Here is a 55,568-nt window from a genome sequence, read left to right on the forward strand (position 1 = left end):
CATCGATGTGATTGGGAACTCGTCAAGATACTATGCAAACCAGAACCGGAGATTGGGTTTTCCCCTAGTCTCTGAAGTCTGTGTTAGCGGTCAACTCAACCTGAGAGTTTGATCCTGGCTCAGAGCGAACGCTGGCGGCAGGCCTAACACATGCAAGTCGAACGGATCCTTCGGGATTAGTGGCGGACGGGTGAGTAACACGTGGGAACGTGCCTTTTGGTTCGGAACAACTCAGGGAAACTTGAGCTAATACCGGATAAGCCCTTCGGGGGAAAGATTTATCGCCATTAGAGCGGCCCGCGTCTGATTAGCTAGTTGGTGGGGTAAAGGCCCACCAAGGCGACGATCAGTAGCTGGTCTGAGAGGATGATCAGCCACATTGGGACTGAGACACGGCCCAAACTCCTACGGGAGGCAGCAGTGGGGAATCTTGCGCAATGGGCGAAAGCCTGACGCAGCCATGCCGCGTGAATGATGAAGGTCTTAGGATTGTAAAATTCTTTCACCGGGGACGATAATGACGGTACCCGGAGAAGAAGCCCCGGCTAACTTCGTGCCAGCAGCCGCGGTAATACGAAGGGGGCTAGCGTTGCTCGGAATTACTGGGCGTAAAGGGAGCGTAGGCGGACTGTTAAGTTAGAGGTGAAAGCCCAGGGCTCAACCTTGGAATTGCCTTTGATACTGGCAGTCTTGAGTACGGAAGAGGTATGTGGAACTCCGAGTGTAGAGGTGAAATTCGTAGATATTCGGAAGAACACCAGTGGCGAAGGCGACATACTGGTCCGTTACTGACGCTGAGGCTCGAAAGCGTGGGGAGCAAACAGGATTAGATACCCTGGTAGTCCACGCCGTAAACGATGAGTGCTAGTTGTCGGCATGCATGCATGTCGGTGACGCAGCTAACGCATTAAGCACTCCGCCTGGGGAGTACGGTCGCAAGATTAAAACTCAAAGGAATTGACGGGGGCCCGCACAAGCGGTGGAGCATGTGGTTTAATTCGAAGCAACGCGCAGAACCTTACCACCTTTTGACATGCCCGGACCACCAGAGAGATCTGGCTTTCCCTTCGGGGACTGGGACACAGGTGCTGCATGGCTGTCGTCAGCTCGTGTCGTGAGATGTTGGGTTAAGTCCCGCAACGAGCGCAACCCTCGCGATTAGTTGCCATCAGGTTTGGCTGGGCACTCTAATCGTACTGCCGGAGTTAATCCGGAGGAAGGCGGGGATGACGTCAAGTCCTCATGGCCCTTACAAGGTGGGCTACACACGTGCTACAATGGCGACTACAGAGGGTTGCAATCCCGCGAGGGGGAGCCAATCCCTAAAAGTCGTCTCAGTTCGGATTGTTCTCTGCAACTCGAGAGCATGAAGTTGGAATCGCTAGTAATCGCGGATCAGCATGCCGCGGTGAATACGTTCCCGGGCCTTGTACACACCGCCCGTCACACCATGGGAGTTGGCTTTACCCGAAGGCGCTGCGCTAACTCGCAAGAGAGGCAGGCGACCACGGTAGGGTCAGCGACTGGGGTGAAGTCGTAACAAGGTAGCCGTAGGGGAACCTGCGGCTGGATCACCTCCTTTCTAAGGATGCTTCTCCAGGCTCTCACGAGCCTATTGAGGCTCCAATTAGTGCGCTAGACGCACACAAATGAGCGGATCGCCGCCGTCTTCGTTTCTCTTTCCACTCCTTGATCGCCGACTAGGCGGTCGAGGCGATCGCGAGCCCAGGAGCGGGTCAGGACCTCAGTGTCTTGGATCTGGTCTCTATGCGGCCTATGGGCCCGTAGCTCAGTTGGTTAGAGCGCACGCTTGATAAGCGTGAGGTCATAAGTTCAAGTCTTATCGGGCCTACCACTCTCTCCTACATGGACGCGCAACCGACCAGCTCCCCGCTGGGCAAGCAACTCACACCGAGTGTGAGGGGCCATAGCTCAGTTGGTAGAGCGCCTGCTTTGCAAGCAGGATGTCGTCGGTTCGAATCCGTCTGGCTCCACCATCTCTTCATCTGGAAGGCATGGTAACGCGATCGAGGAATGATCAAGTTTGCACTGGCTCTTGAGCCAGCTGCGAAATGACATTGTGAAGGCAGGGTTCCTCCGCCAACCGTAGCTCACCCCTGGGATACGGACCTGGTTTAAGGATGGACTTAAGAAGACATCATTGTCTGACTAAGGGTAGAGCTCATGCTCGAAGTCTCCTCACGAGAGTGACGAGGCTTTGAAACGCATGGGTTTTGCTGAGAACGATCAAGCGCATAAGGGCTTCTGACGGATGCCTTGGCATTGAGAGGCGATGAAGGACGTGGCACGCTGCGATAAGAGCCGGGGAGGCGCGAGCACCCTTTGATCCGGCTATCTCCGAATGGGGAAACCCACCTTTATGGTCACTCCACTTGTTCCTGACTTCGGTCAGGGCCGTAGTGGATGGATCAGAAGAGGTATAATGACCTGAATACATAGGGTTCATTAAGCAAACCCGGGGAACTGAAACATCTCAGTACCCGGAGGAAAGGACATCAACCGAGACTCCCGTAGTAGTGGCGAGCGAACCGGGACCAGGCCAGTGCTGTCGTGACATAAAGCTGAATGTGTTGGGAAACACAGCCATAGTGGGTGATAGCCCCGTAAGCGTCAAATAGCGACAGACTCGAGTAGGGCGGGACACGTGAAATCCTGTCTGAACATGGGGGGACCACCCTCCAAGCCTAAGTACTCCTCAATGACCGATAGCGAACAAGTACCGTGAGGGAAAGGTGAAAAGCACCCCGACAAGGGGAGTGAAACAGATCCTGAAATCGGAAGCCTACAAGCAGTCGGAGCCACCGCGCGTGGTGACGGCGTACCTTTTGTATAATGGGTCAGCGACTTCATGTGCCGTGCAAGCTTAAGCCGTTAGGTGTAGGCGCAGCGAAAGCGAGTCTGAATAGGGCGAATAAGTACGTCGCATGACGACCCGAAACCAGGTGATCTATCCATGAGCAGGTTGAAGGTAAGGTAACACTTACTGGAGGACCGAACCGGTGAATGTTGAAAAATTCTCGGATGACTTGTGGATAGGGGTGAAAGGCCAATCAAACCTGGACATAGCTGGTTCTCCGCGAAAACTATTTAGGTAGTGCCTCGGACGTATTCCTTGGGGGGTAGAGCACTGAATGGATGCGGGCGGCGCGAGCTGTACCAATTCTAATCAAACTCCGAATACCCAAGAGAACTATCCGGGAGACACACGGCGGGTGCTAACGTCCGTCGTGAAAAGGGAAACAACCCTAACCATCATCTAAGGCCCCCAAGTACTGGCTAAGTGGGAAACGATGTGGGTTTGCTTTGACAACCAGGATGTTGGCTTAGAAGCAGCCATCATTTAAAGAAAGCGTAACAGCTCACTGGTCAAGCGAACCTGCGCGGAAAATGTAACGGGGCTCAAGCCAGTCGCCGAAGGTATGGGTGTGCACTTTGTGCACGCGGTAGCGGAGCGTTCCGTAAGCCGATGAAGGTGAGGCGTGAGCCTTGCTGGAGGTATCGGAAGTGAGAATGCTGACATGAGTAGCGATAAAGAGGGTGAGAGACCCTCTCGCCGAAAGCCCAAGGGTTCCTGCGTAAAGCTAATCTGCGCAGGGTTAGTCGGCCCCTAAGGCGAGGCCGAAAGGCGTAGTCGATGGGAATCAGGTGAATATTCCTGAACCAGTTGGAAGTGACGGATCTGGTAAATTGTCAGGGCTTATTGGATTGCTCCTGGCAGTGAACAGGTCCCTGGAAATAACTCCAACGGAGACCGTACCCGAAACCGACACAGGTGGGCAGGTAGAGTATACCAAGGCGCTTGAGAGAACTGTGCTGAAGGAACTCGGCAAATTGCACGCGTAACTTCGGGATAAGCGTGACTCTTCTTTGGGCAACCAGAGAAGAGTGGCACAAGCCAGGGGGTAGCGACTGTTTATCAAAAACACAGGGCTCTGCGAAGCCGCAAGGCGACGTATAGGGTCTGACGCCTGCCCGGTGCCTGAAGGTTAAAAGGAGGGGTGCAAGCTCTGAATTGAAGCCCAGGTAAACGGCGGCCGTAACTATAACGGTCCTAAGGTAGCGAAATTCCTTGTCGGGTAAGTTCCGACCTGCACGAATGGCGTAACGACTTCCCCACTGTCTCCAGCACAGGCTCAGCGAAATTGAATTCCCCGTGAAGATGCGGGGTTCCCGCGGTCAGACGGAAAGACCCTATGAACCTTTACTGCAGCTTCGCCTTGGCGTTAGCAACAACATGTGTAGGATAGGTGGGAGGCTATGAAACCGGGGCGCCAGTCTCGGTGGAGCCATCCTTGAAATACCACCCTTATTGTTGCTGACGTCTAACCGCGGCCCGTTATCCGGGTCCGGGACATGGCGTGGCGGGCAGTTTGACTGGGGCGGTCGCCTCCCAAAGTGTAACGGAGGCGCGCGATGGTGGGCTCAGACCGGTCGGAAATCGGTCGTCGAGTGCAATGGCATAAGCCCGCCTGACTGCGAGACTGACAAGTCGAGCAGAGACGAAAGTCGGCCATAGTGATCCGGTGGTCCTGCGTGGAAGGGCCATCGCTCAACGAATAAAAGGTACTCTAGGGATAACAGGCTGATTTTGCCCAAGAGTCCATATCGACGGCAAAGTTTGGCACCTCGATGTCGGCTCATCACATCCTGGGGCTGGAGCAGGTCCCAAGGGTTCGGCTGTTCGCCGATTAAAGTGGTACGTGAGCTGGGTTCAGAACGTCGTGAGACAGTTTGGTCCCTATCTGCCGTGGGTGTACGAGACTTGAGAGGATCTGTCCCTAGTACGAGAGGACCGGGATGGACACACCTCTGGTGGACCTGTCATGGCGCCAGCTGTGCAGCAGGGTAGCTAAGTGTGGAATAGATAACCGCTGAAAGCATCTAAGCGGGAAACTAACCTCAAAACAAGGTCTCGCTGAGAGCCGTGGAAGACCACCACGTTGATAGGCCGGGTGTGGAAGTGCGGCGACGCATGGAGCTTACCGGTACTAATAGCTCGATAGGCTTGATCGTTCTTCAGTCAAACCCATGCAATCGCATGGCTCTACCTCAGACACTGATGTCTTCTTCTTAAATCGCCACTCTCGAAACAGAGTGGTCGATATCCTTTTCGCTGACCTGGTGGCTATGCCGGGGGTTCCCCACCCGATCCCATTCCGAACTCGGTCGTTAAGTCCCCCTGGGCCAATGGTACTTCGTCTCAAGGCGCGGGAGAGTAGGTCGCCGCCAGGTCCGCCAAAAGGATATCCTCTTCAAGTCCACTCCCTGCCAACTCAATCTCAACACCCTGACGCGGGGTGGAGCAGCCCGGTAGCTCGTCAGGCTCATAACCTGAAGGTCACAGGTTCAAATCCTGTCCCCGCACCCAAGGGTTCAATCTCAACACCCTGACGCGGGGTGGAGCAGCCCGGTAGCTCGTCAGGCTCATAACCTGAAGGTCACAGGTTCAAATCCTGTCCCCGCACCCAAGGTCCCATAAGGCTTAGTCCGCGTTTCGACGCCCCGTCCGCTTGCGGCCGGGGCTTTTTGACACCCTGACGTGCAACCTATAGCGGCATTTTGGCAACGCTCGCCGCCTGAAGCGCGAATTTTTGTGGCTTAGGCCGTCTTGATGCCGATTTTCTCCATTCAAAGCCCATAGCGCGTAGCGCGGTTTTGCGTCATGACTTCCGTCGGAAGGACGCGGGCCGACTATCAGCCCGTCGATTGAGGTGTTTGAGGATAATATGGCGAACGGTGTCGTTAAGTGGTTCAACCCGGCCAAGGGCTTTGGTTTCATTCAGCCCGAGGACGGCGGCCAGGACGTGTTCGTCCACATCGCCGCGGTTGAACGCTCGGGCCTGGCGGGCCTGAACGAAGGTGATCAAGTCAATTACGAGCTGGAAGAAGACCGCCGCTCGGGCAAGACTTCGGCCGGTCAACTGCGTGTCACGGGCCATGGCGCTGTTCCGGCCGGCGGTGGCGCCGGCGGCGCTCGCGCTGGCGCTCGTCCCCCGCGCAGCTTCGACGGTCCGCGCGGCGGCGGTGGCGGCGGCGGCGGTTTCTCGGGCGGCACCGGGGAGTCGGGCACGGGCGTGGTGAAGTGGTTCAACACGACCAAGGGCTTCGGCTTCATCCAGCCGGACAACGGCGGCGGCGATGTGTTCGTGCACATCTCGGCCGTGGAACGCGCCGGGCTGCGCGGCCTGAACGAAGGCCAGCAAGTCGGCTATGAGCTTGAACAGGACCGCCGCTCGGGCAAGACCTCGGCCGGCAATCTGCGCATCCTCTAAGGCTGTTCGCAGCGAAAAGGCCGCCCGGACGGACGGCCTTTTCAGAGCTTTTTTGAGAGGCCCCGCCGACGCGGAAGTGTCGGACGGGGCCTCTTGGCATTCGAAAGCGCGGCTTAACGACGCACCCTAGGCGTCAGCGCGCGCCTTGTCCGAAGCCGCCTGGTTGACCGCCAGGGCGGTCAGGTTGACGATGCCACGCGCCGTGACACTGGGGATCAACACATGCACCGGCTTGCTCATGCCCAGCAGAATCGGGCCGACCAGCAGGGACTCGGTGGCGGCGCTGAGCAGGGTCAGGCCGATATTGGCCGCGTCCAGGGTCGGCATGACCAGCAGGTTGGCCGAGCCCTTTAGCGGGCTGTCGGCGACCATGCGGTCGCGCAAATGCTGGCTGAGGGCGGCGTCGGCGTGCATCTCGCCGTCGACTTCCAGGTCCGGCGCCTGGGCGCGCAACAGGGCCAGGGCCTCGCGCATCTTGCGGGCGGTCGGCGAGTTGCTGGCCCCGAACGAGGAGTGCGAGAGCAGGGCGGCCTTGGGCGTCAGGCCAAAGCGACGGACGGCCTCGGCGGCCAGTTGGGTGACCTCGCAGATCTGGTCGGCGGTCGGGTCGACATTGACGTGGGTGTCGCAGAAGAACAGCGTGCCGGTCTGCAGGATCAACGTCGACATGGCGTAGACGCGGCTGACATTGTCCCGCTTGGGAATGATCGGCAGGGCGTACTTCATGTGCTGCCACCAGTCGCCGCTGCCGCCGACCAGGGCGGCCTCGACATAGCCGGACGCCAGCAGCATCGAGGCCGCCACGGTGCGGCGACCCTGAACGCGGCGCTCGGCGGCGATCGGCGGCACGCCGCGCCGGCCGACCAGGCGCTGATAGTCGGCGACGAGCGGGCCGAACAGATCCTTGTCGGTCTGCGGATCGACGATCTCGATCGCGCCGCCGAGGTCTAGGCGCAGGCCCATCTCCGCGACCTTGGCCTTGATGACGTCGCGACGGCCGACCAGCACCGGCCTGGCCAGGCCCTCGTCGACGACGGTCTGGACGGCGCGCAGCACGCGCTCGTCCTCGCCCTCGGCATAGGCGACCTTGACCGGCGCCTTGCGGGCCCGCTCGAACACCGGCCGCATCAGCTGGCCCGAGCGGTAGACGAACAGCTCCAGCTCGGCCTGATAGGCGTCGAAGTCGGCGATCGGCCGGGTGGCGACGCCGCTGTCCATGGCCGCGCGGGCCACGGCCGGGGCGATCTGCAGGATCAGGCGCGGGTCGAACGGCTTGGGGATGATGTATTGCGCGCCGAACACCGGCGCCGCGCCGCCATAGGCCGAGGCCACGACCTCGGACGCCTCGGCGCGGGCCAGCTCGGCGATGGCCTCGACGGCGGCGACCTTCATCGCCTCGTTGATCTCGCTGGCCCCGACGTCCAGGGCGCCTCGGAAGATGAACGGGAAGCAGAGGACGTTGTTGACCTGGTTGGGATAGTCGCTGCGGCCGGTGGCCATGATGGCGTCGGGGCGGGCGGCATAGACCAGCTCGGGCAGGATTTCCGGATCCGGATTGGCCATGGCCAGGATCAGCGGGTTCGGAGCCAGCAGCGGCAGCCACTCGGGCTTGAACACGCGCGGGGCCGAGAGGCCCAGGAAGATGTCGGCGCCCGGCAGCACTTCAGGCAGGGTGCGCGCGTCGGTCTGGCGGGCGTAGCGGGCCATATTGTCGGGCATGTCCGGCTCACGGCCGGCATGCACCACGCCCTTGATGTCGGTCAGGGTGACGTTCTCGACCGGCAGACCCATCGAGACCAGCAGGTCGACGCAGGCCAGGGCGGCCGCGCCGGCGCCCGAGGTGACCAGCTTGACGTCCATCAGGGTCTTGCCTTGGACGAGCAAGGCGTTGCGGACCGCCGCCGCGCAGACGATGGCGGTGCCGTGCTGGTCGTCGTGGAAGACCGGGATGTTCATCCGCTCGCGCAGGGCGCGTTCGATGACGAAGCACTCGGGGGCCTTGATGTCCTCGAGATTGATGCCGCCGAAGGTGGGCTCCAGGGCCGCGACCACCTCGATGAAGCGGTCGGGATCCTCGGCGTCGACCTCAATGTCGAAGACGTCGATGCCGGCGAACTTCTTGAACAGGACGGCCTTGCCTTCCATCACCGGCTTGGAGGCCAGCGGGCCGATATTGCCAAGGCCCAGCACCGCGGTGCCGTTGGAGATCACCGCCACCAGATTGCCGCGGGCGGTGTAGTCGCGCGCCAGGTCGGGGTTTTCGGCGATGGCCAGGCAGGGCGCGGCGACGCCGGGCGAATAGGCGAGGGCGAGGTCGCGCTGGGTGGCCATGCGCTTGGTGGCTTCGATCGCCAGTTTCCCGGGCCGCGGAAGACGGTGGTAGTCCAGGGCGGCTTTACGGAAATCCTCGTCCATCGATCGTTCCTCTGGCGGCCTGCGCGGCGCATCTGGCTGGCTTCGTCTCAGCGCGAAGCGTCGGCGCCTTTGCTAGCGGGGTTGGCGCGGCAATTCCAACTCTTCGCCGCCGATCGGGCGTTTTTTATTGGTAGCGGTACCAGTCGTCGACGCGGTCGGAAGCGGATTCCGGCTCTCATAAGTAATAAATCTATTATATAATGCCTGCGCTTCGGGCGCCGCGCGCCGCCTTCCTTGGCGCTTGTCCTTCCAGCGCGGCCGTGTGGGGCAAGGCGCTGGACAGGGCGGGCGGAGCACCCGAGCATCGGTTGGCGACCAGAGGGCGGAGCATGAGCGGATTGACGACCCATATCCTCGACCAGGCGGCCGGAAAGCCGGCGGCCGGGGTCGTGGTGCGGGTATCGCGTCGCGAGGGCTCGAACCTCGCCCCGGTGGCGGAACTCCGCACGGACGCCGACGGTCGCGCGCGGCTTGTCGCCGGCGAGGACCTGAAGGTCGGCGGCTATCGCCTGGAGTTCGCGATTGGCGAGCACTTCAAGGCGTCCGGCCTGCCGGTTACCGACCCGCCGTTCCTGGACGTCGTGGTCATCGATTTCGCCGTGTCGAACGTCGAGCAGCATTGGCACGTGCCGCTGCTGGTCTCGCCGTACGGCTATTCCACCTACCGGGGCAGCTGATGGGCGAGACGATCAGGTTCCTGCTGGACGGCGAGGTCCATGAGGTGCGCGGGGCCAACCCGACGACGACCTTGCTCGAGCACCTGCGCGGCCCGATGCGGCGCACCGGAACCAAGGAGGGCTGCGCCGAGGGTGACTGCGGCTCGTGCACGGTGCTGGTCGGCGAGCCGGACGGCGAGGGGCCCGCGGGGCGCGTCGCCTGGCGGGCGGTCAACAGCTGCATCCAGTTCCTGCCTATGCTGCACGGCAAGGCGTTGATGACGGTCGAGAGCCTGGCCAAAGGTGGCGCGCTGCATCCGGTGCAGCAGGCCATGGTCGACAAGCACGGCTCGCAGTGCGGCTTCTGCACGCCGGGCATCGTGATGTCGTTGTATGGCCGCGCGATCGCGGCCAAGGGCGCGGCCGCCCCGGTCGGCGAGGTGCTGGCTGGCAACCTGTGCCGCTGCACCGGCTATGGCCCGATCATCGAGGTGGCCAAGGGCGTCGCGGCCGAGCCCGCGCCGGCGGTCGACCTGTCCCCCCTCCACGACGAGACCATGCTGGACCTCAGCTTCGAGGATCCGATCCACGGCGTCACGCGCCGCTGGCTGGCGCCGCGCACGGTCGACGAGTTGGCCCAGGTCTACGAAGCCCATCCCGATGCGACGATCGTGGCCGGCGCCACCGATGTCGGCCTATGGGTCACCAAGCAGCGGCGGCCGCTGCCGATCCTGATCAGCGTGTCCGAAGTCGCCGAACTGAAGGCGCTGGAAGAGACGGCCGAGGCCTTACGGATCGGCGCGGGCGTCCGCTATGTCGACGCCGTCGAGGCGATCTCGAAACTCTATCCCGACTTGGGCGCGATGATGCGGCGCCTGGGCTCGACCCAGGTGCGCAACAGCGGCACGATCGGCGGCAACATCGCCAACGGCTCGCCGATCGGCGACATGCCGCCGGCCCTGATCGCGGCGGGCGCGACCCTGGTCCTGCGGAAGGGGAGTGAGCGGCGCGAGATGCCGCTGGAAGACTTCTTCCTCGACTACGGCAAGCAGGATCGCCGGCCCGGCGAGTTCGTCGAGGCGGTGATCGCGCCGAAGCTCGACGCCAGCCGGATCTTCAAGGTTTTCAAACTGTCCAAGCGTTTCGACCAGGACATCTCGGCGGTCTGCGGGGCGTTTTCGCTGGCGGTGAAGGACGGCGTGGTCGCCGACGTCCGCATCGCCTTCGGCGGCATGGCCGGCACGCCCAAGCGGGCGAAGGCCTGCGAAGCGGCGCTGGTCGGCCAGCCCTGGACCGAGGCTACGGTCGAGGCCGGGATGGCGGGGCTCGATATCGACTACAAGCCGATGAGCGACATGCGCGCCTCGGCGGCCTACCGGTCGCTGACCGCGCGGAATATGCTGCGCAAGGTGTTCCTGGAGAGCCAGGACCCGGATGCGGAGACCCGTATCGTTCCGGAGAGCGCGCATGGCTGACTCCGCCGCCACCGTCGTCGAGACCACCCCGTTCCAGGGTGTCCACGCGCCTCTGCCGCATGACAGCGCCGTCCGCCACGTCGCGGGCTCGGCGATCTATATCGACGACATTCCCGAGCCGGTCGGCCTGCTGCACGTGCACCTGGGCATGAGCGCCCGGGCGCACGCGCGTATCACCAAGCTGGATCTCTCGGCCGTCCGCGCCGCCCCGGGCGTGGTGCTGGTGCTGACCGCCGCCGACATTCCCGGCGAGAACGACGTCAGCCCGGTAATCCACGACGACAAGCTGTTCGCTGACGGCGAGGTCTATTGCGTCGGCCAGAGCCTGTTCGCCGTCGCCGCCACCTCGATCGCCGCCGCCCGCGCCGCCGCTGGCCTGGCCGTGGTCGCGTACGAGGACCTGCCGGCCGCTGTCGACATCGCCGCCGCCCGCGACATGGACCTGAAGATCGAGACCTCGCAGCGCATGGCGCGCGGCGACGCCCAGGCCGCGCTCGCCGCCGCGCCGCGCCGGGTCCAGGGCCAGTTCGCGATCGGCGGCCAGGACCACTTCTACCTTGAGGGCCAGGTGGCCCTGGCCACGCCGGGCGAGGACGGCGACGTCCACATCTGGTCGTCGACCCAGCATCCCAGCGAAGTCCAGCACCTGGTCGCTCGCGTGCTGGATCGCCCGCACACCGCCGTCACCGTCGAGATCCGCCGCATGGGCGGGGGCTTCGGCGGCAAGGAGACGCAAGCCTCGCTATTCGCCGCCGCCGCCGCCCTGGTGGCGGTGAAGACCGGCCGCCCGGCCAAGTGCCGTCCGGATCGCGACGAGGACATGGTCATGACCGGCAAGCGGCACGACTTCGAGGCCGCCTACGACGTCGGCTTCGACGACGACGGAAGGCTGACGGGGCTGTCCCTGGAGTTGGCCTCGCGCTGCGGGGCGACGACCGACCTGTCGCTGGCGATCAACGATCGGGCGATGTTCCACGCCGACAACACCTACTACCTGCCGGCGGTCGAGATCATCTCGCACCGGTTCAAGACCCACACCGTCTCGAACACCGCCTTCCGGGGCTTCGGCGGACCGCAGGGCATGCTGGCCATCGAGCGGGTGATGGACGCGGTCGCCGCCGCCACCGGCCTGGACCCGCTGGAGGTGCGCCGCCGCAACCTCTATGGCGGGGAGGGGCGTAACCTGACGCCCTACCACCAGACGGTGGAGGACAATGTCGCTCCGCAGCTGATCGACGAGCTGGCGGCGTCCTGCGCCTACGACGCGCGTCGCCGCGAGATCGAGGCGTTCAACCGCGCCAGCCCGGTGCTGAAGAAGGGCATCGCCCTGACGCCGGTGAAGTTCGGCATCTCGTTCACGACCACCCACCTGAACCAGGCCGGCGCCCTGATCCACCTCTACGCCGACGGCTCGATCATGCTGAACCATGGCGGCACCGAGATGGGGCAGGGGCTGCACGTCAAGGTCGCCCAGATCGTCGCCCAGGCCTTCCAGGTCGACATGGCCCGGATCAAGGTGACCTCGACCGTCACCGACAAGGTGCCCAACACCTCGGCCACCGCCGCCTCGTCGGGCGCGGACCTCAACGGCATGGCGGCCCTGAACGCGGCCGAGACGATCAAGGCGCGGCTGGTGGCGTTCGCCGCCAAGAAGTGGGGCGTCGAACCGCACGAAGTGGCCTTCACCCCCGACGGCGTCCGTGTCGGCGGCGAAACCTTCGAGTTCGGCTGGTTCGCCCGACAAGCCTATCTGGCGCGGATCTCGCTATCGGCCACCGGCTTCTACGCCACGCCCAAGATCCACTATGACCGCGCCACCCATACCGGCCGGCCGTTCTTCTACTTCGCCTATGGCGCGGCCTGCAGCGAGGTGCTGATCGACACCCTGACCGGCGAGATGAAGGTCACCCGCGCCGACATCCTGCACGACGTCGGCAAGTCGCTGAACCCGGCCATCGACCTGGGCCAGATCGAAGGGGGCTTCATCCAGGGGATGGGCTGGCTGACGACCGAGGAGCTTGTCTATGACGGGGAGGGCCGTCTGCGGACCCACGCGCCTTCGACCTACAAGATTCCGACCTGCGGCGATCGGCCGGCGCATCTGGATGTCCGGCTGTGGAAGGCGGGGCGCAATGTCGAGGCGACCGTGCACCGCTCCAAGGCCGTGGGCGAGCCGCCGCTGATGCTGGCGATCTCGGTGTACAGCGCGATCAATCACGCCGTGGCGAGTGTCGGCGACTACAAGGTTCTGCCGCGGCTCGATGCGCCGGCGACGCCCGAGGCGATCCTGATGGCGTGCGAGGATGTGAAGGCGAGGACTCATGTTTAGTCCCCTCTCCCATAGGGAGAGGGAGGGGCCCGCGCCGAAGGCGTGGGAGGGTGAGGGGTCACACCGTCATCCGTCGAAACCCCTCACCCCTACCCCTCTCCCTATGGGAGAGGGAGCATGAGGAACTGGGCTCGCGAGGCCTTGGCCAGGCTGGATGCGCATGATGAAGCGGCGCTGGTCACCGTCCTGGCCACCGAAGGCTCGGCCCCGCGCGAGGCCGGGACCAAGATGGTCGTCTGGCGCGGCGGCCAGTCCGGCACGATCGGCGGCGGCAATCTGGAGCACCGCGCCGCCGACCAGGCGCGGCGGATGCTGGAAGGCGGCCAAGTCCACTTCGCGATCCAGGACTATCCGCTGGGTCCGCTGCTGGCCCAGTGCTGCGGCGGCCGGGTGCGGCTGTTCCTGGAGCGTTTGAACGACAACAGCCGCGACTGGCTGACCGAGGCCGCCAAGCGGATGGACGCGGCCCAGCCGTTCGAGGTCCGCACCCGCTTCGACCCCGGCGCCCTGAGCAAGACCATCGCCCCGATCCTGGCCACCGACGCCGAGGGCCCCTCCGTCTCTCTGGCCGGCGCGTCCGCCAGCGCGCGCGGGGTCCGGCCTGACCTGGGCGACGTGTTGGTCGAGCGCGCCGACGCCCCGCGCCCGCCACTGCTGCTGTTCGGGGCCGGTCATGTCGGCCAGGCCGTCGCCAAGGCCTTCGAGCCGCTACCCTTCCGCCTGTCCTGGTACGACAGCCGGCCGGAGACCGCCGACATCGGCGGCGTCCGCGTCGCCGAGGCGGCCGAGATGGCCGCCGCGGCCATGGGCGCCAGCTCCGACGCCTATGGCCTGGTGATGACCCATGACCATGCCCTGGACTACGCCCTGGTCTCGGCCGGCCTGGCCGGCGGCGGCTTTACATACCTCGGCGTCATCGGCTCGAAGACCAAGCGCGCCCGATTCATGAGCCGGCTGCGCGACGATGGCTTCTCGGAAGTCGTGCTGACCCGCCTGACGTGCCCCATCGGCCTGCCGCATCTGAAGAGCAAAGCGCCGGAGGTGATCGCGGTTTCGGTGGCCGCCGACCTCCTGATGCGCCAGGAAGCGGCGCGGATCCGCAACGACGAAGGCCTGACCCGTGCAAGCATTTAGAGCGTCGATCCTCCACCTGCTGGAGGACCCGACGAGGAACGCGGAGGCGGTCGCCTTCCACGACGACGGCCTGCTGTTGGTCGAGGACGGCCGCGTGGTCGCTTGCGGCGCCTATGCCGAGCTGTCGCCGTTGCTGGGCGATGCGCCGGTCGACGACCTGACCGGCCATCTGATCACGCCGGGCTTCGTCGACACCCATATCCACTTCCCGCAGGTCGACGTCATCGCCGCCCACGGCAAGCAGCTGCTGGACTGGCTGGAGCAGCATACTTTCCCAGCCGAAAAGGCCTTCGCCGACCCGAAGCACGCGGCCGACACCGCGGCCTTCTTCATCGACGAGCTGCTGCGCAACGGCACCACGACGGCCCTGGTGTTCGGCTCGGTGCACAAGGTCTCGGTCGACGCCCTGTTCGCCGAAGCCTTCGACCGCGACATGCGGCTGATCGCCGGCAAGTCGCTGATGGACCGCAACGCGCCCGACGGTCTGACCGACACGGTCGAGAGCAGCCGCGCCGACATGGAGGCCCTGATCGCCGACTGGCACGGCAAGGGGCGCCTCGGCTACGCGGTCACCCCGCGCTTCGCGATCAGCTGCAGCGACGAGCAGCTGGCCATGGCCGGTGAGGTGCTGGCCGCCCATCCCGACGTCTGGATGCAGACCCATCTCTCCGAGAACCTGCACGAGATCAAGGAGACGGCCCGGCTGTTTCCCGCCGCCAAAGACTATCTGGACGTCTACGACCGTTTCGGCCTGCTGCGCGAACGCTCGGTCTTCGCCCACTGCGTCCACCTGAAGGGCGAGGCCTTCCAGCGGATGGCCGCCAAGGGCGGGGCGGCGGCCTTCTGCCCGACCTCGAACCTGTTCCTGGGCTCGGGCCTGTTCCCGCTGGAGGAGGCCTGTGCGCTGGGGGTCAAGGTCGGCATGGGCACTGATGTCGGGGCCGGCACGACCTTCTCGATCCTCCATACCCTGGGCGAGGCCTACAAGGTCGGCCAGCTGCGCGGCGACGCGCTGGACCCGTTCCACGCGCTGTACCTGGCGACCCTGGGCGGGGCGCGGGCGCTGGACCTGGACGACAAGATCGGCAACCTCGCGCCAGGCAAGGAGGCTGATTTCGTGGTGCTGGACCTGGCCGCGACCCCGCTGATGGCGCGGCGGCTGGCCGGGGCCAAGCGCCTCGAGGACCGACTGTTCGCGCTGACGGTGCTGGGGGATGACCGCGTGGTGGCGCGGACCTATTTGGCGGGCGTGGAGCGGTACAGGCGCTAACTGGAGAACTTGCCCCGCCGCGCCTGCAGCACTCCTCCCCCGGAGGGGGAAGAAGATCCTTCCGCCCGCCTTTGGGGGCGGACGACCGCGAAGCGGTCAGGTGGGGGAAGCCGCTTAAGCCGCCCCCATCGTCTCCGCGTACAGCTTCAACAACCGGTCCCCATCCACGGCCACCGTCGCCGCCTGGATCGGTTGGTCATCCCAGGCCGACGGCCCGAACAGCTCGCCCTCGACCTTCTGGCAGGTCTGGCCCAGGGCAACGCCCTCGGTCACCACCCGCACCGAGCCGCGACGCACGGTGAACAGGGTCGGGTCGATCACGAACGCCACCGCCGCGGCGTCGTGGACGCAGCAGCCGACGATGCCGTCGCGGCCGCCGTAGAAGGCGGCGTAGGGCTTGGAGATCTCATTGAGGAACACGCCGGCGTCGCCGCCCGACGCAGCCAGGGCTTCCATGTATTGCGGGGTCATCACCACCTGGGTGGTCACATCCAGGCTGACGGCGGTGAGGTTCCAAGGCGCGGTGAACACTTGGTCGGCGGCTTCCGGGTCGTTCCAGATATTAGCCTCGGCCACGGGCGTGACATTGCCCGGCTTGCCGGCCACGCCGAACGCGCCGCCCATGATCACCACCGACTTCAGCAGGGTCGCGACCTCGGGATCGGCCTTCAGGGCCAGGACCAGGTTGGTCAGCGGGCCGACGGCGCACAGCACCACCTCGCCCGGATACTGGCGGGCCAGGTCGATGATCGCCTGGTGGGCCGGCTTGGTCTCGGGTTGGCCCGGAACCAGCCCGGTCAGCTCGACATCGCCCAGGCCGTTCTCGCCGTGCACGAAGGTCGGCGAGGGATTGCGCGGCCGGGTCAGCGGCTTGTCGGTCCCCTTGTAGACAGGGGCGGTCAGGCCGAAGCGCTGCTTCAGGTAAAGCGCATTGCGGGTCGTCGTCTCGATGTCGGAATTGCCGAAGATCGTCGTCACCGCGATCAGCTCGAGCGCGGGGCTGGCCTCGATGAACAGCAGCGCCATGGCGTCGTCGATGCCGGGATCAGTGTCGAAGATGATCTTGGTCGGAGTCGTCATGGGCGGGCTCTAGCGCTTTTCTTCTTGTGACGCGAGGCGCTGGTCGGCCCCGCCTTGCATCAACGAAACATGGGCCGAGGCGACCTTCCAGCCGTCCTCGGTGCGGATCCAGGTCTGGCTCTGGCGGCCGATCTTGCCGGTGTCGTCGCGGCGGAACTCGACATTGGCGACGGCGAAGTCGGCGCCGAAGGTGGTGATCTGTGTCCGTAGCCGCGTGCGCGGCGGCGAGCCGCCGGCCCGACCGAGGCGGAAGGCGGCGATCTCGTCGAAGCTCCAGAGGTTCTCGGCGACACCCAGCCGCACGGTGTGCGGCGCGTTCCAGAAAGCGCCGTCCAGCGCCGCGACGTCATTGCTCATCAGCGCCGTCTCGTAGGCGTCGACCAAGGCGGTCAGCTCCGCCAGCACATCGGGATCGTTGACGATCATAGGGCGCCTTTCGGAGGATGGGCGGTAAGGACCCCGGCGCGCTCCAGCCGCGTGGCGGCGGCGAAGGCCAGGTCCTCGCGCCAAGCCGGCGCGATGATCTGCACGCCGACCGGCAGCTGTCCCGGACGGTTCACCGGCGCGGCCAGCACCGGCAGGCCGACATAGCTGATCGGCTGGGTGAAGGCGCCGAGGTTCTTGCGCACCGAGACGGGGACCCCGTCCATCTCCATGGTCGCTTGGCCGATCGGCGGGGCGGGACAAACCGACGAGGGGGCCAGCAGGATGTCGTAGCGCTGGAAGGCTGCCCGGACTTCGTCACGGAAGACGGTGCGAAAGCGTTGAGCCGCGCGATGCACGCCTTCCGGCAGCAGGGCCCCGGCCAGCAGGCGGTCGCGGACGGCCGGGTCATAGTCCATGGCCCGGGCGGCCAGGTCGTCGTGATGCAGCTCGCCGCCCTCGAAGGCGGTCAGGCAGAAGGCGGCCGCGCGGGCGGCTTGTGCGCCGGGGAGTTGCACGATGTCGTCGGCCTTCAGCGCCACGGCCACCCGGCCCAGGGCTTCCAGCACTTCGGGGAACGCGCCTTGCTGGAACCAGCCGCCCAGCACGCCAACCCGCAACGGCTGATTGGCCAGGACCTCGAGGCGCTCCGACAGCGGCTCGACCTCGCGCACGCAGATCGCGTCGCCTTGCGGATCCGGGCCCTGCAGCACGTCGTAGGCCAGGGCCAGGTCCTCGACCGACCGCGCGAACGGACCGACGTGGTCCAGGCTCTCGACGAAGGGGAAGACGCCCTGGCGCGACAGGCGGCCATAGGTGGGCTTCAGGCCGAAGACGCCGCACAGGCTGGCCGGGATGCGGATCGAGCCGTTGGTGTCCGAGCCCAGCGTCAGGGGCGTAAGGCCCGCCGCCACGGCCGCCGCCGACCCGCCCGACGAGCCGCCGGCGATGCGGGTCGGATCGTGCGGATTGCGCACCGGCCCGTCGTGCGCGTTCTCGGTGACGAAGCCATAGGCGAACTCGTCCATGTTCAGCGCGCCCACCAGGATCGCCCCGGCGGCGGTCAGGCGCCGGACCAGGGTCGCATCGTGGGGCGGGGCAGCGGCCTCGCGGCGGATCTTCGAGCCGGCCAGGGTCGGCAGACCCTCGACATCGAACAGGTTCTTGACCGCGAACGGCACGCCGGCCAGCGGACCCAGGGGACGTCCGGCGGCGCGATCGGCGTCGACGGCATCGGCCGCGGCGAGGGCGCGCTCGGCGGTCACGGCGGTGAAGGCGTTGATCCCGCCGTCCAGCCGCTGGATCCGCGACAGGGTGGCCTCGGTCACCGCCCGAGCGGTGACGTGGCCGGCGCGGACCTCGCCGGCGATCTCGACGATGCTGCAGAAGCTCACGGTTCGAAGATCTCCGGGGCCTCGCTGGCGGCCTCGTCCAAGGGAGCCTCGCTCAAGGCGGCGACGAACAGGGTGGTCTGGCTCCGCAGCAGAGCGACGTTGTCGATGACGCCGGGCAGGGCGGCCGGCGGCAGGCTCAGCCCGCGCTCGGCCGCGCGGGCGGCGGTCCAGGGACCGATCTCGGCGTTGCCGAGTTCGAGGAAGGCCGTCGTCTCCGGGTCTATCGTCCGCGCGTCGGGCGCCATGCGGCCAGGCTCCATAAGTAAGAAAAAACTTCATACACCCGGGTTCGCCGGACACGCCAGCCCTGCTTGGCGAGGAACGGGTTTCCGCCCAAGCGCGCGCCATTCTCCGCGCCGATCGCCCGCCGCGCAGGCAGGCGAGGGCGATCGCGCGTTCCGATGCGCGTCACGCCTTGGGACGCGCGCCGTGCTGGCGCGTGATGCACATGTAAGAAGGAACTTACTTGATGGCGCATCACCGACTGGCTTCGGCCCCCGACACCGTCCGCTTCGGCATGTTCGACGCGGCCTTCGATCCCGTGCTGACGGTGAGCCCTGGCGACAGCGTCACCTTCGAATGCGTTTCGGGCGGGACCGAGGTGATGCCGCCACCGGGGTCGGCCTACGCCATACCGGCCGCGCTACAGGCGATCCACGACAGCAACCCGGCGCGGATCGGCCCGCACATCCTGACTGGCCCCGTCGCCATCGCCGGCGCCGAGCCGGGCGACACCCTGGAGGTCCGCATCGAGGCCGTCGCGCCGAACAACGACTGGGGCTATTGCGCGGTGCGGCCGCTGGCCGGCACGCTGCCGGAAGACTTCCCCGACCGCTATGTCAGCCACATCGCCGTCGACCGGGCGCGCGGGGTCTGCAAGCCGGAGTGGGGCCCAGAACTGCCGCTGGCCCCGTTCTTCGGCACCATGGGCGTGGCCCCGCCCGCTCGGTACGGCCGTCTGTCCAGCCGCGAACCGCGCGAGCACGGCGGCAACATGGACAACAAGGAGTTGGGCGCCGGCGCGACCCTCTACCTGCCGGTCTGGGTTCCAGGCGCGAACTTCTCGGTCGGCGACGGCCATGGGCGTCAGGGCGACGGCGAGGTCTGCGTCAACGCGCTGGAGATGGGCCTGACCGGGACCTTCACCTTCGTGCTGCACAAGGCGGGGGACGCGGGCGCCTTCGCCTGGCCCCGGGCCGAGACGCCGACCCACTACATCCTGATGGGTTTCAACGAAGACCTCGACCTGGCCATGAAGCAGGCCCTGCGCCAGACCATCGACTTCATCACCGCGCGCTCCGCCCTGACGCGCGTGCAGGCCTACCAGTTCTGCTCGCTGGCCGTGGACTTTCGGGTGACCCAGACGGTCAATGGCGAGAAGGGCGTCCACGCCTTGCTGGCGAAGGGGCTGCTGTTCTGAGCGAGCGAACGATCGGCGCCGGTTCGGTTGCTAGCCTCTAGCTCCACCTGTGCGCGTGGTGTCGTGGAGCTCAGAGATAACGGATTCTCGCGCGCCATGCCTTTGTCGAAACATGTCGCCGCCACACTGAAGCCCTTGCGCCAAAAGGCTTTGATGTGCCGAAGCGGGATTGTTCCCGTCCAACGCGACCGGTTTCGTGGTTAATATTCCCCGAATGGCTGAATGCGCTACGGCGCCGCTCTTGCAACCTCTAGGTCACGCTTCGGTTGTGTCCTGTTTCGGGGGATCTGTGAGATGGAATTGCAAGGTACGCAAGGCGCGGACACCCTGACGGGCGGCGCGGAAAACGACACGCTGTACGGCTATGCCGGCAATGACATCCTGAAGGGCGGCGCGGGCGACGACGTCCTGGCCGGCAACGAGGGCGCCGACACCCTGCAAGGCGGCGATGGCGACGACTACCTGCTGGGCGGCCCCGGCAACGACACCCTCGACGGCGGCGCGGGCGGCGACTGGGCGGCCTACGAGGACGCCACGGCGGCCGTGAAGGTCGATCTGAACATCACCATCGCCCAGAACACCGGCGGCGGCGGAACCGACAAGCTGATCGGCATCGAGCACGTCTACGGCTCGGCCTACAACGACACCCTGACCGGCGACGCCGACGCCAACATGATGGTCGGCGGCGAGGGCAACGACATCGTCAGCGGCGGCAAGGGCGACGACACCCTGTGGGGCTCGGCTGGCAATGACACCCTCGATGGCGGCGACGGCGACGACTATCTGGTCGGCGGCGCGGGCGACGACATCGTCAAGGGCGGCGCGGGCTGGGACTGGTCGTCCTACGAGGACGCCACGGCCGGCGTCACCGTCGACCTCAACAAGACCACCGCCCAGAACACCGGCGGCGGCGGGATCGACACCCTGAGCGGCGTCGAGCACCTGTACGGGACCAAGTTCAACGACACCCTGACCGGCGACGCCAAGGACAACTACCTGTGGGGTGACGCGGGCGACGACAAGCTCTACGGCGGCGCGGGCGATGACCACCTGTCGGGCGGCGTGGGCGTCAACATCATCGACGGCGGCGCCGGGTTCGACACGGTCGATTACGCGTTCAGCGACGTGGGCGTAACGATCAATCTGAACATGGGCGCCCCGCCGGTGGGCGGCGGCCCACTGGTCGGCGATTGGCTGACCTCGATCGAGGCGGCGATGGGCTCGGCCTATGATGACGAGATCACGGGCAACGCAGACGAGAACTACCTATTCGGCGATGCGGGCGACGATCAATTGTACGCCGTCGGCGGCAACGACACGTTGGATGGTGGCGACGGCGATGACTATCTGGTCGGCAGCGCGAACAGCACCGGCGACCTGCTGATCGGCGGCGCGGGCAACGACTCGTTGAATGTGGGTCCGGGCTCCGCGACCGTCATCGATGGCGGCGACGGCGACGACTGGCTGCACGTCTCGCCGCCCGTGAGCTCCGGCTTCCTGGCCATGACGATCGACCTGCGGATCACCGGCGACCAAGAGGTTGTTTCGGGCGTCCACGTCACGATGAGCGGCGTCGAGAACGCGAGCGGCGGCGCAGGCAACGATCACCTCATCGGCGACGCCAAGGACAACGTCCTACTCGGTGGGCGCGGCGACGATATCCTGGACGGCGGCGCGGGTTCGGACACCGTCAGCTATGCCGACGATGGCCTCCTGGGCTCGGTGATTATTGACCTCGGTAAGAGCGTCCAATCGCTGGGTGACGGTCGCGGGACCGACACTCTGATCTCGATCGAGAACGTGATCGGGACGTCGGGCGATGACACCATCACCGGCAATGCCGCGGCGAACCATCTGCAAGGCGCAGATGGCGACGACTGGATCCTCGCCGTCGGCGGCAACGACGTGCTCGAGGGTGGCGCGGGGGCGGACTGGCTGATCGCCAGCAAGGACAACACCGCAGGCGACAAGCTGTTCGGCGGCACGGGCGACGACATCCTGTACACTATGCAGGCGGCGGTGACCCTGGACGGCGGTGACGGCAACGACATCTTCGACGTGGCGCACGTCGCGAATATGGCGGGTACGACGCTCATCGAGGGCGGCGCGGGCGTTGATACGCTCGACATGCGCGACGCCTGGGGTCCCAGCGCGAACCTGAGCATCGATCTGTCCATCAAGGGCCGCCAAGACGTTGGCCAAGGCCAGTATCTGGACGTCAAGGGTGTGGAGAACGTCTGGGGCGGCCTAGGCAATGATCATCTGAAGGGCGACGCCGGCGACAACCTGCTGCAAGGCGGCACGGGCGACGATATCCTGGATGGCGGCGTGGGTGTCGATATCGCCAGCTATGACGACTACAACCACTACGCAGGCGTTACGGTTGATCTCCGCAATGCCGTGCAGACCCAGCTGAACGGGCGCGGGACGGACACCTTGATCTCGATCGAGGGTGTGCGCGGCTCGGCCTACGCCGATACACTGACCGGCAACGGCCAGGACAACATTTTCATTGGCGGCGGCGGCAACGACGTGATCGATGGCGGCGCGGGTGTCGACACGGTCAGTTACCTGAACGACGGTGAGGCGACCGGCGTCTGGATCGACCTACAACGTACGCTACAGAATCTCGACAAGGGCGCGCACGGACAGGATCAACTGATCTCGATCGAAAACGTCCAAGGTTCGAACTTCGACGACGGGCTCTGGGGCACGACGGGGATCAACGTGCTGCGCGGCGAGGGTGGTAGCGACGCGGTGATGGGCCGAGGCGGCGCTGACATCTTGTACGGCGGCGCCGGCAACGACCTTCTCAGCACCTACGAGGCGGGGGTCAGCTCCGATGGCGCGATGATGTACGGCGGCGCCGGCAATGATGCCTTCGAGGCCGGTTCTGGCGATATCATCATGTACGGCGACGACGGCAATGACGAGTTCCGCCTCTTCGACGTGCCTGGCGTGAAGACCATCCACGGCGGCGACGGCATGGACGCCATCTATTTCGAAGCCTACATCGATAACCGCACGATCGACGGCGTTACGTTGGATCTGAGCAAGACCACCAAGCAGGAAATCAATCCGGGCGTCTTCGTGTTGATCGACAGCATCGAACGCGTTGGCGGCACGCACTTCTCGGATCACCTGGTGGGTCATGATGGCGGCGTCTATTTCGACGCAGGCGCAGGCGACGACTTCGTGGCCGGCGGCGCCGGAAAAGACACGCTCTATGGCGGTGAAGGCACCGACATCATCATCGGCGGCAAAGGCCAGGACATGATGCGCGGCGACGCTGGCGCCGACATCTTCAAGTTCGCGTCCGGAGACTCGGTGGCGACGGATGCGCTGGGTTCGGGCGTCGACCGGATTGTCTATTTCGAAGCGAATGACAAGCTGGCCTTCGACGAGAACCTCCAGGGAGATGTCAGCTTCACCGCCTCGACGGCGACCAGCTACGCCGACGCCTTGAGCAAGGCGATGGTCCATCTGTCGAGCAGCGGAACGGCCGCCCGCTTCAGCGCCTATCAGGTCGGCAGCGACGTCTATGTGTTCGCGGGGCACACGGACGCCTCGGGCGGGCATCTGGATAACGTGGTCCAGTTGGCGGCCGTCAGCGTCGACATCGTCGGCATGTGGAGCCTCTCCGGCTTCTGACCTTCCGCAACCTCCGCTGCATCCCTACGTTGACGCTACGTCGGCGTAGGGACGCGCACCGCTCCCCGCCAGGCGTCCGGCATGAGTCCGGATCACCGGAGGGAAAGCGTATGAGATCAATCCTGCCCGTCGTCGCCTTGCTGGCGCTGGCCGCCTGTTCGCCGCAGCCGGCCGAGAAGAAGGCTGACGCGCCGGCCGCCGCGGCGCCGACGACGACCGCGCCCAAGCCGCCCAAGGCCGAGATCCCGGCCGGCGATTACACGCTGGACAAGCACCACGCCACCCTGGTGTTCCGGGTCAACCACCTAGGTTTCTCGAACTACACGGCCGCCTTCGCGGACTTCGACGCCAAGCTGCACTTCGACCAGAACAATGCCGCCGCCAGTACGCTGGAGGCGACGATCAATCCCAAGTCGCTGACCCTGCCGGCCCCGCCGGAAGGCTTCCTGACCGAGCTGACCGGTCCGCAGTGGCTGAATGCGGCGACCTATCCGGCCATCACCTTCAAGTCGACCAAGGTCGAGACGACCGGCCCCGACACCGGCAAGGTGACGGGCGACCTGACTCTGCACGGGGTGACCAAGCCGGTGACCCTGGATGTCACCTATAACGGCGGCTATGTCGGCCATCCGATGGACCCGCACGCCCGGATTGGCTTCTCGGCCAAGGGGACGTTCAAGCGCTCGGACTTCGGCATCGCATTCGGCGTGCCCGCGCCGGGCACGACCATGGGCGTCGGCGACGAGGTCCAGGTCGTGATCGAGGCCGAGTTCAGCGGTCCGCCGCTGCCCACAGCGCCGGCCCCGGCCACGCCTCCGGCTCAATAAGGCCTAGCGCGCGCCGCGCGTCAGATAGCCTTCGAGCAAGGCCAGGGCGTGGTCCAGCCGCGCCCTGCGCCACTCGGGCGCGGTCATGTCGGTGTCCAGGGTCGCCGACAGCGAATAGCCGTTGGCCAGGTGGAACCGGCTCATGGCGGCGATGGTCACATAGATCTGCACGGGGTCCAGGTCCGGCCCGAACAGGCCTTGGTCCTGGCCGCTCTTGATCAGCTTCTCGATCGTGCGGCGCAGCGGGAAGGCGGTCTCGGTCACCACCCGCGACTGGGCGGCGAACTTGCCGTGCTGCAGGTTCTCGTTTCGCAGCAGGCCCTCGAAGCGCGGGTTCTTCTCGAAATAGTCGAAGGTGAAGCGCTGCAGCTCCAGGAAGCCCTCGAGCGGCTTGTCGAAGTCAATCTTCAGCTCGGCCTCGCGAGCCCGCAGGTCCATGTAGGCGCTTTCGAGGACGGCCATGTACAGGCCCTTCTTGTCCCCGAAGTAGTGGTACAGCATCCGGATGTTGCACTTGGCGGCCTTGACGATCTTCTCGATCCGGGCCCCGGCGAAGCCGGCTTGAGCGAACTCCTTCAAGGCCGCGGCGAGGATCGCCTTGCGGGTGCGTTCGGCGTTGCGCTTGCGTGGCGCTCCCCCCGCGGAATCGATGGCGGTCTCGGCCTTGTTCGCGTCCAGGACGGCGTCGGTCACGGAATCTTGGCCCCCTGCTTGATCCAAGCGCCCAGCTGGGCGCGTTCCTCTTCGGTCATGCCGGTCTCGTTGCCAAGGGGCATGCTGGTCGAGGCCACCGCGCGCTCGTGGATTTTCGGCGCATAGGCGCGGATATGCTCAGGCGTGTCGAAGGTCGCGCCAAGCGGCGGGGCCGAGAAGCCGGCGTGGGTCGGCGCGGCGGCGTGGCACATGACGCAGTGCTTCTGAACGATGGCCTGGGCGGTGGTGAAGGGGACCTGGCGCTCGACCTTGATCGCGTCCTTGGGCTTGGTGCTGGCCACCACCGTGGCGGCGAACACCAGCATGAAGCCGTAGAACAGGAAGTCGTGCCGGATCTGGCCCAGGTTCTTCAGCAGGAAGAACTGCCGGATCGACACCCCGCCGGCGCTGATCATCGCCAGCAGCAGCCAGCTCAGGGGATGGCCGGTGACCAGCGGATAGTGGTTGCTGATCATGATGAAGATGACCGGCAGGGTCATATAGGTGTTGTGGACCGAGCGCTGCTTGCCCATTGCGCCCAGCCGCGGATCGACTTCGCGGCCGGCCAGCATGTCGGCGACGATCTTGCGTTGGTTGGGGATGATCACCAGGAAGACGTTGGCGACCATGGCCGTTCCGATGATCGCGCCCACGTGGATGAAGGCGCCGCGGTCGCTGAACAGCTTGCTTAGGGCGTAGGCCGCGCCGGTGAGGGCTGCGAACCAGACGATCCCGAACCAGATCCCGTTCTTGCCCAGCGGCGAGCGGCATAGGGCCTCGTAGACCGCCAGCCCGCCGAAGATGAAGGCCAGGCCCGTGGCGATCGCCGCCGGCTGGGTGAAGGCGTGCTTGGCCGCGTCGATCAGATAGATCGGGGCCTGCCAGTAGTAGAGCACGATCAGCAGGGCGAAGCCCGACAGCCAGGTGGTGTAGGCCTCCCATTTGAACCAGTGCAGGTGCTCGGGCATGTGCGCCGGGGCCGTCATGTACTTCTGCGAATGGTAGAAGCCGCCGCCGTGCACGGCCCACAGCTCGCCCTTGACGCCGTCCTTCTCGGGGACGGGAGGGCGCAGGTTATTGTCCAGCCAGACGAAGTAGAACGAGGCGCCGATCCAGGCGACGCCGGCGATCACGTGCAGCCACCGCAGACCCAGGTTCAGCCAGCCGGGAAGGTCGTATTCCATCTTATTCGGTCACCGCGTCGAGCAGTCGAAGCTTGGAGATCAGGCCGATCTGCTGGATCGCCTCGGCGATCTCGGCCGTCTGGTCGTTCGTTAGGCGCGCCTGCATGGCGGCCAGGATCGAAGTTTTGTCGTTCAGCCGCACGGCGATGATGAACGGGAAGCCGAAGCGCTCGGCATAGGCGGCGTTCAGGTCGTGAAAGCGGGCGAACTCCTCGGGGCTCAGTCGGTCGAGGCCGGCGCTGGCCTGTTCGGCGTTGCTCTCGGCGGTCAGCGCCTTGGCGATCGCCGCCTTGCCGGCCAGCTCCGGGTGGGCGCGGATCAGGGCCAGCTTGTCGGCGGTCGAGGCGGCGTCTAGCACGGCCATCATCGCGCCGTGCAGGCGCTCGACGCTGGCGAACGGCCGCGCGTCCCAGGCGCGCTCGACCACCCAGGGGGAAAGCTCGAACGCGAACCCCAGGGCGGTGGTGAAGCCCGTCCGGTTCATGCTGTTGAGGCGGGCCAGGGTCAGGGGCGGGGCGCTCATGCCTTGGCCTCGTAAGGATGGGTCGCGATCCAGTGGCGAGCGATGTCGATCCGCTTGGCCACCCAGACCTTGTCGTGCTGGGTGATGTGATCCAGGAACCGCCGCAGCGCGCCGATCCGGCCGGGCTTGCCGACCACGCGGCAGTGCAGGCCGATGCTCATCATCTTCGGCGCGGTCTCGCCTTCCAGATAGAGGGCGTCGAAGGCGTCGCGCAGATAGGTGAAGAACTGTTCGCCAGTGTTGAAGCCCTGGGCCGCCGTGAAGCGCATGTCGTTGGCTTCCAGGGTGTAGGGGACGATCAACTGGGCGCGGCCGTGCTGGTCGTCCCAGTACGGCAGGTCGTCGGCGTAGCTGTCGGCGTCGTAGACGAAGCCGCCTTCCTGGGCGACCAGGCGCGCGGTGTTGGGGCTGGTGCGGCCTTGGTACCAGCCCAGCGGCCGCTCGCCCGTCAACCGCGTCTGGATCTCGATGGCCTGCTGGATGTGCTCCAACTCCTGCTCTTGCGTGAAGTGCTGGTAGTCGATCCAGCGATAGCCATGGCTGGCGATCTCCCAGCCCGATTTCATCATCGCCTCGACGGCGTCCGGGTGGCGCTCCATGGCCTGGGCGACGCCGAACACAGTCAGCGGCAGGCCGAACTCCTCGAACAGCCGCCGGATGCGCCAGAAGCCGGCGCGAGAGCCGTATTCGTAGAGACTCTCCATCGACATGTTGCGCATGCCCTGGATGGGCTGGGCGCCGACCATCTCGGACAGGAAGAACTCGCTGACCGGGTCGCCATGCAGGATGGAGCGCTCGGCCCCTTCCTCGTAGTTGAGGACGAACTGCACGGCCACGCGGGCGCTGTTCGGCCACTGAGCGTGCGGTGGATGCTCGCCATAGCCAATCAGGTCGCGGGGGTAGGCGCTCATGCCTTCCGCCCCCTCCGGGGGCGGACGACCGCGCGGCGCGCGGTCAGGTGGGGGCAAGTGCGGTGAGTGTTTTGGGCATTTGCCCCCTCCGCGCCTGCGGCGCTCCTCCCCCGGAGGGGGAAGAAGGTGACGATCCCCCCGCTCATGCGAACACCTTCGCCGCCGCGTCGACACCAGCGCCGGCGGGGAAGCCGAAGCCTTCCCAGCGCAGCACCGCTTCCAGGGCGGCCAGGGTTTGCAGCACCGCGTGCTTGCGGGCGTTCACGCCCATGGTTCCGATGCGCCAGATCTTGCCGGCCAGGGGACCGAAGGCCGCGCCGATCTCGATCTCGAACTCGGTGCGCATCCGCGTCTTGACCCGGTCGTAGTCGACGCCGGCGGGCGCGATCACACCGGTGACATTGGTCATCTTGTGGGCCTGGTCGCCATAGACGGTCAGGCCCAGCGCCTCGATGCCGGCGACCATCGCCGCGCCGGCCTGGGCGTGGCGGGCGAACCTCGTGTCGAGGCCTTCCTCCAGCACGATCCGCGCGCACTCGCGGGCGGCGAACAGCATGCTGGCCGCCTCGGTGTGGTGGTTCAGGCGTTTGTCGGACCAGTAGTCCATGATCATCGCCAGGTCGAAATAGTTGGAGGCGATCCGACGGCCGTTGCCCATCGCGCCGGGTCCCGCGAGGCCCTTCTCGACATGGCGGCGGGAGAAGATGTGGTCGGCGGCGCGGTCGCTGATCGTGATCGGGGCCGAGCCCGAGGGACCGCCCATGCACTTCTGCAGGCCGGCGGTGACGATGTCGGCCTGCCACTTATCCACAGGCACGCTCATGCCGCCCAGGGTGGCGGTGGCGTCGACATAGAGCAGGGCGTCGTGGCGGCGGCAGATCTCGCCGATGGCCTCGATCGGCTGGGCGATGGTGGTCGAGGTGTCGCCATGCACGCAGGCGACCAGGCGCGGCTTCACGCGCTTGACGGCGTCCTCGACGGCCTGCGGGTCGACGACCCGGCCCCATTCGCCCTCGACGAAGGTGACCTTGGCGTCGCAGCGCTCGGCGATCTCGGCCAGCAGCAGACCGAAGCGCCCGGCATTGACCACCACCACGTCGTCGCCGGGCGAGAGCGTCGAGACCAGCGCCGCCTCGATCCCGGCCCGCGAGGTGCCGTCGACCACGAAGGTCCAGCGGTTGGCGGTCTGGAACACGCCGCGATACAGCGCCATGACCTCGTTCATGTAGCCGGTGAACTCGGGGTCGAACTGGCCCAGCAGCTGCACCGACATGGCCCGCAGCACGCGCGGGTGCACGTTAATCGGGCCCGGGCCCATCAGCAGGCGGGCGGGGTGGTCGAGTTCCTTGAAGGTGTCGATGGCGTCTTGGGTCATGCGCGTTCGCGTCGTTCTAGCTTGTCGATGAAATGGAGCATGGCCTGAGCCGCCAAGGCGCAGTCGGCCTCGGTGACGGCCTCGGCCGGGTTGTGGCTGATCCCGCCTTCGCAGCGGATGAACAGCATGGCCACCGGGCACAGCCGCGCCATCACCATGGCGTCGTGGCCGGCGCCCGAGGGCAGGCGTCGGGCCGGCAGCGAGAGATCGGCCAGGGCCTCGCCCAGCAGGTCCATCAGCGATGGATCGCAGGGGCTTTCGGCCAGGGCCTGCATCAGCTGGATCTGCGCCTTCAGGCCGCGTGCGCCGACGATGGCGTGGATCTCGACACAGACCGCGTCGGCGGCGGCGTCGCGGGTCGCGGAGGTCTCGGCGCGGATGTCCATCGAGAACTCGACCGCGCCGGGAATGACATTGAACGCGCCGGGCAGGGCGGTCACCCGGCCGACGGTGCCGACCAGGCCGTCCTTTCCGGCGCGACAGATCCGCTCCAGGGCCAGGATGCATTCGGCGGCGGCGGGCCCCGGATCCTCGCGCAGGTTCATTGGCGTGGTGCCCGCATGGCCGGCGGTTCCCTCGATGCGGACCATAAGCCGCTTCTGGGCGGCGATGGCGGTAACCACGCCCAGCGCCAGGCCCTCGGCCTCCAGCACCGGGCCCTGCTCGATATGCGCCTCGAGGAAGGCCAGGACGTCCTCGGGCCTCCGCGCGGCCGAGGCGATGCCGACCGGGTCTCCGCCGAAAGCGGTCAAGGCCTCGGCTACGGTGATCCCCTCGGCGTCCTTCATGTCCAGGGCGGTGGTGTCCAGCACGCCGGCGATGGCGCGGCTGCAGCTCATCGAGGCGGGGAAGCGCGAGCCCTCCTCGTCGCCGAACGCCACGGCCTCGATGGCGAAGGGCAGGCGGCGGCCGGCGGCGTTCAGGGCCTCGACCACGTCGATCCCCAGCATGATGCCCAGCGGCCCGTCATAACGCCCGCCGTTGCGGACGCTGTCGATGTGCGAGCCGATGATCAGAGCCTTGGCCCCGGGGGCCTCGCCCTCGTAGCGGCCGATCAGGTTGGCGGCGGCGTCGCGGCGGACGCTCATGCCTGCGCCCTTCATCCAGTCGGTCAGGGTGGTCAGGGCGGCTTCGTGGGCGGGCGTCAGGAACCGGCGCGTCAGCTGGCCCTCGATCTCGCTATAGGGCGCCACGCCCAGCAGGTCGCAGCGCGCCTTGGCCCTTACCCCGATGTCGATCGTCACGCTCACCTTCGATTCGACCCCCGCATCGTTCGATCGCCGAGACTCCAGGCCTAGCAGGAGAGACCTGAAAGCCTTGCCCGGCAACCGTCCCCGCGCTTCAATGGCGCGCGGGCGCCTCGACAAGCGCCATCCGCGAGCGGCGGCGCCTAAGCCTAAGTCATAAACTACTTACTTATGCGGAGCGAGGGGCGTCTGTTCCAAGGCGACGGGGGCGGGCGGGACCCTGAAACCCTCTTCTCCCGGGCTCCGCGATACGGCAGTTTCGCCGACCAAGGGGGCGCGATCGGAAATGACGATGACGCCTGTATTCCGTGGCCTGATCCTCGCCACGCTGATGGCCGTTCCCGGCCTCGCCACCGCCGCATCCGGCGCGACGACGCTGCCGGCTGAGATCTCGATCCCGGCAAAGCTGACCCTGCTGCCGTTGAAGGGCGCGGTCGGGCGCGAGAACCCGTTCTATCGCGGGTATCGCCCGATCTTCGTCTTCGCCGGCTCCAAGGCCGAGGTGGCGTGCGCGATCGATCTGTCGGGCGGCGAGGAACGGGTCGTGCCGGGCCAGACCGTCGACGTTCTGCTGCACTGCGCCGAGGCGGCGACGGTCGACGCGACCGCTCCGACGTTCATCTTCCTTGAAGGCGGCCGCAAGGTGGGCGAGGGCGAGCTCAAGCTCGCGCGCTGAGCCGCCCTACGCGCCCAGCCAAGCCTCCAGGTCCTTCAGCGCGCGCAGGCTCATCAGCCGCTTCTTGGCGCGGCCGCGCTCCTTCAGCGGGATCTTCTTGCCTTCCTCGTCGACTTTGGGGGTCTCGAGCGGCGGCAGCAGGCCGTAGTTGATGTTCATCGGCTGGAAGGAGCCGCCTTGGCCGCCCTCCAGGTGGCCGCCGGTGATGTGCTCGACCAGGGCCCCGAGCGCGGTGGTCCCGGGCGGCGCCTCGATCGGCGCGCCCTTGCGGTCGGCGGCGGCGAAGCGGCCGGTCAGCAGGCCCATGGCGGCGCTCTCGACATAGCCTTCGACCCCGGTGACCTGGCCGGCGAAGCGCAGGCGCGGCTGGACCTTCATCCGCAGCGACTTGTCCAGCAGCTTGGGTGAATTGATGAAGGTGTTGCGGTGCAGGCCGCCCAGCCGGGCGAACTGGGCGTTCTCCAGGCCCGGGATCATCCGGAAGGTCTCGGCCTGAACGCCGTGCTTCAGCTTGGTCTGGAAGCCGACCATGTTCCACAAGGTGGCCAGGGCGTTGTCCTGGCGCAGCTGGACGATGGCGTAGGCTTTTACCAGCGGGTCACGCGGATTGGTCAGGCCCACCGGCTTCATCGGGCCGTGGCGCAGGGTTTCGCGACCGCGCTCGGCCATCACCTCGATCGGCAGGCAGCCGTCGAAATAGGGGACGTTCTCCCACTCCTTGAACTCGGACTTGGGGCCGGCCAGCAGGGCGTCGATGAAGGCCTCGTACTGGTCCTTGTTCATCGGACAGTTGATGTAGGCCGCCGCGTCGCCGCCCGGGCCTTCCTTGTCGTAGCGCGACTGGCGCCAGGCGACGTCCATGTTGATCGAGTCGAAGTGGATGATCGGCGCGATGGCGTCGAAGAAGCTGAGCTGACCCTCGCCGGTCAGCTCCAGGATCGCCTCGGCCAGGGCCGGCGAGGTGAGGGGGCCGGTGGCGACGATGACGTTGTCCCATCCATTTGTCTCATTGGCCTCGGGCGGCAGGCCGGCGATCTCGCCCCGCTCGATCGTGACCAGCGGGTGCGCCTCCAGCCGGCGGGTGACCTCGGCCGAGAAGCGGTCGCGGTCGACGGCCAGGGCGCCGCCCGCCGGCACCTGGTGCTGGTCGGCGGCCGACATGATCAGGCTGTCGCAGCGGCGCATCTCGGCGTGCAGCAGGCCGACGGCGTTGAACTGCCAGTCGTCCGAGCGGAACGAGTTGGAGCAGACCATCTCGGCCAGGCCGTCGGTCTGGTGGGCGTCGGTGGTGACTTTGCCCGAGGCGTCGTCGCGCCGCATTTCATGAAGGACGACAGGCACGCCGCTCTGGGCGATCTGCCAGGCGGCCTCTGAGCCGGCCAGGCCGCCGCCGATGACATGGACGGGCTGATAGTTCGAATGCGTGGTCATGGGGCGCCCTATACCCTCGGCTGTCGTTCGGCGAAACCTGGTGTAGGCTCTCTGATGGGCCGGGCCCTTCGCGCCTGGTGATCCTGGGAGGGGACATGGCGAGGTTTTCCGTGACCGAGGCGGCGACGGCCGGCTTCGGCGTGATCGGTCGCAAGCCTTTGGCGGTGGTGGGCTGGGCGGTCGCCCTGGCCTTGGCGCTGATGGTCCCGGCCGTCCTGTGCTTCCTGACCCTGGGTCCGGAGTTCCAGAAACTGGTCCAGCTGGCCATGACCCAGCGCGGCGGCGACCCCAGCCCCGAGGCGATGCAGCAGATGATGCAGGCGCAGTCGGGCATGACCGCCGTGAACATGCTGTTCTGGCTGTGGTCCTCTTTCGTTAAGGCGGTGTTCTGCGCGGCGGTGTTCCGCGCCGTGCTGACGCCCGGCCAGTCGGCCTGGGCCTATCTGCGGATCGGCTCGCGCGAGATGTGGCTGACCCTGCTGCTGCTGGTCGAGCAGGTGCTGGCGATGATCGCCATCTTCGTGCTCGTGCTGCTGGTGGTGGTGCTGACCGCCATCGTCGCGGTCGGCGGCGGGGAGAGCGGCCACATGGCGGCGATCGCCACGGGCTGCGTCGGGGCGCTGATCGCGTTCGGCGTCGTGTTCTGGGTCGCGCTGCGGCTGTCGATGGCCGCGCCGATGACCTTCGTCGACAACCAGTTCCGACTGTTCGAGTCCTGGAGCCTGACCCGGGGCCAGGGCTGGCGGCTGCTGGGCGTGGCCGTGCTGATCGTGGTGTTCATCCTGGGCTTGGAGATCCTGGTCGGCGGGGTGGTGGTCGGCGTCGCCCTGGGGGGCGGCGCGCTGGCGGCGCTGCAAGGTCCGGGCGGATTGGAAGCCTTCATGGCCCGGCCGCCGCTCGAGCTGCTGCGCGATCTCTGGCCCTGGCTGGTGGTGTTCGGAACGGTCGCGGCGCTGTTCAGCGCCGTGGTCCACGCATTGTTCTATGCCCCCTGGGCGGTGATCCATCGGGCCTTGACCACGCGAGCGTAGCGGCCGCGTCACGGCGACCCGAAATCCGCTCACGTCGGCGCGACGCCATCGCCAGAAGCCCGCCGAGGCCATAGATTGCGCGTGACGCGACGACTCGGTGGGCGAGGGGCGTGCGAGAGGGACGTGATCGGATGACGGACGGAGCGGCGGGAGTCGGCGCGACCTTGCGCGCGGGCCTTTCCGACGTGGCGAACGCGGGGCGCGACTGTTGGGGCGCCTTGGCGTTCGCGGTCGTGCTCACCGTCGTCGCCGGGGTTCTGCCGCCGGGCGCGCGCTTCGCGGCCACGCTGCTGGCGGGCGTGATCGCCCAGGGCGCGCTGTTCCGCCGGGCCTTCGGTCGCCAGGCCGGCCTAAAAGGGCTGCGCTGGGGACGTGACGAGTGGCGGCTGCTGGCCGCGCAACTGATGATCCTGGCCTTGATGCTGCTGATCGGCGCGATCCTGATGGTGGTCGTCGGCGGCGTCGCCCTCGGCGTGGCCCGCACCGCCGCGCCCAACTTCGACGCGGGCTCCACGGCGGGCTGGAAGGCGGCCTTCGCCAGCGCCGGTCCGGCCGGCTTCGTCGTCGCCCTGGCCCCGCTGGCCAGCCTGGCGATCCTGGTCTGGCTGGGCCTTCGCCTCTCGTTGTCGGCTCCGGCCACGGTCGAGCAGTCGGGCGTGCGGGTCCTGAGCGCCTTTCCGCTGACCCGGGGCCGCGTCCCCGCGCTGTTGGTGATCGGCCTGGCCATCGCCGTGCCGGTGGCGCTGCTCAGCGCGGTGCTGAGCCTGGCACAAGGCCAGGGGCTGGCCGTGGCCGCCGTGCTGGCGGTCTGCACCTATTTCTACGCCATGCCGGCCTGGACCGGATCGCTGGCCCATTTCTACCGCCACGGCGCGGCCTCGCAGGACCAACGCTAGATGTCTGTTCGCCCCGTCGACGCCGCCCTCGAGGGCCTCCGCACCATGCGGCGCAAGCCGCTGCCCGTGCTGGCCTGGGCGACCTTCTCGCTGGTCATGCTGCCGATCCTGGGCCTGATCGCCAAGATCGTGCTGGGCGAGGAAGGCCGCGCGGCGCTGAACGGCCGAGGCTCGTCGGCCGACCCGCGCGAGATCCTCGACCTGGTCACCCACCTGGGCGGAGTGATGGTGCTGCTGATCGCTTTGGCTCTGGTTTTGGGCTCGGTGCTGCAGGCGGCGATCATCCGCTCGGTGATCGAGCCGAAGAACGACCGTTTCGCCTATCTGCGCCTGGGCAAGGAAGAGCTGCAGTTGCTGGTCGTATCGCTGATCACCTGGGCCGCCGCCCTGGGCGTGACGGTGATCCCGTCCGGCGCGGTGGTGCTGGGCGCGGCCCTGCTGTCGGGCGCGGCGGCCGGCTGGTTCGCCACCCTGGGCGGCCTGGCCGTGATCGGCCTGTCGCTGTGGGTGGCCGTGCGCCTGTCGCTGCTGGGCCCGCACGCCTTCTCGCACCATCACATCGACATCCGCGCCGCCTGGATCCAGACCCACGGCCAGTTCTTCCGACTGCTGGGCATGTTCGCCCTGACCTTGATCCTCAGCGCCCTGGTCTCGATCGTCGGCGCGACGCTGTCGAGCATCGTCGGCAATGTCGTCGGCGGCGGCGTCCAGTCGACCGACGGCGGTGTGGTGGCCAGTCACCCGCGCCTGATCCTGACCTTGCTGGCCAATCTACTGCTGGCGCCGATCTTCCTGACCCTGCAGACGGTGATCCTGGTCGCGGCTCCGGCCAAGGCTTTCGCCCACCTGAACCAGGACGAGATCGACGCGGGGCTGCACGCGTAGGAGCGTCTACGCCCCCGCGCTGGGCCGGGCCGCCATCCGTTCGCGCCAGGCCAGGACGTGCTTGGCCTCGGAGGGTGTCGAGAGACCCGTGAAGTCGGCGAAGTCCAGGGTGGTCTGCCCGGCGATGTCGGCGATCGTATAGGTGTCGCCCACCAGGTAGGGCCGACCGTCGGCCAGTTCGCGGTCCAGCCACAGCTGGATCTTGGCGACCGCCTCGCGGTTGGACTCGCCGAACTCCTTGTGCTGCGTCAGCAGATGCGCCGTGAACGGATGAGCGTGGCGCCAGAACATGCCGACCGGCACGGTCAGGCGGAACTCGATCCGCCGGGTCCACATCTCGACCTGGGCCTGTTCCAGCGCCGTGACCCCGAACAGCGGCGGATCGGGGTGCAGCACCTCGAAATAGCGGCAGATGGCGACGGTCTCGCTGAGCATGGTCCCGTCGTCCAGCTCCAGCACCGGCACCTGGCCCAAGCTGTTGCGCGCCAGATGCTCGGGCGACTTGTGGCCGCCCTGGCGCATGCCGATCGGGATCTCGGGAACCTCGACGCCCTTCTCGGCCAGGAAGATCCGCACCCGACGCGGATTGGGGGCCGGCATGGCCTCGCCATAGAGTTTCATCGTTCCCTCCCGGTTCACGGCGACGCTCGCGGCCGCCTTTCAAACGGATGTTAGAGTTATGCCGCCCCCCGCCGCAACCCCGAACGAAAAAGCGGCGTTGCGCCCTGTCGAAGCGGCGCGAACCTTGTTAGGCCTACCGCCCTGTTCGCCATCCCGAATGAGCCTGTCATGTCCAAGTTCTCCGCCTCCGACGCGGCCTTCTCCGGTTTCCGCCTGGTGCGGGAGAACCTGAAGACCGTGGCCGTCTGGGCGGCGGCGATGACGGTGCTGTCGATCCTGTCCAACGCCCTGGCCATCCAGTTCTTCGGCCCCAAGCTGGGGGCGTTCCTCAACTACATGTCCGACAACAGCACGCCGGATCCGGAGGAACTGGTCCGCCGCGCGTCCGACCTGGCGCCGCTGATGCTGTGGTCGCTGCCCTACAGCCTGCTGCTGAACGGGGTGATCTTCGCGGCCCTGAACCGTCTGGTCCTGCGTCCCCACGACAGCCGTTTCGCCTATCTGCGCCTGGGCATGGACGAGGTGCGCCAAGCCGCCGTGTGGCTGCTGGTCAGCTTGGTGCTGATGGGCGTGCTGTTCCTCGGCTCGGCCGTGTCGGGTTTCCTGGGCGCGCTGGGCGGCCCGACCGGCGCGTTCCTGGCCCTGCTGTGCGGCCTCGGCTCGATCGGCGCGATGATCTATCTGGCCGTGCGCCTGTCCTTCGCCTCGGCCGTGACCTTCGACAGCGGCAAGATCACCCTGTTCCGCTCGCTGCCGGCGACCAAGGGCTTGTTCTGGCCGCTGGTCGGCGCCTATCTGCTGGCCGGGGTGATGAGCGTGATCGTCATCCTGCTGATCTGGATGATCGTCTACGCGGCCGGCCTGATCGCCTCGGGCGACTTCGCCGCCACGGGCCGGATGATGCGCGCCGACACCAGTTCCCTGCGGGCCTATTTCACCCCCGCCGGCGTCGTCCAGGCGCTGTTCTCGGGCATATTCTCGGTGCTGACGACGCTGATCGTGTTCGGCCCCGCGCCGTCGATCTACCGCGAGCTCAAGGAGGGCGGCGACGGGACGACCGACGGCGGCTGGTAGGCGCCGCGATCCTCGCCAAACAAAGACGCCCCGGAGATTGCTCTCCGGGGCGTTTGTGTTTCCAGCTGGGGCCTAGGCCCGCTTGGCCTTCTTCAGCTCGGCCACCCGCGCCTTGCGGCGTTCCTCGTGACGGTCGAGGACTTCCTTGAGGTAGCGGCCGGTCCAGCTGGCCTCGACTCCGGCCACGTCCTGGGGCGAGCCCACCGCGACGATCTCGCCGCCGCCGTCGCCGCCCTCGGGGCCGAAGTCGATCAGCCAGTCGGCGGTCTTCACCACGTCCAGGTTATGCTCGATGACGACCACGGTGTTGCCCTGGTCGGCCAGCTCGTGCAGCACCTCGAGCAGCTTCTTGGTGTCCTCGAAGTGCAGACCGGTGGTCGGTTCGTCGAGGATATACAGCGTGCGGCCGGTGGCGCGGCGCGACAGCTCCTTGGACAGCTTGACGCGCTGGGCCTCGCCGCCCGATAGGGTCGTGGCCTGTTGGCCGACCTTGATGTAGCTGAGGCCGACGCGCTTCAACGTCTCCATCTTGTCGCGGATCGGCGGCACGGCCTTGAAGAAGTCGGCGGCCTCCTCGACGGTCATGTCCAGGACGTCGGCGATGGTCTTGCCCTTGAACACCACGTCCAGGGTCTCGCGGTTGTAGCGCTTGCCCTTGCAGATATCGCAGGTGACATAGACGTCGGGCAGGAAGTGCATCTCGATCTTGATGACGCCGTCGCCCTGGCAGGCCTCGCAGCGGCCGCCCTTGACGTTGAAGCTGAAGCGACCCGGGCCATACCCACGGGCCTTGCTCTCGGGCAGGCCCGCGAACCAGTCGCGGATCGGGCCGAAGGCGCCGGTATAGGTGGCCGGGTTCGAGCGCGGTGTGCGGCCGATCGGGCTCTGGTCGATGTCGATGACCTTGTCGAACTGCTCCAGGCCCTCGATCCGCTCGTGCGGCGCGGGGGCGTCGCTGGCGTTGTTCAGACGACGCGCGGCGGCCTTGTAGAGCGTCTCGATCGTGAAGGTCGACTTGCCGCCGCCCGACACGCCGGTGATGCAGGTGAAGGTGCCGACCGGGATTTCGGCCGTGACGCCCTTCAGGTTGTTGCCGGTGGCGCCGACGACGCGCAGCATCTTCTTCTTGCTGATCGGCCGGCGCTGTTCGGGCACCTCGATCTCGCGGACGCCGGTCAGATATTGGCCGGTGACGCTGTTGGGATTGGCCATGATCTCGGCCGGCTTGCCCTGGGCGACGATCTCGCCGCCGTGGACGCCCGCGGCCGGACCCATGTCGATCACGTAGTCGGCGGTGAGGATGGCCTCCTCGTCGTGCTCGACCACCAACACCGAATTGCCGAGGTCGCGCAGGCCCTGCAGCGAGGTCAGCAGGCGGGTGTTGTCGCGCTGGTGCAGGCCGATCGACGGCTCGTCCAGCACGTAGAGCACGCCGGTCAGGCCCGAGCCGATCTGGCTGGCCAGGCGGATGCGCTGGCTCTCGCCGCCGGACAGGGTGCCCGAGCCGCGCGACAGGTTCAGGTAGTCGAGGCCGACGTCGACCAGGAACCGCAAGCGGTCGTTGATCTCCTTCAGGATGCGCCGGGCGATCTCCATCTGCTTGTCGGTCAGCTGGCCTTCCAGGCCGGCGAACCAGTCGCGGGCCGGACGGATGGCCAGCGTCGAGACCTCGGCGATGTCCATGCCGGCGATCTTCACGGCCAGGGCTTCCGGCTTCAGGCGCTTGCCATGGCAGGTCTCGCACGGAGTGTCCGACTGGTAGCGGCCCAGCTCCTCGCGCACCCAGCTCGAATCGGTCTCGCGCCAGCGGCGCTCCAGGTTCGGCAGCACGCCCTCGAAGGGCTTCTCGACCTCGTACTTGCGGGCGTTGTCGTCGTAGACGAACTTGATCTTCTGGCCCTTGGAGCCGTTCAGCACCACATCGCGGGCGTCCGGCGACAGCTTGTGCCAGGGCTCGTCCATCGAGAAGCCGTAGTGGCGAGCCAGGGCCTGCAGGGTCTGGGTGTAGAGCGGCGAGGGGCCGCGCGACCACGGCGCGACCGCGCCCTTGTGCAGGCTCTTGTCCTTGTCGGGGATCACCATGTCGGCGTCGAAGGCCAGCTTGGCGCCCAGGCCGTCGCAGACCGGGCAGGCGCCGGCCGGATTGTTGAACGAGAACAGCCGCGGCTCGATCTCGGCGATGGTGAAGCCGCTGACCGGACAGGCGAAGCGTTCCGAGAACAGGATCCGCCTGGGCTCGGTCTGGCCTTCCTCGACATTGGCGAATTCGGCGACCGCCAGACCGTCGGCCAGGCGCAGGGCCTGCTCGATGGAGTCGGCCAGGCGCTGTTCCATGTCGGGTTTGGTCACCACGCGGTCCACGACCACGTCGATGTCGTGCTTGAACTTCTTGTCGAGGACCGGAGCGTCCTCGATCGGATAGTACTCGCCGTCGATCTTCAGCCGCTGGAAGCCGGCCTTCTGCCACTCGGCGATCTCCTTCCTGTACTCGCCCTTGCGGTCGCGAACGACGGGGGCCAGCAGGTAGAGGCGCGTGCCTTCGGGCAGGGCGGTGATCTTGTCGACCATCTGGCTGATGGTCTGGCTCTCGATCGGCAGGCCGGTGGCCGGCGAGTAGGGAACCCCGACCCGCGCCCACAGCAGGCGCATGTAGTCGTGGATCTCGGTCACCGTGCCAACCGTGGAGCGCGGGTTGCGCGACGTGGTCTTCTGCTCGATCGAGATGGCCGGCGACAGGCCCTCGATCAGGTCGACGTCGGGCTTGCTCATCAGTTCCAGGAACTGACGCGCATAGGCCGAAAGGCTTTCCACGTAGCGGCGCTGGCCCTCGGCATAGATCGTGTCGAAGGCCAGGGACGACTTGCCCGAGCCCGACAGGCCGGTCAGCACGACCAGCTCGCCGCGCGGGATGTCGACGCTGACGTTCTTCAGATTGTGCTCGCGGGCGCCGCGAACGCGGATGAAGTTCAGTTGTTCAGCCATGTTTTCCGGAACGTTGGACCGCGCGATTGGTCGCGGCGCAGCGGCTATATGTAGGGCGCAAGCCGCGAATTAACACAAGAACAAGATGCGAACAAATGTCGCGCGCGTGAGGCGCTGTTTCTGCTGACAGCCAGTGTCAGCAGCGGCGCCCGGTGCAGGGCGCCGCTTGGCCATGTTCGCGCCTCGAAAGGGGCGCTATCGAAACGCGTTTTGGCGCCCAAGCTTAACTTGAGGTGGCGGGCGCATGGGACGGGGCGGGCGGACCCGGCGATGGATCGCCGCGTCGGGCGGGGTCTTGATCAATGGTCTGATCCTAACGGCCCTGGTGCTGGTCGAGCAGGCGCCGCCGGTGATGGAGGAGCAGCCGGTCATCATCCTGGACCTGGAACGGCCGCAGCGGCGAACACCATCGCGATCGCCATCGACAGCCTCGCGCGCGGCGTCGACCTTCCCGAGATCGAGCGTCGAAGCGCCAGCGCCGTCCGTCGCCGAAACCGGAGAACCCGCCGAGCCGGCGCCGGCGCCATCCGAGATCGATCCAGCCTGGCGCATCGATCGCCAGGCCCTCGACCGCCAGCGGTTGACCGAAGGCGCGCCAGCCGCGAACTGGGGACGCTATCATCGCGCCTGCATGGGCCTAAGCAGCGAACATCTGACACCCGATGAGAAGGCGCGCTGCCAAGACAGCTGGAGCGACCGGAAGGACAGACGCCCATCGCCCAACTTCATCGGTCCGGTCGACGAAACCAAATGGGAGACGCCCGAGCCGAAGGTCCCGTCGCGCTACGACAAGGACGCCGTGCGCAAGCAGCGCTGCCGAGACTACCACCGAGGGCGGACGCCCGGCTTCAGCGAGCGCAACCTCGCCTCCACCGGCAGCCCGCCGCCCCGCCTGCGCGACGGTGGTTGCTTCTAGTCCAGCCGCGCAGCGGCCAGGATCGGACCGCCGTCCGGCGTCTGGACCAGCACCGCCGTGCGATAGGCGGGATCGGGCGACGCCGGCGGGGCGAAGCTCACAGCCGCGCCATTCCAGCCGCCCAGGCGGGTCAGCTGCCGGACGATGTCGCGATGGGGCAGGGTCTTGCCGCCGTTCTCGCCGCGCCGGATCGACACCTGCTGGACGCGGGGATCGTAGCGCACCAGCCAGACGTCGGCGGTCCCTCGCGGGGCGCGGCCGGCGGCGATCTCGATACGGCCCGAGGCGCTGGCGATGCGGGTGTCGCTGGCTGGCCGAGCGCGGCGCAGGGCGGCCTCGACCTGGCGCGGGTCCATGCCGACGAGGCTGTCGCGACCCTCGACCACCATCTCCGGAGTGCCCAGCTGGGCGCCCAACGCCCGGGCATAGACCCTCTGCCGATCGGTATAGGCCTTGGTGGCGAAGGTGTCCTTCCAGCCCAACTGGTCCCAGTAGGTGACGCCGAAGCTGAGAGCCAGCACGTCGGGGCGGCCGGCGATGGCGTTGAGGTTGGCGTTGGCCGGCGGGCAGGACGAGCAGCCCTGGCTCTGGAACAGCTCGACCACGACCGGACGGTCGGCGGCGACAGCCGGCGCGGCGATGGACAGCAGGGCGACGGCGGCGAGCACGGGGTTCATGAGAAACCTCCTGAATAAGTTACTGGAGGTGAGTACGAAGCGGCGAAGGCCAAGGTTACAGCGACGGGCGATTAAAGGTGGCGATCGCGCCGGCGCCTGAGCGCCTGGCGTTCGCACTCCTTAAACCTTGTTTGGAAGCGTGATCTTCAGTCCACGCATGGTCTAACCGCGATGATCGGGCGGGGGCTCGAACCTCTGGAAGGAGCGAGCCATGGCCAAGAAGGCCGCCAGCGCCAAGCAAGGCGCCAAGCTGGACGCGTTCGACGCGCTGAAGGCGAAGCAGCGCTCGATCATCATCGACATGATGGTGTTCTGCGGCGGGATCGGCTCGCTGGTCTGGGTGCTGCGCGAGATGGCGTCGACCTAAACCCTAGGCTCTATCGATCCGCGCGGCGTAGCAGCCCCACTTGGCGTAGTGGGCGTGCAGATAGGCGATCTGCGGATCCTCGAACAAGATCGCGATCAGGGCCTCGGCCCGAGCGCCCTCGACGATGTCGGCTGCGCGCATCATGCCCTCTCGGTCGAAGGCCCGCAGGGACAGCAGGCGGCGGCGCAGGGCCGGCGGCATCACGTCGACCGTGGCGACCGGCTCGACGCCCTGGCGGATGAAGATGGCGTGGCTGGCGCGGAACGGCGTCGGCGCCGGCTGGTGCTCGTAGTTGACCAGGATGAGGGTCTCGCCCGGCTGGGCGTCGTCCAGGCTGACGCGGCAGGGAAAGCCCAGCGGCGCGTCGGCGACCACCCGGCGGGCGCCGTGGGCGGCGAGCGCTTCGTCGTCCATCGCGAATAGCGGGGCGAACGGTTCGGCGGGCAGGCTGGTGACGGCGTAGGCCATGGACGGCTCCTCTCTGTAGGCTTCATCCTCGCGCCGCCGGAGGATCGGCGACACCCGATCCTTGCGGTCTTTGCTCCCCAATGGGACTCCCCATTGGGGCTCAGCTTGCAGAACCGCGTTCGCGGGCGTAGAAGCCGCCCCTTTCCACCGATGGAGGCTCCCATGATCAGCAAGCCGGAAGACCGTTTCGTCCTTCCCGTTTCCCTGACCGTGGGGTCGCATGTCCTTCGTCACCCTGGATTCCGTTTCCGCCGCCACGCCTGACGGCCGGCTTCTCTTCGACAACCTGAACCTCGCGATCGGGGCCGAGCGCATCGGCCTGGTCGGGCGCAACGGCGTGGGCAAGTCCAGCCTGCTGGCGCTGATCGCCGGGTTGCGTCCGCCGCTGTCCGGAACCGTCACACGCTCCGGGACCGTCGCAACGCTGGAACAGACGCCGGACCTGTCGCCCGGCGCGCGGCTGGTCGACCTGCTGGGCGTGGGCGCAGACTGGAACCGTCTCGCGCGGATCGAACGCGGGGAGGGCGATGAGACCGACCTGTCCGACGCCGACTGGGAACTGCCGGCGCGGCTGGACCAGGCCTTGGCCGACGTCGGCCTCTCTGGCCTCGAGCCCGAACGGCCGGCGACCGCGCTGTCGGGCGGCCAGGCGACCCGCGCCGGCTTGGCGCGCCTGCTGATCGCCCAGCCCGACGTGCTGCTGCTGGACGAGCCGACCAACAATCTCGACGCCGAGGCGCGGGAGACCGTCGGGCGCGTGCTGGCCCGCTGGCGCGGCGGGGCGGTGGTGGGCAGCCACGACCGGAGCCTGCTGCGCGGCATGGACCGGATCGTAGAGCTGTCGTCCCTGGGCGCGCGCTCGTACGGCGGCGGCTGGGACCTCTATGCCGAACGAAAGGCGCTGGAGGCCGAAGCGGCCCAACGCGACCTCGACCACGCCGAGCGCGAGGTCCGCCGCGTCGCCCGCGAGGTCCAGATCGCCCGCGAGCGCAAGGACCGCCGCGACGCGGCCGGCAAGCGCTTCGCCGACCGGGGCGGGACGCCGAAGATCGTGCTGGGGATGATGGCCGAGCGGGCCGAGACCAGCGGCGCCCGCGAGGGCAGGCTCGCCGACAAGCTGGCGACCCAGGCGGCGGAGGCCAAGGCCTCGGCCGAGGCGCGCGTCGAGCGCGCCCGGACCCTGGGCTTCGAACTGCCGTCCAGCGGCCTGCCGGAGGGGCGGACGGTGCTGGCCTTCGACGAGGTCGCCTTCGCCTGGCCCGACGGGACGCCGGTGGTCGCGGGCCTGTCGTTCCGGCTCGTCGGGCCCGAGCGGGTGGCGGTCTCCGGTCCGAATGGGGCGGGCAAGACGACCTTGATCCGGCTGACGACCGGCGACCTGTCACCGATCGCCGGCGACGTGAAGGTGTCGGTCCTCGTCGCTCTACTGGACCAGCGGGCGGCGCTGCTGAACGACGACGAGACGATCCTCGAGAACTTCCGCCGGCTCAATCCGAACGCCAGCGTCAATGACGCCCACGCGGCCCTGGCCCGGTTCCTGTTCCGCAACGTCGCCGCCCACCAGATCGCCGGGACGCTGAGCGGCGGCGAGCGGCTGCGGGCGGCCCTGGCCTGCGTACTGTGCGCCGCCGTGCCGCCGCAGCTGCTGATCCTGGACGAGCCGACAAACCACCTGGACCTGGCGTCGATCGAGGCCGTCGAGGCGGCGCTGTCCGGCTATGACGGGGCGCTGCTGGTGGTCAGCCACGACACGGACTTTCTCGAGGCGATCGGCATTGAGCGGACGATCGCGCTCAAACCAGGTGACGCCGCCAGCGATCTTCGCTAACTCTATGTGACCGGTAACATCGGCCTTGATCCGATGATCCGGAAACGCAGGGAAGACGAGATGGACGGCGGTCGGGACCACCCGCTTCGCGTGACGCTGAGCGAACTGATGCACCTGCGGGCGCTGCCGCTGGACCGCGCCCCGGTCCGCCTGCGCCAGTGGGTGTTCCTGGTCGAGCCCGAGCAGCGGGCGGCGGAGACGGCCTTCGTCACCCTGTTCGCGCCGGGCCAGGATCCCGCCGCGGGCCGAGTCGTGGTCACGAACGAAGAGGGCGGCTGGCTGTGGGAGCGCCACCAGGAGTTCTCGACCTGGACGGGGTTCGCGTACGGACCGCTGGGCGGCGAGCTGGGTTTCGAGACCCGACCGGAGGAAAGCGCCTTCTGGCTGGACGGCGCGCCGGGCCAGGTGTTCCGGGGCGTCGAGATCTCGGTCTCGGCCCCTAGGGGAGAGCCGCCGACCGACGCGGCGTTGCGGCGTCATATCGACCTGGCGCGCTGCGTCTCGTGCGAGGTGTTCGATGGCGCCGCGCGGATCTGGACCGACTTTCGGCTGCGCGAGGGCGGGACCGGCCGCATCCATGTCCACAATATCAGCCTGGCCAATGACGAGGTCTCGCGCCTGGTCCAGACCCTGCTGGAGATCGGCAACTACCGGAAGCTGGCCTTGATCGGCTTTCCGCCGGCCCGCGAGCTGCTGGCCTGGCTGGACGGCGCCGAAGCACGGCTCGCGGCCATCACCAGCGGCCTGGCGGCCGGCGAGGACAGCCAGAGCGTCCTCGACCACTTGCTGGCCCTCTCCGCCGAGATCGAGCTGCGGGCGGCTGACAGCCGGTTCCGGCGCGGTGCCACGGAGTCCTACCACCGCCTGACCCTGGACCGGCTGGAGGCGCTGCGCGAACGGCGGGTGGCGGGCCACTCGACCATGAGCGAGTTCATCGCCCGGCGCCTGTTGCCGGCCATGCGCACGCGCGAGGCGGCCGACCGGCGGCTGGACGACCTGTCGCTGCGGGTGGCGCGCAGCGGCGACCTGCTGCGCACCAAACTCGGCCTGGCCCAGGACCGTCAGAACCAGGAGACCCTGCGCGGCATGGACGCCAGCCTGCAGCTGCAGACCAAGCTGCAGGGCCTGGTCGAGGGGCTATCGATCTTCGCGGTTGGCTACTACGTGCTGGGCCTGTTGGGCTATCTGCTGAAGCCCTGGCTGCACGGCTGGCCGGGCGGCGGCGAGCGGGTGCTGTCGGCCCTGGTCCCGCTGGTCCTGATCGCCGTGGCCGCCAGCCTGCATCGGCGCAAGAAGCGGCTGATCGACGAGGGACGCTAGCGCGGCCGTCGCCCGCGGCCTAAGGGAACGCGCGATCACGACGAAAGACGCTCGCCTGGACCTCTCCGCCTTCATCCAAGATCGCCTGCCGTTGGAGCCCGTCCCGGGCGTGCCGGAGATCCGCCTGCACCGCGCGGGACCGCGCAGCGGGCTGATGCGGCTGGCCGAGGCCGATCCGGACTTCGGCTCTCCCTATTGGGCGCGGCCGTGGGGCGGGGGCCTGGCGCTGGCGAGGCATGTCCTGGACCATCCCGGCGTCGTCGCCGGCAAGACCGTGCTGGACCTCGGCGCGGGCTCGGGCCTGGTGGCCATCGCCGCCGCCCTGGCCGGCGCCGGCGCGGTGCGGGCGGCTGACGTCGATCCCTACGCGGTGGCGGCCACGCGCCTGAACGCGGCCGCCAACGGCGTCGCGGTCGAGGCGGTGCAGGGCGACTTGACGGCGGGCGCGCCGCCGGAGGTCGCGCTGATGCTGGTGGGGGACCTGTTCTACGACGCGGACCTGGCGGCGCGGGTCACGGTCTTTCTGGAGCGCTGCGTCGCGGCCGGAATCGAGGTGCTGATCGGCGACCCCTGGCGCGCCTTCCTGCCGACCGGCCGCCTGCGGGTCGTGGCCGAATATCCGGTGGCCGACTTCGGCGACCCCGACGGCGCGGCGCGGGCCGCGGCGGTGTTCGCGCTGAAAGCCTAGGCCTTCCGGTTCAGCGTGATCGCCGCGCCGTGCTGCGGGCGGTCGTTGATCATCGCGCCGGCGCCGTAGGTGGTGGCCGGAGCGGCGCGCTGGTTGGCGATTTCCTGGGCCACGGCGTGGACCAGACCCTCGGTCACCGTCTTGGCGGCGGTCACCGCGCGCGCTTGACGGGCCAGGACCGCGTCGAAGGCCTCCGTGGCGCGCATCAGGCGCTGGCGCAGTTCGGGCCGCGCGGCTTCGACCAGGGAAACATTGGCCCGCACCCGCATCGACTCGTGCCGGTAGACATTGGCCAGCTTGGCGGTCTCTTCGACGTACTGCGCCGCCTCGTGCGGGCGGTGGGTCTCGAAGGCGTGCGCCTCCTTGGCGATCAGGTCGGTCAGGCGTTCGGTCAGCAAGATCAGCTGGTGGACACGATCGTCGGCGTCGATGGCGGCGATGGCCATGGGGCTACTCCTTCAGACCTTGGAGTTTCAGCATTTCGCGCTGGATGGTGGAGGCCAGGCCGATGCCGCCGGCCTGGGTGACCTGTCTGGACATGGCGTCGGTCAGCACCGACTTGAACATCGCCTCGCCCTGGCCGCCGCCGAACGGCTCGGGGGCTTTCACCCCCTCGAACATCTGCTGCATCATCACCGACATGAACGAGCTCTCGAAGCTCTTGGCCGTGTCGGCGATCTTGGCGCGCTTGGCCTTTTCCTCGACCGAGGCGACGGCGCTCTTGGCGGCCGCGGCGACGGTGTCGATCTTGGCGGCGACGCCGGTCAGGGCGGAGAGGGCGCTCATCACATCACCTCGATGTCGGCTTGCAGGGCGCCCGCGGCCTTCACGGCCTGCAGGATCGAGATCATGTCGCGCGGCGTGACGCCCAGGGCGTTGAGGCCACCGACCAGGCTCTTGAGCGACGGCGAGCCGCCCAGGGTGATCAGCTTGCGGCCCTTCTCCTCATCGACGCTGACCGTCGACTGCGGGATGACCTTGGTCTGGCCTTGGCTGAACGGGGCCGGCTGGCTGACGGCCGGGGTCTCCTGGACCGAGATCGTCAGGTTGCCCTGGGCGATCGCCACCTGGCTGATGCGGACGTCGTCGCCCATGACGATGACGCCGGCCACTTCGTCGATGACCACCTTGGCCGGGGAGTCGGGCTCGACCTCCAGGTTCTCGATGTTGGTCATGAAGCTGATCATGTCCGTGCCGGCGGGCGCGCGGGTGGCGATGATCGTCGGGTTCTGGGCCTGGGCGCAGCCGGGGAACTTGCTGTTGATGGCGTCAGCGATGCGGCGGGCGGTGGTGAAGTCCGGATTGCGCAGGGTCAGGCGCATGATGTCCATGTTGACCATCTGGAAACCGGTCTCGCGTTCGATGACGCCGCCGCCGGCGATGCGGCCAGCGGTCGGCACGCCCTTGGTGACCGAGCTGCCCGAGGCGCCGCCGGCCGAAACCGAACCGGTCTGCACGGTGCCTTGCGCCACGGCGTAGGTCTGGCCGTCCGCGCCTTGCAGGCTAGTGACCAGCAGGGTGCCGCCCAGCAGGCTCTTGGCGTCGCCCATGGTCGAGACGGTGACGTCGACCTTGGAGCCCGCCGCCGAGAAGGCCGGCAGGTTGGCGGTGACCATGACCGCGGCGGTGTTCTTGGTGTTCAGGTTGCCGTCGCGGACATTGACGCCCTGACGCTCCAGCATCGCCTCCAGGCTCTGCTTGGTCATCGGCGCGTTGCGCAGGCTGTCGCCCGAACCGTTCAGGCCGACGACGATGCCGTAGCCGATCAGCTGGTTCTCACGAACGCCCTCGAAGGCGACGATGTCCTTGATCCGCGACTTGGCGAACGCCGGGCCCGCGACGAGGGCGGAGACGGCGGCGAAGGCGATCAGAACGGTGCGAAAGAATGAACGCGGCATGGTGGTCCCGTGGCGGGGAGACGTCCCCGCGCCGCCCCATGCCAGAAGCGGGCCAGTTTCCCGAATGCCCTCAGGGCCTTGTGACTCAAGGGATTCCGGATTCGGCGGTGGTCCGACTGGCGCCGAACGGCAGAATCTGCCCGGCATTAACCATACTTCAAGCGCGCGGCCCGATGATGATCGTGCGATGAGAAGAGTGACTCGCGCGCAAGAGCTTTTTGGAGCTGTCGGATGAAGGTTTCCAGCACGGGGGGCGTAGGAGCGACTGGCGCGTCGCGCGCCAGGCCCACCGGCGGTTCATCGGGTTTTTCCCTGCCCTCGGTCAACGCCGCCAGCGGCGCGGCCAGTACGGCCTCGGTCGGCGGCCTCTCGGGAGTTGGCTCGGTCGACGCCCTGCTTGCCCTGCAGGAGATGGGCGCGGTCGGCAACCCCTTGGAGCGCAAGCGCCGCGCGGTGCGTCGCGCCGAACACATCCTGGACCTGCTGGGCGACGTGCGGATCGCGCTGATCGACGGCGACATCTCGCACAACACCCTGGACCGACTATCGAAGGCCATCCGCGAGCAGCGCGACAGCACCGACGATCCCGGCCTCGAGGGGATCCTCAACGAAATCGAGACGCGGGCCGCCGTCGAGCTGGCCAAGCTGCAAGTGCGGGGTGGCTGAACATGGCCGGGGCGGGGATCAAGAACGCTGTTCGATCCTGCCACGCTTGGCTTTCCCACGCGTTTTACATTTGTCGCCGCCGCGATCGCGGGCCTGGCGTGCGTGCCGCGCGAGCTAAACGCGCCACTCACGCGAGGTTCATTGAACGCGGCTCACCTTTTGCTATAAGCACGCAGCCTTCGAGGGCTGAGTTCATTGGGGCGTGAGGCGTTGATGCAGACGGCCACTGTTCTAGTAGAAAAATCGGACTACCGTCCTTCCGAGGACGAGCCTTTTATGAACGACCGACAGCTTGAGTATTTCAAGAACAAGCTGCTGGCCTGGAAAGAAGAGATCCTTCGCGAATCTCGCGAGACGGTCTCCCATCTCCAGAAAGAAACCGAGAACCATGCCGATCTGGCTGATCGCGCATCCTCGGAAACCGACCGGGCTCTTGAGCTCCGTACTCGCGACCGCCAACGGAAGCTGATCTCCAAGATCGACCAGGCCCTGCGCCGCGTCGAAGACGGCTCCTACGGCTATTGCGAGGAAACGGGCGAGCCGATCGGCCTGGCCCGGCTGGACGCCCGCCCCACGGCGACGCTCAGCCTGGAAGCCCAGGAACGCCACGAGCGCCGCGAACGCGTCCACCGCGACGACTGACGCGCCTCTTTCGGCGACTGATGTGTTTTCGAGCGGCCCTGGGGGAAGCCCCGGGGCCGCTTTTGTGTTGGGCTTTTCTCCTCCCCCTCTGGGGGAGGGGGACCGCCGAACGGCGGTGGAGGGGCCCTGGGCGGTGTCAACGCACGACCGCTTCGCGGACCCCCTCCGTCTCGATGCGTATTCGCATCGATCCACCTCCCCCTAATGGGGAGGAGGGAAATCTTTCCTCACCACAGCGTCTTCGCCGCGCGCTCCGGCCAGGTCTGGTCGTACGTCTCGCCGCCGACCTCGCCGGCGGTGACCGCCGCTAGCATCGCGCCGGCCGTGGGCAGGGCTTTAGGATCGACTTGGCTCTCGACCTTCCAGAGGCCCGAGCGGACGATAGCGCGGGCGCACTGGAAATAGGCTTCCTCGACGGTGACGACCGTCACCGTGCGCGGCGGCTTGCCGTCGACGGCGAAGCTGTCCAGCAGGGTGGGATCGGCGCTGAGCACCGCCCGGCCGTTGACGCGGAAGGTCGTGCCCGAACCGGGGATCAGGAACAGCAGGGCCACGCGCGGGTCGCGGACGATGTTGCGCAGGCTGTCGGTGCGGTTGTTGCCGCGCCGGTCGGGCAGCATCAGGGTGCGCGGATCGGTGACGCGGACGAAGCCGGGTAGGTCGCCGCGCGGGCTGCAGTCCAGGCCCTCGGGACCCACCGTGGCCAGGGCCACGAACGGCGAGGCCTGGATCAGGGCCGCGTAGTGCGGCGTGATGTGATCGGTGACTTTGACGGTCGAGGCGGCGACCGGCACCGGCTGATACAGCGCCTCTAGAGCCTCGAGGGTGGTGATCTCGTGCATCGCGTCCTCCCGTCGGTCACGCTTGTAGCGGCTGGGCGGGGGAGGGACAATGTCAGGCTGCGGACGCCCTGGCGCAGGCCTCGGCCAGGATGCGGGCCGAGATCGGCTTGTCGACGACGGGGGTCAGCCGTCCCTTCAACTGGTCGGCGTTGCCGGTGACGTAGACGACCGGAATGCGGCCCAGCTGACGCTGGATGGCCTCGACCGCCTCGACGCCGGTGCCGCCGACGATGCGGTAGTCGGCGGTGATCAGGTCAGGCGGATTGGCGAGAGCCAGGGTCAGCGCGTCGGCGGCGCTGTCGGCTATATCGAAACTCGTGAAGCCCTGTTCCGCCAGCAGAGCTTCGACCTCGAACGCGACGAGGATTTCGTCCTCGATAATCAACACGTGTCGGGCCTTCGCGTGCTCGGTCATCGCCGCAGCCTTCTCTCTCGTCCCAGAAGCCATTTCAATGTCGGGTCAGGCCGTCGCGCCAGTCGCGTTTTCGTGATCAGTGTGAACGCACTGGTTGTATCGGCCGCCCTGGCTGCGTCGCGGCGGAAAGCAGGCTATGGAAGGGAAAACCGCAAGAAGCAACCGGAGCGCCCCTTTTGTCCCTGATCCTCACCGAGAAGCGCGGCCACGTCGCTATCCTCACCCTGAACCGACCCGAGGCGATGAACGCCCTGGGCGCGCCGGGCGACGGCGACCGGGTGGCGGCCGCGTGCGAGGCGATCAATGACGACCAGGAGATCCGCTGCGTGATCCTGACCGGCGCGGGCAAGGCCTTCTCGGCCGGCGGCGACGTCAAGGCGATGAAGGCCCGCGAGGGCGCGTTCGGCGGCAACGGCGTGGCCGTGCGCGACGGCTATCGCAAGAACATCCACCGCATCGTCCGGGCCATCTACGGCCTGGAGGTTCCGTCGATCGCGGCGGTCAATGGAGCGGCCATCGGCCTGGGCTGCGACGTGGCCTGCATGACCGACATCCGGATCGCCGCCGACACCGCGCGGTTCGGCGTCACCTTCTTGAAGCTGGGCTTGATCCCCGGCGACGGCGGGGCCTGGCTGATGCCGCGCACGATCGGCATGAGCCGGGCGGCGGAGCTGCTGTTCACCGGCGACGTCATCGACGCGGCCAAGGCCGCCGAGTGGGGCCTGATCAGCAAGGCCGTGCCGGCCGACACCCTGATGGACGAGGCCCTGGCCCTAGCGACGCGGATCGCCGCCCAGCCGCCGCACGCCCTGCGCATGGCCAAGAGCCTGCTCAAGCACGGCCAGACCGCCAGCTACGACACCCTGATGGAGATGAGCGCGGCCGCCCAGGCCATCGCCCACCACACCGAGGACCACATGGAAGGCGTCGACGCCATTCTCGAAAAGCGTCAGCCGACGTTCAAGGGCGCTTGAGCATGGGCAAGGAAGCAAGCGGCGTCTGGGGCCAGCTGTCCGACGGCGAGAGCGAAGGCAAGCTGCTGTGGGAGCCGCCCAAGCTGATCTTCCGCGGCGCCTATCGCGGCATCTACCAGGGCCACGCCCTGAAGAACGTGCGGACCGAGGGCGACGATCTGGTGCTGAGCGACGGCACGCGCTTCACGCTCGCGCCTGGCCAGGCCGAGAAGTGGGTCCACGCCATCCTCAACCCGCCCACGCGCCTGGACAAGCTGGGCGTGAAGCCCGGCATGACCGTGGTGGTCGACGGGGTCGAGGACGCCGAGTTCCTGGCCGAGCTGTCCACCCGCGTCGAGCCGGTCGCGGCCGACGAGGCCGATGGCGTCGATATCCTGTTCCTGGCCGCCGACGACCTGGCCGACCTCGACCGGCTCGAGGACCTGATGTGGACGCTCGGCGACAAAGGCGCGATCTGGATCGTCTCGCAAAAGGGCAAGGGCGCGCCGCTGAAGGATACCGACGTGCTGAAGGCCGCCCGCGGCTTTGGCCTGTCCGACACCAAGGTCTGCGCCTTTTCCAGAACCCACACGGCGCTGCGGTTCGTGAAGCGCAAGACGCCGAAGGCCGCGCCGCCGGCGGTCCCGGTCGTGGCGGACGAGGAGGCGTTCGACGACGAGGACTAGGGTTTAGGCCCGCGCAACCGCGTCCTTGCGAGGTTCCGCCAGCAGGCGCCGTTGCCCGGCCTTGCTCCGATAGAAGAGCAGGGTGGACTCGTTATTTTCGCCCAATGACGATCCACTTGCTATTGGCGGCGTCCGTGCGCCCGCTGCTGTAGGAGCGCGCGTCGTAGACGAAGATGTCGATTTCATCGGCGGAGATGTCGTTCTCCGGAAAGCCCTGCCTGATTAGGACCTGGCGCGCGGTTTCGGCCTTCACGGGATCATCGCAGACATAGACGACTTGAGCGGACATCGTGGATTCCCTTAGTCCTGATTGGTCTGGGATGACGGAAGCGCGCCCGCGAGCAGCATGGCCGCGTGCGGGTCTTCATGGAGCAATCCGCGCAGGCCCTCGGCGGTCGTCTGGGCGGCATAGGTCGAGGACAGATCCGCGCCCTTGGCGTTGGCGGCGTCCAAGAGCGCCTTCAGCTTCTCGGTGTCCAAAGCGCCACCGGGCGCCACCGCGTTCATGATCGCCGTGGTGTTGTTCCTCTGGGCCTCCACGGTTTCGGTGGCCGTTTTTATCGCCTTCTGTTTCTGCTCCGGGGTCAGCGCCGCGCTTAGGGCTGACTCCGTGATTTCCCGGAAGATGGCCGACGTGTCGGCCGCCAAGGCCTCGGCGGCTGGGCCGGTCGCGAAGAACTGCCGGCTTGTCAGGCCGCTGCCCTTTGTCGCCGGCGCGGCGGCCAGCGTCACGGTGTCGATCGACGCCAGCACCGAGGGATAGACATACGTCTCGGTTTTCGCGTCCTTCTTCGTCAGTGGGATGTAGGAATATTCTTTGCGCTTGTACCCGAAGGTGAAGGCGTCCGGCGTCCCGGACGCATCGACCGCGACCTTCATGCCGAGGGAGGTCGTCGTCCCGAAGAAGATCATCCTCTTGGCCGCCGGAGCGCCCTCCAGCGTCGTGGGTCCATCCGGGGCCTTGTGACTTCCCGAAGCTTTCACCGCCGCTGCTCCCGTGGCGTACAGCTGTCGCACCTTGGGGTTCAACAGGCCGCCGCCGGTCTCGATGGACGCGATGACCGGAGGCGCCGCGCCGCTGGGGAAGGACGGCGCCAGATAGCCTTCCGTGCGGTCGTAGCCGACACTGGCCGACGCGGGTTTGCCTTCGACATTTACGCCAAAGGAGGCGTTGGTGACGAAGAGCACGCTGTCGGGCTTGGCGCATCCTGAGAGGACCGAAGCGGCGGCCAGCGCCGCCATGGCGGAAATCCGTTTCATGGAACGCTTCCTTTCGGGTCTTGGGTCGCGGCGCACACGGCCGGAACCTGGAGGTCGACGCAGGCGTGGTCCGACACGGCGAGCAGGCGGTCGTCGCGATAGCCGAGGGTGATGCTGCCGCCGTGGATGGGATCGCGCCCGACCGCCACGCCTAGGACCGTCACGCGAGAAGCCTGGGCGGGCTTGGACTGGTCGATGGCGACATTCATGAAGCCCACCACGTGGCGGACATTGTCGCGGTCGACGTAGCTGTAGGAAACGCAGCCCGACGTTCCGCAAGCGAGCGCCAGCGCCAGCGTGGTTCGGCCGAACCAAGGCGCGGGCGTACGAAGACCATGAGCATGCAATCGCGTGGCGCGCGTCATCGGCGTGTCCCCCAACCGCCAGGGCTCACAACGCCGCCCAGAACGGCGAAATTCGCCGTTAACGGGTATTGTTAAGGTTATGCAGCCCTGGCGTCAACTCGGGTCTTCCGCCCGAATTCCATGACCCCGTCCTCGACCTTGCCCAGGCGCAGGGCGGCCAGGTCGAGGGCGTAGTTCTGGTGCACCTTCCAGGGCTTGCGCAGGCCCTGCTTGGGGAATTGACCGATCGAGCGGGTGACATAGCCTGAGGTGAAGTCGAGCCACGGCGCGACCTCCATCTCGCCGTCGACGCGCGGCGCGCAGTAGTCGGTCCGCGTCCGGCTCATGTGGTTCAGCAGGCGGCAGACATATTCGCTGGTCAGGTCCGCCTTCAGCGTCCAGCTGGCGTTGGTGTAGCCGAACGCTGACGCCAGGTTCGGTACGTCGCTGAACATCATGCCCTTGTAGCTCATCGACTGGGACAGGTCGGCGACCTTGCCGTCGACCACGACCTCCATGCCGCTGAGAAGCTGCATCTGCAGGCCGGTGGCGGTGACGATGATGTCGGCGTCCAGGGTCTTGCCCGACGTCAGCTGGATGCCGGACTCGGTGAAGGTCTCGATGTGGTCGGTGACCACCGAGCTCGTCCCGGCCTTGATCGAGTCGAACAGGTCGGCGTCCGGCACCAGGCACAGGCGCTGGTCCCACGGATTGTAGCGCGGGGTGAAATGGGTCTCGACGTCGTAGTCGGGGCCCAGGTGCTGGCGCACCAGGCCCAGCAGCTGCTGCTTGATCTTCTCGGGCTTCTTGCGCGCCAGGTTGAAGAACAGCATCTGCATCAGCACGTTCTTCCAGCGGGTGATGCCGTAGGCGGTCATGGCCGGCAGCTTGGACCGCAGCCAGTTGGCCACGCCGTCCTCGGCGGGACGCGAGACCACATAGGTCGGCGAGCGCTGCAGCATGACGACGTGGCCGGCGGTCTTGGCCATTTCCGGCACCAGGGTCACGGCCGTGGCCCCGCTGCCGATCACCACGACCTTCTTGCCGGCATAGTCGAGGTCCTCGGGCCAATGCTGTGGGTGGACGATGCGGCCCTTGAAGCGCTCTGCGCCCGGGAAGTCGGGCGTGTAGCCGGCCGAATAGCGGTAGTAGCCGGCGCACATGTAGAGGAAGCCGCAGGTGAACGTGACGGTCTGGCCGTCATGCTCGGCCTCGACGGTCCAGGTCGCGGTCTCGGTTGACCAGCGGGCGCGCTTGACCAGATGGTTGAAGCGGATGTGGCGCTCGACGTCGTGCTCGCGGGCGGTCTCGCGGACATAGGACAGGATCGAGGGGCCGTCGGCGATGGCCTTGGCGGCCTTCCACGGCTTGAACGAATAGCCCAGGGTGTACATGTCGCTGTCGGAGCGGATACCGGGATAGCGGAACAGGTCCCAGGTGCCGCCGATCGCCGCGCGCCCTTCCAGGATCGCGTAGCTCTTGCCGGGGCAGTTGCGGGTCAGGTGATAGGCCGCGCCGATCCCCGACAGACCCGCGCCCACGATCAGTACGTCGACATGTTCCATGCGCGACCAGTCCTCCCCGGCGCCCGACGGTTGACCCGGCGTAGCGGTATGTGAACAGTGTTCACGAACAAACGACCGTTTTGACCGAACGTCAACCGCGACGAGCCGCCCGATGCCGCGGTTTCGGCGGTTTTGAT

The 55,568-nt window shown here is 67.1% G+C and carries 49 protein-coding genes, 4 tRNA genes, 3 rRNA genes and 1 pseudogene; 32 read left to right on the forward strand and 25 right to left on the reverse strand.

The window, feature by feature from the left end; genetic code table 11:
• The first annotated feature begins 96 nt into the window (after positions 1 to 96).
• The 9 genes and pseudogenes from ASC70_RS00005 to ASC70_RS25355 all read left to right on the forward strand — a co-directional run bounded on the left by ASC70_RS00005 (position 97) and on the right by ASC70_RS25355 (position 6,293).
• A 16S ribosomal RNA gene (locus tag ASC70_RS00005) occupies positions 97 to 1,582 on the forward strand.
• Positions 1,583 to 1,778: 196 nt separating this feature from the next.
• Positions 1,779 to 1,855: transfer RNA gene (locus ASC70_RS00010), tRNA-Ile, on the forward strand.
• 66 nt (positions 1,856 to 1,921) lie between these two features.
• Positions 1,922 to 1,997, forward strand: a tRNA-Ala gene (locus ASC70_RS00015).
• A gap of 248 nt (positions 1,998 to 2,245) precedes the next feature.
• Positions 2,246 to 5,034 (forward strand): 23S ribosomal RNA (locus ASC70_RS00020).
• A 104-nt stretch (positions 5,035 to 5,138) separates the two neighbouring features.
• Positions 5,139 to 5,253: ribosomal RNA gene (gene rrf / locus ASC70_RS00025) — 5S ribosomal RNA — on the forward strand.
• Together the 16S, 23S and 5S rRNA genes with 4 tRNA genes alongside form the textbook arrangement of a ribosomal RNA operon.
• Positions 5,254 to 5,312: 59 nt before the next feature.
• Positions 5,313 to 5,389 (forward strand) — tRNA-Met (locus ASC70_RS00030).
• A 23-nt stretch (positions 5,390 to 5,412) separates the two neighbouring features.
• A tRNA-Met gene (locus ASC70_RS00035) sits at positions 5,413 to 5,489 on the forward strand.
• A 258-nt stretch (positions 5,490 to 5,747) separates the two neighbouring features.
• Positions 5,748 to 5,951: pseudogene (locus ASC70_RS25350) on the forward strand (cold-shock protein); the annotation flags it as partial.
• Positions 5,952 to 6,095: 144 nt separating this feature from the next.
• A complete protein-coding gene (locus ASC70_RS25355; protein WP_047412958.1) occupies positions 6,096 to 6,293 on the forward strand; it encodes a cold-shock protein in 198 nt (65 codons plus the stop codon).
• Positions 6,294 to 6,419: 126 nt separating this feature from the next.
• Here ASC70_RS25355 and ASC70_RS00045 read toward each other — a convergent pair whose 3' ends face one another.
• Entirely contained in the window at positions 6,420 to 8,708 is a 2,289-nt protein-coding gene (locus ASC70_RS00045; RefSeq protein WP_056045095.1) for an NADP-dependent malic enzyme, read from the reverse strand.
• A 329-nt stretch (positions 8,709 to 9,037) separates the two neighbouring features.
• Here ASC70_RS00045 and uraH point away from each other — a divergent pair, with 329 nt between their 5' ends.
• From uraH to guaD, 5 genes are all read left to right on the forward strand, one after another.
• On the forward strand, positions 9,038 to 9,385 hold the full coding sequence (gene uraH, locus ASC70_RS00050) for a hydroxyisourate hydrolase (RefSeq protein ID WP_056045096.1): 348 nt from the start codon (positions 9,038 to 9,040) through the stop codon (positions 9,383 to 9,385).
• Positions 9,385 to 10,839 (forward strand): xanthine dehydrogenase small subunit, encoded by a 1,455-nt coding sequence (xdhA, locus tag ASC70_RS00055; protein WP_056045099.1) that lies wholly within the window; start codon positions 9,385 to 9,387, stop codon positions 10,837 to 10,839. The genes uraH and xdhA overlap by 1 nt, the downstream gene beginning before the upstream one ends.
• Positions 10,832 to 13,168, forward strand: a complete 2,337-nt coding sequence (gene xdhB / locus ASC70_RS00060) for a xanthine dehydrogenase molybdopterin binding subunit (protein ID WP_056045102.1) — start codon at positions 10,832 to 10,834, stop codon at positions 13,166 to 13,168. The genes xdhA and xdhB overlap by 8 nt, the downstream gene beginning before the upstream one ends.
• A gap of 117 nt (positions 13,169 to 13,285) precedes the next feature.
• Positions 13,286 to 14,302: a xanthine dehydrogenase accessory protein XdhC gene (gene xdhC, locus ASC70_RS00065; protein WP_056045106.1), complete on the forward strand. Its 1,017-nt coding sequence runs from the start codon at positions 13,286 to 13,288 to the stop codon at positions 14,300 to 14,302.
• Positions 14,289 to 15,572 (forward strand): guanine deaminase, encoded by a 1,284-nt coding sequence (gene guaD / locus ASC70_RS00070; protein WP_056045109.1) that lies wholly within the window; start codon positions 14,289 to 14,291, stop codon positions 15,570 to 15,572. The genes xdhC and guaD overlap by 14 nt, the downstream gene beginning before the upstream one ends.
• Positions 15,573 to 15,686: 114 nt before the next feature.
• Here guaD and ASC70_RS00075 read toward each other — a convergent pair whose 3' ends face one another.
• From ASC70_RS00075 to ASC70_RS00090, 4 genes are read right to left on the reverse strand one after another with little or no spacing between them, the layout of a single operon-like run.
• Complete coding sequence (locus ASC70_RS00075; RefSeq protein WP_056045112.1) at positions 15,687 to 16,652, reverse strand: nucleoside hydrolase; 966 nt, start codon at positions 16,650 to 16,652, stop codon at positions 15,687 to 15,689.
• A gap of 9 nt (positions 16,653 to 16,661) precedes the next feature.
• Positions 16,662 to 17,078 carry an oxalurate catabolism protein HpxZ gene (gene hpxZ / locus ASC70_RS00080; RefSeq protein WP_056045114.1) on the reverse strand — a complete coding sequence of 139 codons (417 nt, stop codon included), beginning with the start codon at positions 17,076 to 17,078 and terminating at the stop codon, positions 16,662 to 16,664.
• A complete protein-coding gene (locus ASC70_RS00085; RefSeq protein ID WP_056045117.1) occupies positions 17,075 to 18,469 on the reverse strand; it encodes an AtzE family amidohydrolase in 1,395 nt (464 codons plus the stop codon). Before ASC70_RS00085 ends, hpxZ begins: the two co-directional genes overlap by 4 nt.
• Complete coding sequence (locus tag ASC70_RS00090) at positions 18,466 to 18,714, reverse strand: hypothetical protein (protein ID WP_082539654.1); 249 nt, start codon at positions 18,712 to 18,714, stop codon at positions 18,466 to 18,468. The genes ASC70_RS00085 and ASC70_RS00090 overlap by 4 nt, the downstream gene beginning before the upstream one ends.
• Positions 18,715 to 18,935: 221 nt before the next feature.
• Between ASC70_RS00090 and ASC70_RS00095 the strand changes: the two genes are divergently transcribed.
• The 3 genes from ASC70_RS00095 (at position 18,936) to ASC70_RS00105 (ending at position 24,367) form a co-directional block, all read left to right on the forward strand.
• On the forward strand, positions 18,936 to 19,889 hold the full coding sequence (locus tag ASC70_RS00095) for an acetamidase/formamidase family protein (protein WP_162247162.1): 954 nt from the start codon (positions 18,936 to 18,938) through the stop codon (positions 19,887 to 19,889).
• A 294-nt stretch (positions 19,890 to 20,183) separates the two neighbouring features.
• Positions 20,184 to 23,540 carry a hypothetical protein gene (locus ASC70_RS25810; RefSeq protein WP_056045123.1) on the forward strand — a complete coding sequence of 1,119 codons (3,357 nt, stop codon included), beginning with the start codon at positions 20,184 to 20,186 and terminating at the stop codon, positions 23,538 to 23,540.
• A 110-nt stretch (positions 23,541 to 23,650) separates the two neighbouring features.
• Entirely contained in the window at positions 23,651 to 24,367 is a 717-nt protein-coding gene (locus tag ASC70_RS00105) for a YceI family protein (protein WP_056045126.1), read from the forward strand.
• Positions 24,368 to 24,370: 3 nt separating this feature from the next.
• On the opposite strand, the gene ASC70_RS00110 is transcribed toward ASC70_RS00105, so the two are convergent.
• From ASC70_RS00110 to ASC70_RS00135, 6 genes are all read right to left on the reverse strand, one after another.
• Positions 24,371 to 25,060, reverse strand: coding sequence for a TetR/AcrR family transcriptional regulator (locus ASC70_RS00110; RefSeq protein ID WP_056045129.1), 690 nt, complete (start codon positions 25,058 to 25,060; stop codon positions 24,371 to 24,373).
• On the reverse strand, positions 25,057 to 26,244 hold the full coding sequence (locus ASC70_RS00115; protein ID WP_056045133.1) for a urate hydroxylase PuuD: 1,188 nt from the start codon (positions 26,242 to 26,244) through the stop codon (positions 25,057 to 25,059). Before ASC70_RS00115 ends, ASC70_RS00110 begins: the two co-directional genes overlap by 4 nt.
• 1 nt (position 26,245) lies before the next feature.
• On the reverse strand, positions 26,246 to 26,767 hold the full coding sequence (gene uraD / locus ASC70_RS00120; protein WP_056045135.1) for a 2-oxo-4-hydroxy-4-carboxy-5-ureidoimidazoline decarboxylase: 522 nt from the start codon (positions 26,765 to 26,767) through the stop codon (positions 26,246 to 26,248).
• Positions 26,764 to 27,678, reverse strand: coding sequence for an allantoinase PuuE (gene puuE / locus ASC70_RS00125; protein ID WP_056045138.1), 915 nt, complete (start codon positions 27,676 to 27,678; stop codon positions 26,764 to 26,766). Before puuE ends, uraD begins: the two co-directional genes overlap by 4 nt.
• Positions 27,679 to 27,820: 142 nt before the next feature.
• Positions 27,821 to 29,053: an alanine--glyoxylate aminotransferase family protein gene (locus ASC70_RS00130; RefSeq protein ID WP_056045141.1), complete on the reverse strand. Its 1,233-nt coding sequence runs from the start codon at positions 29,051 to 29,053 to the stop codon at positions 27,821 to 27,823.
• A complete protein-coding gene (locus ASC70_RS00135; protein ID WP_056045144.1) occupies positions 29,050 to 30,303 on the reverse strand; it encodes an allantoate amidohydrolase in 1,254 nt (417 codons plus the stop codon). The genes ASC70_RS00130 and ASC70_RS00135 overlap by 4 nt, the downstream gene beginning before the upstream one ends.
• 289 nt (positions 30,304 to 30,592) lie before the next feature.
• Between ASC70_RS00135 and ASC70_RS00140 the strand changes: the two genes are divergently transcribed.
• Positions 30,593 to 30,976, forward strand: a complete 384-nt coding sequence (locus tag ASC70_RS00140; RefSeq protein ID WP_156396085.1) for a hypothetical protein — start codon at positions 30,593 to 30,595, stop codon at positions 30,974 to 30,976.
• 6 nt (positions 30,977 to 30,982) lie between these two features.
• Here ASC70_RS00140 and trmFO read toward each other — a convergent pair whose 3' ends face one another.
• Entirely contained in the window at positions 30,983 to 32,407 is a 1,425-nt protein-coding gene (gene trmFO, locus ASC70_RS00145) for a methylenetetrahydrofolate--tRNA-(uracil(54)-C(5))-methyltransferase (FADH(2)-oxidizing) TrmFO (protein WP_056045149.1), read from the reverse strand.
• A gap of 95 nt (positions 32,408 to 32,502) precedes the next feature.
• Here trmFO and ASC70_RS00150 point away from each other — a divergent pair, with 95 nt between their 5' ends.
• The 3 genes from ASC70_RS00150 to ASC70_RS00160 all read left to right on the forward strand — a co-directional run bounded on the left by ASC70_RS00150 (position 32,503) and on the right by ASC70_RS00160 (position 35,219).
• Positions 32,503 to 33,438, forward strand: coding sequence for a hypothetical protein (locus ASC70_RS00150; protein WP_056045152.1), 936 nt, complete (start codon positions 32,503 to 32,505; stop codon positions 33,436 to 33,438).
• 131 nt (positions 33,439 to 33,569) lie between these two features.
• Positions 33,570 to 34,334: a hypothetical protein gene (locus ASC70_RS00155; RefSeq protein ID WP_056045155.1), complete on the forward strand. Its 765-nt coding sequence runs from the start codon at positions 33,570 to 33,572 to the stop codon at positions 34,332 to 34,334.
• Positions 34,335 to 35,219 (forward strand): hypothetical protein, encoded by an 885-nt coding sequence (locus ASC70_RS00160; RefSeq protein ID WP_056045158.1) that lies wholly within the window; start codon positions 34,335 to 34,337, stop codon positions 35,217 to 35,219.
• Positions 35,220 to 35,225: 6 nt separating this feature from the next.
• On the opposite strand, the gene ASC70_RS00165 is transcribed toward ASC70_RS00160, so the two are convergent.
• Positions 35,226 to 35,840, reverse strand: a complete 615-nt coding sequence (locus ASC70_RS00165) for a glutathione S-transferase family protein (protein WP_056045162.1) — start codon at positions 35,838 to 35,840, stop codon at positions 35,226 to 35,228.
• A gap of 168 nt (positions 35,841 to 36,008) precedes the next feature.
• Here ASC70_RS00165 and ASC70_RS00170 point away from each other — a divergent pair, with 168 nt between their 5' ends.
• On the forward strand, positions 36,009 to 36,914 hold the full coding sequence (locus ASC70_RS00170; RefSeq protein ID WP_056045164.1) for a hypothetical protein: 906 nt from the start codon (positions 36,009 to 36,011) through the stop codon (positions 36,912 to 36,914).
• A 72-nt stretch (positions 36,915 to 36,986) separates the two neighbouring features.
• Here the strand turns inward: ASC70_RS00170 and uvrA are convergent, their stop codons facing one another.
• Complete coding sequence (gene uvrA, locus ASC70_RS00175) at positions 36,987 to 39,896, reverse strand: excinuclease ABC subunit UvrA (RefSeq protein WP_056045168.1); 2,910 nt, start codon at positions 39,894 to 39,896, stop codon at positions 36,987 to 36,989.
• Positions 39,897 to 40,221: 325 nt separating this feature from the next.
• Here uvrA and ASC70_RS00180 point away from each other — a divergent pair, with 325 nt between their 5' ends.
• On the forward strand, positions 40,222 to 40,812 hold the full coding sequence (locus tag ASC70_RS00180) for a hypothetical protein (protein WP_156396086.1): 591 nt from the start codon (positions 40,222 to 40,224) through the stop codon (positions 40,810 to 40,812).
• Here the strand turns inward: ASC70_RS00180 and ASC70_RS00185 are convergent.
• Positions 40,809 to 41,489 carry a thioredoxin family protein gene (locus tag ASC70_RS00185; protein WP_056045172.1) on the reverse strand — a complete coding sequence of 227 codons (681 nt, stop codon included), beginning with the start codon at positions 41,487 to 41,489 and terminating at the stop codon, positions 40,809 to 40,811. The genes ASC70_RS00180 and ASC70_RS00185 overlap by 4 nt on opposite strands.
• A 211-nt stretch (positions 41,490 to 41,700) precedes the next feature.
• Here ASC70_RS00185 and ASC70_RS25215 point away from each other — a divergent pair, with 211 nt between their 5' ends.
• On the forward strand, positions 41,701 to 41,856 hold the full coding sequence (locus ASC70_RS25215) for a hypothetical protein (RefSeq protein WP_082009406.1): 156 nt from the start codon (positions 41,701 to 41,703) through the stop codon (positions 41,854 to 41,856).
• 3 nt (positions 41,857 to 41,859) lie between these two features.
• Here ASC70_RS25215 and ASC70_RS00190 read toward each other — a convergent pair whose 3' ends face one another.
• On the reverse strand, positions 41,860 to 42,324 hold the full coding sequence (locus ASC70_RS00190; RefSeq protein ID WP_056045176.1) for a DUF1203 domain-containing protein: 465 nt from the start codon (positions 42,322 to 42,324) through the stop codon (positions 41,860 to 41,862).
• 150 nt (positions 42,325 to 42,474) lie between these two features.
• Here ASC70_RS00190 and ASC70_RS24710 point away from each other — a divergent pair, with 150 nt between their 5' ends.
• From ASC70_RS24710 to ASC70_RS00205, 4 genes are all read left to right on the forward strand, one after another.
• A complete protein-coding gene (locus ASC70_RS24710; protein WP_156396101.1) occupies positions 42,475 to 42,588 on the forward strand; it encodes a hypothetical protein in 114 nt (37 codons plus the stop codon).
• Positions 42,545 to 44,152, forward strand: coding sequence for an ABC-F family ATP-binding cassette domain-containing protein (locus ASC70_RS00195; RefSeq protein WP_056045179.1), 1,608 nt, complete (start codon positions 42,545 to 42,547; stop codon positions 44,150 to 44,152). The genes ASC70_RS24710 and ASC70_RS00195 overlap by 44 nt, the downstream gene beginning before the upstream one ends.
• Before the next feature lie 33 nt (positions 44,153 to 44,185).
• Positions 44,186 to 45,472, forward strand: coding sequence for a DUF3422 domain-containing protein (locus ASC70_RS00200; RefSeq protein ID WP_082539785.1), 1,287 nt, complete (start codon positions 44,186 to 44,188; stop codon positions 45,470 to 45,472).
• Between the two features lie 91 nt (positions 45,473 to 45,563).
• Complete coding sequence (locus ASC70_RS00205) at positions 45,564 to 46,160, forward strand: methyltransferase (RefSeq protein WP_235519190.1); 597 nt, start codon at positions 45,564 to 45,566, stop codon at positions 46,158 to 46,160.
• Here ASC70_RS00205 and ASC70_RS00210 read toward each other — a convergent pair.
• Genes ASC70_RS00210 through ASC70_RS00220 form a run of 3 tightly spaced genes read right to left on the reverse strand, consistent with a single transcriptional unit; the run spans position 46,157 to position 48,058 of the window.
• Complete coding sequence (locus ASC70_RS00210; protein WP_056045187.1) at positions 46,157 to 46,606, reverse strand: hypothetical protein; 450 nt, start codon at positions 46,604 to 46,606, stop codon at positions 46,157 to 46,159. The genes ASC70_RS00205 and ASC70_RS00210 overlap by 4 nt on opposite strands.
• A gap of 4 nt (positions 46,607 to 46,610) precedes the next feature.
• A complete protein-coding gene (locus ASC70_RS00215; protein WP_047412353.1) occupies positions 46,611 to 46,946 on the reverse strand; it encodes a rod-binding protein in 336 nt (111 codons plus the stop codon).
• Positions 46,946 to 48,058, reverse strand: coding sequence for a flagellar basal body P-ring protein FlgI (locus tag ASC70_RS00220; protein ID WP_056045190.1), 1,113 nt, complete (start codon positions 48,056 to 48,058; stop codon positions 46,946 to 46,948). Before ASC70_RS00220 ends, ASC70_RS00215 begins: the two co-directional genes overlap by 1 nt.
• A gap of 231 nt (positions 48,059 to 48,289) precedes the next feature.
• Between ASC70_RS00220 and ASC70_RS00225 the strand changes: the two genes are divergently transcribed.
• On the forward strand, positions 48,290 to 48,724 hold the full coding sequence (locus ASC70_RS00225; RefSeq protein ID WP_047412360.1) for a flagellar assembly protein FliX: 435 nt from the start codon (positions 48,290 to 48,292) through the stop codon (positions 48,722 to 48,724).
• A 213-nt stretch (positions 48,725 to 48,937) separates the two neighbouring features.
• A complete protein-coding gene (gene dksA / locus ASC70_RS00230) occupies positions 48,938 to 49,366 on the forward strand; it encodes an RNA polymerase-binding protein DksA (RefSeq protein WP_047412362.1) in 429 nt (142 codons plus the stop codon).
• Between the two features lie 227 nt (positions 49,367 to 49,593).
• Here the strand turns inward: dksA and ASC70_RS00235 are convergent, their stop codons facing one another.
• Together ASC70_RS00235 and ASC70_RS00240 are read right to left on the reverse strand one after the other, a co-directional pair.
• The gene (locus ASC70_RS00235; protein ID WP_056045193.1) at positions 49,594 to 50,208 is read right to left on the reverse strand and encodes a pyridoxamine 5'-phosphate oxidase family protein; all 615 of its coding nucleotides are present in this window, start codon (positions 50,206 to 50,208) and stop codon (positions 49,594 to 49,596) included.
• A 52-nt stretch (positions 50,209 to 50,260) separates the two neighbouring features.
• Complete coding sequence (locus ASC70_RS00240; protein WP_056045194.1) at positions 50,261 to 50,623, reverse strand: response regulator; 363 nt, start codon at positions 50,621 to 50,623, stop codon at positions 50,261 to 50,263.
• 176 nt (positions 50,624 to 50,799) lie between these two features.
• On the opposite strand from ASC70_RS00240, the gene ASC70_RS00245 reads away from it, so the two are divergent.
• Both ASC70_RS00245 and ASC70_RS00250 read left to right on the forward strand, forming a co-directional pair.
• Positions 50,800 to 51,597 carry a crotonase/enoyl-CoA hydratase family protein gene (locus ASC70_RS00245; RefSeq protein ID WP_056045198.1) on the forward strand — a complete coding sequence of 266 codons (798 nt, stop codon included), beginning with the start codon at positions 50,800 to 50,802 and terminating at the stop codon, positions 51,595 to 51,597.
• A gap of 2 nt (positions 51,598 to 51,599) precedes the next feature.
• Entirely contained in the window at positions 51,600 to 52,262 is a 663-nt protein-coding gene (locus ASC70_RS00250) for a DUF3052 family protein (protein ID WP_056045202.1), read from the forward strand.
• 91 nt (positions 52,263 to 52,353) lie between these two features.
• Here the strand turns inward: ASC70_RS00250 and ASC70_RS00255 are convergent, their stop codons facing one another.
• The 4 genes from ASC70_RS00255 to ASC70_RS00270 all read right to left on the reverse strand — a co-directional run bounded on the left by ASC70_RS00255 (position 52,354) and on the right by ASC70_RS00270 (position 55,545).
• Entirely contained in the window at positions 52,354 to 52,551 is a 198-nt protein-coding gene (locus ASC70_RS00255; protein ID WP_056045205.1) for a hypothetical protein, read from the reverse strand.
• A gap of 11 nt (positions 52,552 to 52,562) precedes the next feature.
• A complete protein-coding gene (locus ASC70_RS00260) occupies positions 52,563 to 53,504 on the reverse strand; it encodes a hypothetical protein (protein WP_156396087.1) in 942 nt (313 codons plus the stop codon).
• Positions 53,505 to 53,518: 14 nt separating this feature from the next.
• On the reverse strand, positions 53,519 to 53,887 hold the full coding sequence (locus ASC70_RS24715; RefSeq protein ID WP_156396088.1) for a hypothetical protein: 369 nt from the start codon (positions 53,885 to 53,887) through the stop codon (positions 53,519 to 53,521).
• 77 nt (positions 53,888 to 53,964) lie between these two features.
• Positions 53,965 to 55,545, reverse strand: coding sequence for a flavin-containing monooxygenase (locus ASC70_RS00270; RefSeq protein WP_369815089.1), 1,581 nt, complete (start codon positions 55,543 to 55,545; stop codon positions 53,965 to 53,967).
• Between the last annotated feature and the right edge of the window lie 23 nt (positions 55,546 to 55,568).

Origin of the sequence: Caulobacter sp. Root343 (assembly GCF_001425745.1) — a bacterium.
Classification (GTDB): Bacteria; Pseudomonadota; Alphaproteobacteria; order Caulobacterales; family Caulobacteraceae; genus Caulobacter.

What these genes read in the sequence shown, in the direction of transcription:
- ASC70_RS00045 (WP_056045095.1), bottom strand. Translation starts at nt 8,708, where the DNA reads ATGGACGAGGATTTCCGTAAAGCCGCCCTGGACTACCACCGTCTTCCG.
- uraH (WP_056045096.1), top strand. Translation starts at nt 9,038, where the DNA reads ATGAGCGGATTGACGACCCATATCCTCGACCAGGCGGCCGGAAAGCCG.
- xdhA (WP_056045099.1), top strand. Translation starts at nt 9,385, where the DNA reads ATGGGCGAGACGATCAGGTTCCTGCTGGACGGCGAGGTCCATGAGGTG.
- xdhB (WP_056045102.1), top strand. Translation starts at nt 10,832, where the DNA reads ATGGCTGACTCCGCCGCCACCGTCGTCGAGACCACCCCGTTCCAGGGT.
- xdhC (WP_056045106.1), top strand. Translation starts at nt 13,286, where the DNA reads ATGAGGAACTGGGCTCGCGAGGCCTTGGCCAGGCTGGATGCGCATGAT.
- ASC70_RS00075 (WP_056045112.1), bottom strand. Translation starts at nt 16,652, where the DNA reads ATGACGACTCCGACCAAGATCATCTTCGACACTGATCCCGGCATCGAC.
- hpxZ (WP_056045114.1), bottom strand. Translation starts at nt 17,078, where the DNA reads ATGATCGTCAACGATCCCGATGTGCTGGCGGAGCTGACCGCCTTGGTC.
- ASC70_RS00090 (WP_082539654.1), bottom strand. Translation starts at nt 18,714, where the DNA reads ATGGCGCCCGACGCGCGGACGATAGACCCGGAGACGACGGCCTTCCTC.
- ASC70_RS25810 (WP_056045123.1), top strand. Translation starts at nt 20,184, where the DNA reads ATGGAATTGCAAGGTACGCAAGGCGCGGACACCCTGACGGGCGGCGCG.
- ASC70_RS00105 (WP_056045126.1), top strand. Translation starts at nt 23,651, where the DNA reads ATGAGATCAATCCTGCCCGTCGTCGCCTTGCTGGCGCTGGCCGCCTGT.
- ASC70_RS00115 (WP_056045133.1), bottom strand. Translation starts at nt 26,244, where the DNA reads ATGGAATACGACCTTCCCGGCTGGCTGAACCTGGGTCTGCGGTGGCTG.
- uraD (WP_056045135.1), bottom strand. Translation starts at nt 26,767, where the DNA reads ATGAGCGCCCCGCCCCTGACCCTGGCCCGCCTCAACAGCATGAACCGG.
- puuE (WP_056045138.1), bottom strand. Translation starts at nt 27,678, where the DNA reads ATGAGCGCCTACCCCCGCGACCTGATTGGCTATGGCGAGCATCCACCG.
- ASC70_RS00130 (WP_056045141.1), bottom strand. Translation starts at nt 29,053, where the DNA reads ATGACCCAAGACGCCATCGACACCTTCAAGGAACTCGACCACCCCGCC.
- ASC70_RS00140 (WP_156396085.1), top strand. Translation starts at nt 30,593, where the DNA reads ATGACGCCTGTATTCCGTGGCCTGATCCTCGCCACGCTGATGGCCGTT.
- trmFO (WP_056045149.1), bottom strand. Translation starts at nt 32,407, where the DNA reads ATGACCACGCATTCGAACTATCAGCCCGTCCATGTCATCGGCGGCGGC.
- ASC70_RS00150 (WP_056045152.1), top strand. Translation starts at nt 32,503, where the DNA reads ATGGCGAGGTTTTCCGTGACCGAGGCGGCGACGGCCGGCTTCGGCGTG.
- ASC70_RS00155 (WP_056045155.1), top strand. Translation starts at nt 33,570, where the DNA reads ATGACGGACGGAGCGGCGGGAGTCGGCGCGACCTTGCGCGCGGGCCTT.
- ASC70_RS00160 (WP_056045158.1), top strand. Translation starts at nt 34,335, where the DNA reads ATGTCTGTTCGCCCCGTCGACGCCGCCCTCGAGGGCCTCCGCACCATG.
- ASC70_RS00165 (WP_056045162.1), bottom strand. Translation starts at nt 35,840, where the DNA reads ATGAAACTCTATGGCGAGGCCATGCCGGCCCCCAATCCGCGTCGGGTG.
- ASC70_RS00170 (WP_056045164.1), top strand. Translation starts at nt 36,009, where the DNA reads ATGTCCAAGTTCTCCGCCTCCGACGCGGCCTTCTCCGGTTTCCGCCTG.
- uvrA (WP_056045168.1), bottom strand. Translation starts at nt 39,896, where the DNA reads ATGGCTGAACAACTGAACTTCATCCGCGTTCGCGGCGCCCGCGAGCAC.
- ASC70_RS00185 (WP_056045172.1), bottom strand. Translation starts at nt 41,489, where the DNA reads ATGAACCCCGTGCTCGCCGCCGTCGCCCTGCTGTCCATCGCCGCGCCG.
- ASC70_RS25215 (WP_082009406.1), top strand. Translation starts at nt 41,701, where the DNA reads ATGGCCAAGAAGGCCGCCAGCGCCAAGCAAGGCGCCAAGCTGGACGCG.
- ASC70_RS00190 (WP_056045176.1), bottom strand. Translation starts at nt 42,324, where the DNA reads ATGGCCTACGCCGTCACCAGCCTGCCCGCCGAACCGTTCGCCCCGCTA.
- ASC70_RS24710 (WP_156396101.1), top strand. Translation starts at nt 42,475, where the DNA reads ATGGAGGCTCCCATGATCAGCAAGCCGGAAGACCGTTTCGTCCTTCCC.
- ASC70_RS00195 (WP_056045179.1), top strand. Translation starts at nt 42,545, where the DNA reads ATGTCCTTCGTCACCCTGGATTCCGTTTCCGCCGCCACGCCTGACGGC.
- ASC70_RS00200 (WP_082539785.1), top strand. Translation starts at nt 44,186, where the DNA reads ATGATCCGGAAACGCAGGGAAGACGAGATGGACGGCGGTCGGGACCAC.
- ASC70_RS00210 (WP_056045187.1), bottom strand. Translation starts at nt 46,606, where the DNA reads ATGGCCATCGCCGCCATCGACGCCGACGATCGTGTCCACCAGCTGATC.
- ASC70_RS00215 (WP_047412353.1), bottom strand. Translation starts at nt 46,946, where the DNA reads ATGAGCGCCCTCTCCGCCCTGACCGGCGTCGCCGCCAAGATCGACACC.
- ASC70_RS00220 (WP_056045190.1), bottom strand. Translation starts at nt 48,058, where the DNA reads ATGCCGCGTTCATTCTTTCGCACCGTTCTGATCGCCTTCGCCGCCGTC.
- ASC70_RS00225 (WP_047412360.1), top strand. Translation starts at nt 48,290, where the DNA reads ATGAAGGTTTCCAGCACGGGGGGCGTAGGAGCGACTGGCGCGTCGCGC.
- dksA (WP_047412362.1), top strand. Translation starts at nt 48,938, where the DNA reads ATGCAGACGGCCACTGTTCTAGTAGAAAAATCGGACTACCGTCCTTCC.
- ASC70_RS00235 (WP_056045193.1), bottom strand. Translation starts at nt 50,208, where the DNA reads ATGCACGAGATCACCACCCTCGAGGCTCTAGAGGCGCTGTATCAGCCG.
- ASC70_RS00240 (WP_056045194.1), bottom strand. Translation starts at nt 50,623, where the DNA reads ATGACCGAGCACGCGAAGGCCCGACACGTGTTGATTATCGAGGACGAA.
- ASC70_RS00250 (WP_056045202.1), top strand. Translation starts at nt 51,600, where the DNA reads ATGGGCAAGGAAGCAAGCGGCGTCTGGGGCCAGCTGTCCGACGGCGAG.
- ASC70_RS00255 (WP_056045205.1), bottom strand. Translation starts at nt 52,551, where the DNA reads ATGTCCGCTCAAGTCGTCTATGTCTGCGATGATCCCGTGAAGGCCGAA.
- ASC70_RS00260 (WP_156396087.1), bottom strand. Translation starts at nt 53,504, where the DNA reads ATGGCGGCGCTGGCCGCCGCTTCGGTCCTCTCAGGATGCGCCAAGCCC.
- ASC70_RS24715 (WP_156396088.1), bottom strand. Translation starts at nt 53,887, where the DNA reads ATGACGCGCGCCACGCGATTGCATGCTCATGGTCTTCGTACGCCCGCG.